This window comes from Burkholderia sp. 10_S31 (assembly GCF_056930375.1).
Map to the genome: position 1 here is coordinate 845198 of NZ_JBXOWK010000003.1, position 55852 is coordinate 901049.

A 55852-nucleotide genomic window follows, 5' to 3' on the forward strand; every position below is an offset into this window, starting at 1 on the left:
CGTTTCCTCGCGGCCGAAATCCTGCGCGAGAAGGTGTTCCGCTGGACCGGCGACGAACTGCCGTACACGAGCACCGTCCTGATCGACAAGTTCGAGGAGGAAGGGCGCCTGAAGCGCATCTTCGCGACGATCCTCGTCGAACGCGATTCGCACAAGGCGATGGTGATCGGCAAGAAGGGCGAGAAGCTCAAGCAGATCAGCACCGAGGCGCGGATGGATATGGAGAAGCTGTTCGACGGCCCCGTGTACCTCGAGACCTTCGTGAAGGTGAAGAGCGGCTGGGCCGACAACGAGGCGGGGCTGCGCGCCTATGGGTACGAATGACGCGCTGACGTCGACCGAAGACGCGGTGACCGCCGGCGCGAACGACGCGCCGCTGCCGGCACCGCCCGAACCGCCGCGTCGCAAGGCGCGGCGCGCGACGTCTCGCACGTCCGATTTCCGCGTCGCCGAGCAGCCGGCGTTCGTGCTGCACAGCTATCCGTACCGGGAAACGAGCCTGATCATCGACGTGCTCACGCGCGATCACGGCCGCCTCGCGCTCGTCGCGAAGGGCGCGAAGCGCCCGCACTCCGCGCTGCGCGGCGTGCTGCAGACGTTCCAGCCGCTGCTGCTGTCCTGGTCGGGCAAATCCGAAGTACGCACGCTGACGGGCGCCGAGTGGGTCGGCGGGATGCTGCCGCTCGGCGGCGACGGGCTGCTGTGCGGCTTCTACGCGAACGAGCTGCTCGTGAAATTCTGCGCGCGCGAGGATCCCCAGCCGCCGCTTTTCAATCATTACGTGCTGACCCTCACGCGTCTCGCGCACGGCGAACCCGCGGTGCAGGTGCTGCGCTCGTTCGAGCGCGTGCTGCTGCGCGAGACCGGCTATGCGATGGCGCTGAATCGCACGGTCGCGCGCCGCGCGGTCGAACCCGACCGCCGCTACGTGTTCGATCCCGAGCGCGGCGTGCGCAATGCGGACGACGACGTGCCGTCGCACTGGCCGGTGATTACCGGACAGACGTTGCTCGACATGGAGCAGGACGATTACCATCGAGCCCAGACGGTTGCGCAAAGCAAGACGCTGATGCGCTTCTTGCTGAACACCTATCTCGGCGGTACGCCGCTTGCCACGCGTCAGATCCTGATCGACCTGCAAAACCTATGAGCTTCTTCCTGACAACGCCCACCGCCATCGACCTCGGCGTGAACATCGACCACGTCGCGACGCTGCGCAACGCGCGCGGCACGACCTATCCCGATCCGATCCGCGCGGCGCTCGCCGCCGAAGAGGCCGGTGCGGACGCGATCACGCTGCACCTGCGCGAGGACCGTCGTCACATCGTCGACGCCGACGTGCGCAAGCTGCGCCCGCTGCTGAAGACGCGCATGAACCTCGAATGCGCGGTGACGGCCGAGATGCTCGACATCGCGTGCGAAGTGCGTCCGCACGACGCGTGCCTCGTGCCCGAGAAGCGCGAGGAGCTGACGACCGAAGGCGGCCTCGACGTCGCCGGCCGCTTCGAAGCCGTGCGTGCGGCCTGCAAGCAGCTCGCCGACGCCGGCGTGCGCGTATCGCTGTTCATCGATCCGGACGAAACGCAGATCCGCGCCGCGCACGAAGCAGGCGCGCCGGTGGTCGAGCTGCATACCGGCCGTTATGCCGACGCGCACGACGAAGTCGAGCAGCAGCGCGAATACGAGCGCATCGTCGCGGGTGTGCAGGCCGGTGCGCAACTGGGCCTGAAGGTCAACGCCGGTCACGGCCTGCATTACACGAACGTGCAGCAGATCGCCGCGATCGACGGCATCGTCGAACTGAACATCGGCCATGCGATCGTCGCGCACGCGATCTTCGCGGGCTGGGACAACGCAGTGCGCGAGATGAAGGCGATCATGGTCGCCGCGCGTGTCGCCGCGCTGCACGGTGGTGCGCGCTGACGATGCATTCCGTGCGCGCGCGCTTATCTCGCCACCCGGCGTCGTCCGCATTTCACGGCGGGCGCTGACGTGGCGATCTACGGCATCGGCACCGACATCGTCCAGGTGAGCCGTATCGCCGCTGTGCTCGAGCGCACGGGCGGCCGGTTTGCCGAGAAGGTGCTGGGCCCCGACGAGCTGCGCGTGTTCCACGCACGCCGCGCGCGCTCCGAGGCGCGCGGCATCGCGTTTCTCGCGACGCGTTTTTCCGCGAAGGAAGCGTTCTCGAAGGCGATCGGGCTCGGCATGCATTGGCCGATGACCTGGCGCGCGCTGCAGACCCTCAACCAGCCCAGCGGCGAACCGTACGTCGTCGCGTCGGGCGAGCTGGCCGACTGGCTTGCCGCACGCGGTATCACGGCACGCGTGACGGTCAGCGACGAACGTGACTACGCGGTGTCGTTCGTGGTCGCCGAGACCGACGCCGCGCCGCCGCCTGCACCTGTTTCCCGAACCACTTCCTGACGGACTTCCCGATTCGATGAAAACGACTCCCGGCCCGGTCATGCTCGACGTCGTCGGCACGGCCCTGTCGCGCGACGATGCGCGGCGCCTTGCGCATCCGAACACCGGCGGCGTGATCCTGTTCGCGCGGCATTTCCAGAACCGCGCGCAGTTGACCGCGCTGACCGATTCGATTCGCGCGGTGCGCGAGGACATCCTGATCGCCGTCGATCACGAAGGCGGGCGCGTGCAGCGATTCCGCACCGACGGTTTCACGGTGCTGCCCGCGATGCGCCGCCTCGGCGAACTGTGGGATCGCGACGTGCTGCTCGCGACGAAGGTCGCGACCGCGGTTGGCTACATCCTGGCTGCCGAGTTGCGCGCATGCGGGATCGACATGAGCTTCACGCCGGTGCTCGACCTCGACTATGGGCACTCGAAGGTGATCGGCGATCGCGCGTTCCATCGCGACCCGCGCGTCGTCACGCTGCTCGCGAAGAGCCTGAACCACGGGTTGTCGCTCGCCGGCATGGCGAACTGCGGCAAGCATTTCCCGGGGCACGGCTTCGCAGAGGCCGATTCGCACGTCGCACTGCCGACTGACGACCGGACGCTCGACGCGATTCTCAAGCAGGACGTCGCGCCGTACGACTGGCTGGGCCTGTCGCTGTCCGCGGTGATCCCCGCGCACGTGATCTACACGCAGGTCGACAAGCGGCCGGCCGGCTTCTCGCGCGTATGGCTGCAGGACATCCTGCGCGGGCAGTTGGGCTTCACGGGTGCGATCTTCAGCGACGACCTGTCGATGGAGGCGGCGCGCGAAGGCGGCACGCTCACGCAGGCGGCCGATGCAGCGCTCGCAGCCGGCTGCGACATGGTGCTCGTGTGCAACCAGCCGGACGCGGCCGAGGTCGTGCTGAACGGGCTGAAGGCGCAGATGTCGGCCGAGTCGGTGCGGCGCATCAAGCGGATGCGGGCGCGCGGCAAGGCGCTCAAGTGGGACAAGCTGATCGTGCAGCCCGAGTATCTGCAGGCGCAGGCGCTGTTGAGCAGCGCACTGGCGTAAGCGGAGAAGGGCGGCGCGATGCCGCTCTCCCGTCGTCGAAAACAAGAAAGCCGCGCTTTTGCGCGGCTTTTCTCATTGGGACGTAAAGCGCGGGGCGACACGCATTTACGCAACTAACCGTCAGCCCCAGCCAGCGCCTCGGACAACGGCGGTCCGGTCAGTTGACCTTCATCCGCTGCAACTTGTTGTACAGCGTCTTGGGGCTGATACCGAGCAGCGTCGCCGCGCGATGGCGCGTGCCGCCGACCGCGTCAAGCGTCGCGCGGATCAGCAGATCCTCGACATCGGACAGCGGGGTGCCGACCTTGATCTGCACGCTGCTGCCGTTCAGCGCGGCACCGGCCGCGAAGCTCGCTTCGCCCGCGCGCAGCGTCTCGATGAAATCGCCGGACGCGTCATAGGCGAAGCGCACGCGCTCCTGCAGTTCGCGCACGTTGCCGGGCCATTCGTAGGACAGGCATTCGCGTACGAAGCCCGGCGCCGCGCGCTTGTCGGTCGTGCTGCGGCCGGTGGCGCGCGCTTCGCGGTTCAGTTCGTCGATCAGTGCGTCCGCGATGGCAAGCGCATCGCCGTCGCGCTCGCGCAGCGGCGGCATCGTGATCGATGCCGCATCGAGACGCAGCCACAGGTCCTCGCGCAACGTGCCGTTCGCGACCGCCTCGCGGGCCGGGCGGCGCGTGGTCGCGATCAGCCGGAAGTCGCTCGCGATCGAGCTCGTGCCGCCGATCCGCATAAAGTTCTGCGAGTCGAGCGCATGCAGCAGCGCCTCCTGCAGCACGAGCGGCAGTGCAGTGATCTCGTCGAGGAACAGCGTGCCGCCGCCGGCCTGTTCGAACAGGCCCGATTCGCGCCGCTCGGCGCCGTCGAATGCGCCGCGCTCATGGCCGAACAGCACGCTGTCGAGCGACGCGCCGTGGCGGCCGGCCTGCGTGATCGTGCGGCAGTCGAACGACACGAACGGCCCCTTGCGGCGCCGGCTCAGGTCGTGCAGCGTGCGCGCGGCCAGCTTCTTGCCGGTACCGGCTTCGCCCGCGAACAGCACGGCCGTTTCGGTGCCTGCGTTGTGTTCGATCATGTCGTACACGTGCTGCATTGCCTCGCTGCGGCCGACCAGCGCGCCGAAGCGGCCGAGGTGGCGCAGCGACGCGCGCAGCGTGCGCACTTCGTCGATCAGTTCGTAGGGCCGCGGAATCCGGGCCAGCAGGCTGCGCAGGCGCGGAATGTTGATCGGCTTCAGCAGGTAGTCCCAGATGCCGTGACGTAGGCCTTCGATCGCGCTCTCGACCGTCGCGTTGCCCGTCAGCACGATCACCGGCAACGAGCCGTTCGGCTGCTGCTGCGGCAGATGCTGGAGCAGGTCGAACCCGCTGCCGTCCGGCAGGTTCAGGTCGACGAGGACGACATCGGGAATCGAGCGGCCGAGCGCCGTGCGTGCCTCGGCGAGCGACGTGGCCGTGTCGACCGAGAAGCCGTCTGCTGCGAGCAGCGCGGTCAGGCCGGACAGACTGTTGGGATCGTCTTCGACAATCAGGGCGTGTGGCATGGTGGACGCGAGTCGAGTCAAGAGAGGCGGGCTGTCGGCCATCGAGCCGGCCGCAGCCGCATGTCAGATTAAAAACTGATTTTATGCCCCGCTGAACGCCTGACGTGCATTATTTCTCTGTCGCTATAAAACAGTTACCGATGATACAAATTGAATACCTTTAGTGCTGGATTTTGTGTTGCCCATGGTGGCGACGTGCCGGAGCTGTTGACGGCAGGCAAACAAAAAGCGCCCCGAAGGGCGCTTTGTTCGATACGGAAATCGCAGGCGATTACGCGCGGCTGCGGTATTCGTTCGTACGCGTATCGATTTCGATCTTGTCGCCGGTGTTGCAGAAGAGCGGCACTTGCAGTTCGAAGCCCGTTGCGAGCTTGGCGTTCTTCAGCACCTTGCCCGACGACGTGTCGCCCTTGACGGCCGGTTCCGTGTAGGTGATCTCGCGAACCAGGACCGTCGGCAGTTCGACCGAAATCGCCTTCTCGTTGTAGAACACGACTTCGCAAGCCATGCCGTCTTCGAGGTAGTTCAGCGCTTCGCCCATCATTTCCGCTTCGACTTCGAACTGGTTGTAGTCGGCGTCCATGAACACGTACATCGGATCGGCGAAGTACGAGTACGTCACTTCCTTGCGGTCGAGCACGACGACGTCGAACTTGTCGTCAGCCTTGTAGACCGATTCCTGGCCCGCGTTCGTCAGCAGGTTCTTCATCTTCATCTTGACGACGGCGGAGTTACGGCCCGACTTGTTGTATTCGGCCTTGGCGATGACCCATGCGTCGCTGCCGATCTGCACGACGTTGCCTACGCGGAGTTCCTGTGCGGTCTTCATAAAAACTGTCCTGATCCAATCAAATAAATAGGTGCCTGAGCGTTGCACAACGGCTGACGGCGCAAGCGGGGGGCGTTCCGGTGGGCGCCAAGAACCCCAAACGCGAGCGCTTGCGTGGTCAGCCGTCGGATAACCGCTTATTTTAACTGAGATTTTGCGTATTCCGCCAGCTTTCCGGCGAGATCGCCGACGCTCGCCAGGGCGTCGGCCCAGCGGGCTGCGTTGGCGTCCAGTGCGGCGCGATGTTGCAGCAGATCGGCCCAGTCCGGCGTGCCGGCGCCGTTCCACGCATGCCAGAAGCGTTCGAGCGCCGCGCGCGGCGCGTCGGCGAGGCCGGCCGACAGGTGCGCGAGCGCGGCGTCGAGCTTCGGCAGGTGCGCGTCGTCGGCTTGCGGATAGATGTGCCATACGAACGGCCTGCGCGCCCATTGCGCGCGGACGAACGAGTCCTCGCCACGCACGAAATTGACGTCGGCCACCCACAGCAGCGGGTCGTAGTCGGCCTGCGGGACGAACGCGAGCCCGTACGCAGTCAGGTTGCCGCTCTGCGCGCGCGCGCCGGCGCCGAATGATTCGACCCCGAAAAAATGCGCGATGGCCGGAGATACGCGGCCGACGGGCACGAGCGCGACGACGGGCGACGGGCTGTCGCGCCACTGCGCGAGCAACGCGTCGACGGCCGGATTTTCATATGCGAACAGGCTGACGACCGTCGTGCCGGGCGCTGGCGGCGCGTCGCCGGTCGCGTGCCGCCACCATGCGGCACGCGTCGCCGCGTCGGCTTCGAAGGCCGTGCGGCGCGCGTCGAGATCGCGCTCCTTCAGCACGCCGCCCGTGCCGGCCGACAATCCCGGGAAGAAGAACGTCTTCAGCAACGAGTAGCGCGGATGCGGCGATGGTCGCAAATGGAAATCGGCGACCCAGTCCTCGGCGCTCAGGTATTCGAGATTGATCCACACGGGGCGGCGCGCGCGGCGCGCCATCGCCGCGAGATACGCGCCGGGCAACTCGCAAGCGAATGCCTCGATCACGACGTCGGCGATCTCCAGTGCGTCGCCGACTTCCGCATGCCAGTGCTCGACCACGATACCGTCGAGCATCTGCCGCCCGGCATCGGGATCGACCCCCGGCAGCAGCCGTGCGAACGTGCGCAGATCGTCGATGAACAGGCGCACCTGCCAGCCGTGCTCGTGCGCGAGCTGGCGGGCGAGGCGCCAGCACACGCCGATGTCGCCGAAGTTGTCGATCACGGTGCAGAAGAGGTCGCACGCGATCGGTTCGTCGGGCGCGAGCGGCGAAGTGGAGGCGGGGGCGGGTGCGGTGCGGGACATCGAAGCGGGCCGGTGAATGCTCTAAACTGGCGATTCTAATGGACCCGTTCCGCGCCACAAGGCACCCGGATCACGCATGACATCCCCAGAAGCCGCCGACACCCCGTTCGAACCGAAGAAGATCCTCGCGCAATTGCCGCACATGCCGGGCGTCTACCGCTACTACGACACGGCGGGCGCCGTGCTTTACGTCGGCAAGGCGCGCGACCTGAAGAAGCGCGTATCGAGCTATTTCACGAAGACGCAGCTGTCGCCGCGCATCGCGATGATGGTCACGCGCATCGCGCGCATCGAGACGACCGTCACGCGCTCGGAGGCAGAGGCGCTGCTGCTCGAGAACAACCTGATCAAGGCGCTCGCGCCGCGCTACAACATCCTGTTTCGCGACGACAAGTCGTATCCGTACCTGAAGCTCACCGCGCATCGCTTTCCGCGCATGGCTTACTACCGCGGCTCGGTCGACAAGCAGAACCAGTATTTCGGGCCGTTCCCGAGCGCGTGGGCCGTGCGCGAGAGCATCCAGATCCTGCAGCGCGTATTCCAGCTGCGCACCTGCGAGGATTCGGTCTTCAACAACCGCACGCGGCCGTGCCTGCTGCATCAGATCGGCCGGTGCACGGCGCCGTGCGTCGGCGCGATTTCCGAGGACGACTACGCGATCGACGTGTCGAATGCCGCGCGCTTCCTGCTCGGCCGGCAGTCGGAAGTGATGAAGGAGCTCGAGCAGAAGATGCATGCGTTCGCGGCCGAGCTGAAGTTCGAGCAGGCGGCCGCCGTGCGCAACCAGATGAGCTCGCTCGCGACGGTGCTGCACCAGCAGGCGATCGAGGTCGGCAGCGACAGCGACGTCGACATCCTCGCGGTGGTCGCGCAGGGCGGACGCGTGTGCGTGAACCTGGCGATGGTGCGCGGCGGCCGGCATCTTGGCGACAAGGCCTATTTCCCGACGCATGTCGAAAGTGCGCTGACGCTTGCCGAAGGCGGGCTCGGTGACGAGGCCGAGGCAGCGGACGGTACGGATGAAGCGGCTGCGGCGTTGCCCGATCAGCCCGCGGAAGATGCTACCGCCGCGCGTGGCGCGGGGGCGTCGGTGGAGGCCGAGGTGCTCGATGCGTTTATCGCGCAGCACTATCTCGGCAATCGCGTGCCGCCCGTGCTGGTCGTGAGCCATGCGCCCGCGAGCCGCGACCTGCTCGAGTTGCTGTCCGAGCAGGCCGGTCACAAGGTATCGCTGGTGCGGCAGCCGCAGGGGCAGCGGCGCGCATGGCTGTCGATGGCCGAACAGAATGCACGGCTCGCGCTCGCACGGCTGTTGTCCGAGCAGGGCTCGCAGCAGGCGCGCACGCGCGCGCTCGCGGAGACGCTCAGCTTCGAATGCGACGATCTCGCGACGCTGCGGATCGAGTGTTTCGACATCAGCCACACGATGGGCGAGGCGACGCAGGCGTCGTGCGTCGTCTACCACCATCACAAGATGCAGTCGGGCGACTACCGTCGCTACAACATCACCGGCATTACGCCGGGCGACGACTACGCGGCGATGCGGCAGGTGCTCACGCGCCGCTACGAGAAGATGGTCGAGCAGGCCGCGCAGGCGGCGGCCGCCGACGACGCGGCCGGCATCGACGGCGAATCGACGCGCCAGGCCGAGGCGTCGAGCCTGCTGCCGAACATCGTGCTGATCGACGGCGGCAAGGGACAGGTCGAGATCGCGCGGCAGGTGTTCACCGAGCTCGGGCTCGACACGTCGATGCTGGTTGGCGTTGCGAAGGGCGAGGGGCGCAAGGTCGGCCTCGAGACGCTCGTGTTCGCGGACGGCCGCACGCCGCTCGAACTCGGCAAGGAGAGCGCCGCGCTGATGCTCGTCGCACAGATTCGCGACGAGGCGCACCGCTTCGCGATCACCGGGATGCGCGCGAAGCGGGCGAAGGCCCGCCAGACGTCGCGACTCGAGGAGCTCGAAGGGGTCGGCGCGAAACGTCGTCAGCGGCTGCTCGCGCGGTTCGGCGGGTTGCGCGGGGTGGTTGCCGCGAGCGTCGAGGAACTGGCGAGCGTCGACGGCATCTCGCATGCGCTCGCCGAGCAGATCTACAAGCAGCTTCACTGATGCGGCCGTGCGGCCGGCTGCGCCTGAGCGTGTTCTTGCATTCTCGCGTTCTTGTGGCAGGCCGGTCGACACGGCACAATTGCGAATCCTTTACTGACCCGCATGCCATGCCGTTCAATTTCCCGATTTTCCTGACGTGGGTACGGATCGTGCTGATTCCGCTCGTCGTCGGCGTGTTCTATCTGCCGGACACGGTGATGGGCGGCGCGCACCGCAACCTCGCGGCGGCGGCGATCTTCATCCTCGCCGCGCTGACCGACTGGTTCGACGGGTTTCTCGCACGCAAGTGGAACCAGACGTCGTCGTTCGGCGCATTCCTCGATCCGGTCGCGGACAAGCTGATGGTGACGGCCGCGCTGTTGATCCTCGTGCAGATTTCGCGGGTCGATGCGGCGATCGCGCTGGTGATCGTCGGTCGCGAGATCGCGATTTCCGCACTGCGCGAATGGATGGCACAGATCGGCGCGTCGAAGAGCGTCGCGGTGAACCAGCTCGGCAAGTTCAAGACCGCATGCCAGATGGTCGCGATCCCGATGCTGCTGTACTACGGCCCGCTACCGCTCGGCATCGCGACGATCGACACGCGCGTGTGGGGCGAGTGGCTGATGTATCTCGCGGCGGTGCTGACGATCTGGTCGATGCTGTACTACATGAAGCTCGCATGGCCGCAGATCCGCGAGCGCGGCGGCGCATGACCGGCACCCCCAGTCGATCGCGCAGGTTTTTTGGAAAAAGGGCTGGAAAAGCCCTTGACATACGAATGTGCCTTCGACATAATCTCGCTTCTCCGCTGCACGGCGAAGTAAGTGTGTGACGGGGAAGCAGTAGCGCAGCAATACGCGGGAGTAGCTCAGTTGGTAGAGCGCAACCTTGCCAAGGTTGAGGTCGCGAGTTCGAGACTCGTCTCCCGCTCCAGATTTTTCTGGCAGCGTGTTGTACGGCAAAGCGCTGCAGATGCAGGACATATGCGGGAGTAGCTCAGTTGGTAGAGCGCAACCTTGCCAAGGTTGAGGTCGCGAGTTCGAGACTCGTCTCCCGCTCCAGATTTTCTGGCAGCGTGTTGTACGGCAAAGCGCTGCAGGTGCAGGACAATGCGGGAGTAGCTCAGTTGGTAGAGCGCAACCTTGCCAAGGTTGAGGTCGCGAGTTCGAGACTCGTCTCCCGCTCCAAGTAATGGGGAAGCCACGCTTCCCTTTTTATTTGATGGACTGATGGTCCTCGAATAAAAAATCTGTCGCTTGCCTTCATGGCATCCGGACAGTCCGCTTTTGGCGCGATAGCAAAGCGGTTATGCAGCGGCCTGCAAAGCCGTTTAGGCCGGTTCGACTCCGGCTCGCGCCTCCAGCAAGAAAAGAAAAGCCCCGCTTCGGCGGGGCTTTTTTTTCGCACGTTTCCAATGCTGGAAATGCGTCTCCTGAAGTGGTAGCAAGTCGCCTCTACCCAACCCAAAAGCCAATGCCGACCACCCATAGATCGGTAAATTGGCAATCGAGCTGTAATGAACGAGCGTCCAATTGTCATCCGCATGGCACATTCCATCGGCAGTGGGACGGACGCGTTTCAGCGGGCTGACGCGGATGAAAAAAGCCCGCTGTTCGCGGGCCTCGTGTACTCAGCAATTACCTTTCTTCGCCTGTCCGGGCGGGCAGAATCCGTTGCCTGGGCCCCCCCGCGGTGCGACGACGATCGGCGCACCCGGAACGTATGCGACGCACCCACTCAGCGCGCCGACCACGCTCGCCGCGGCGAGCAATGCGATAACCCCTTTCTTCACTTCGTTCTCCCGTTATTGAGGAAAGGGCCTCGCGGCCCTTTCGATGATGCTGACGACGCGTCAGAAACTGAAATTGACGTTCGACTGGCTGGTCGTTGCATTGACGTTCGTCGATTGCGTTGCGCCCGACGCTGCGTCAGCCTCGATCGTATATTGTGCCGCGGCGGCCGGCGAGGCAGCCAGGGCGACCGGCAGCGAGCCCGAGTAAGTGCCGACGATCGGCGCGGCAGTGGGCACGTTGAGCGCATACGCACCCGTATCCATGTTCGCGTTGATCGACGTGATCTCGTACGCATTGGCATCGACGGTCTGCAATGCGCGCACGAACGCATCGGCGCTTGCGGTTACCGTGCCGCTGACCGTGCTCATCGTCGAGGCCGGCAGCGTGATCGGGGTGTTCGATGCCGAGACCGCCGTGGTTGTGTTCACCACGACCGGGACCGAGCGCACGATACCCGACGCGAAATTGTTCTGCACGATTACGACGTCGTAGTTACCTTGCGTCGAGCTCTGGATCAGCGGCGACAGCACGAACTTCCCGGTGCTGTCGGCAACCGTGCCGCGGACCACCTTGCCACCTTGTTCCGCATACACCGTCGCGCCGGCTTCGGCTGATGCGACATAGCCGGAGATCGCGCCGCTCACGACGGTCGGGATCGCGGTGACGACCGGCTTCAGCGCAAACGTGCCGTTGCCGCGCTGGACGATCGACTTGCACGCGTTGAAGTCGAGCACGAGGTCGACGAGCGTGTTCGGTTGAACCGTGAAGGGCTGGATGATCTTGTAGCCGCTTTGCGTCGCGCTCGGTGTCGCGAGCGCCTGTTCCGTGCCGCCCGTCGGGACGACGGAGTTCGCGAGGTTGTTGCCCTGGTTCGGCGCGAGAACGAGTCGGACTTGCTGATACTGGCCAGCCGGCAGTGCGGTCTGGCCGATATCGGCGAGCACGCCGTTGGTGAGTGACAGCAGATCGATCTTTTGCGGTGTCGCCAGCGTAATCGTCGACCAGCCGGCATCGTTATCGGAAGCATTCGCATTCCCGTTGACGCGAACCTGCGAGACGGTCACGTAGACGTGGTCGAACCCGCATGAAGGCGCATCCGTCATTGCGACATGCAGCGTGCCGGTCTGCACGCTGCCGCCGTCATCGCCGCCGCCGCAACCCGCGAGAACGAACGGCACGAATGCGGCGCAAAGGACGCTCTTGATTATGTTATTCATATGTCACCCCCTGTGGGTGTTATTGTGGGTGACGGAAGAATAGTGGTACTCCGGTTGATTATTTGGGTATGTTTGAAACGAACGGTAACATTTCGTTCGATTGGTAAGTTCTTATCGGGATTGATGCTGATCAGGAGCGAACCAGGCATACGGTGAGCACAATTGTTTCGTGCGAGTCTTGTGACGCCGAACGCACCGATCCGGTCGTCGGCATCCAGTTCGAGTTTGAAAACCGTTTGCGCGATAGCGGCGTTGAAGCCGCGTCGATCCGCCGTGACGGTGAAGCCTGGGGATGCGCAGGCTCGTCTCCATGCAAGAAGGGAAAGCCCCGCTTCCGCGGGGTTTTCCCTTCTTCCGCGCTTCATCGGCGCGTCCCGTCCTATTCCGCCGGATATGTCAATGTCACCAGTTCGCACTTCGACGTGCTCTTGCCGTCGTAGTCGTAAATCGCGAGCAGATGCTGGCCCTTGCTGTTCACGATCGGCAGCGTGATTGCCCGGCGATTCGGGTTGTTGCCGCCGGCCGGTTCGTCGGAGCTCTGCTTGCGGATTTCGGACTCGAGGTCCGACGGCGTGTTGATGCCGTTCTCCGGACCGCGGCTGCGCACCCGGCTGTAGAAGTGAAAACCGTTGTCGGTCCAGCCGCGCGGCAGCATGTTGCGCCACTGGTTGTTGGTGACTTCCCTCCACAGCAGATCGGTGTTGCCGCTCAACGTAAACGGCGTCGGACACGCGCCGGCCGCGAACGCTTGTCCGCAGAAAAGCGGGATGGCGGCAAGCGACCACGCAACGCATCGGGCCGCGCGTCGCGCGAGGCCGGCGTCGTGTCGCGTTCGGGGATGGTGCGGCAGGGCATGGGGCGTTTTCATACGGCATCCTCCAAGTGATGGATCGGGATGCGACCGCACTGCGGCCGCTGGGGAATACCGTATCGCTGCCGTTCTCACGCAAGAATGCGGCGAACGTCACACGCGTCGTCACGGGGCGAAGGTGCGGGGCCGGGGCCCGGGATGTGTATGGAAAGCCTGAAGGTGTGGCGACAGCGCGGTGCGATGGCTTGATCGCGCGTTGTCGCGGCGAGGGCGGTGATGGTAGCGGCGCGGGCCGTATGCATTGCCCGCGTCGCCGTGAGCGCGCCGAACGTTCAGCGATCCCGGTCAGCCATCGACCGGCTGCGCGGGCGTGTCGAGCCTGAGCTGATAGAACGCCGCATCGAGCCAGCGGCCGAACTTGAATCCCGCTTCGGTGATCGTGCCCGAGTGCACGAAACCGAGGCGCGTATGCAGCGCGACGCTGCCGCCGTTGGTCGCGTCGATACAGCCGACCAGCACGTGCACGTCAGCTTCGCGCGCGCGCCGGATCAGTTCGCGCAGCAGCAGTTCGCCGAGCCCGCGGCCGCGATGGTCGCGGTGGACGTAGACGCTGTGCTCGACCGTGTACTTGAACGCCGGAAACGCGCGGAACGTGCCCCAGCTCGCGAAACCGACCAGCGTGCCCGATTCATCGACTGCGCCGACGATCGGAAAACCGGCGGCGCGCTTCGTCGCGAACCACGTGACCATCGCTTCCGGCGGGCGCGGCTGATAGTCGTAGAGCGCGGTCGAGTTCACGATCGCATCGTTCAGGATCTCGAGGATGGCCACGGCATGCTCGGCCTCGCTGCAATCGATCAGGCGCACGTCGTCGCGCTGTTTCGGGGAATTCATATGGGCTCCTGCGCCGGTCGGCTTTGAACGGATGACACACTCCGCGCGCCGGTGGCTGAGACATCGCAGATCGCGACGACATAGCGCGCGGCCTGCGACGACGGGTTGCTGAAAATCAGCGGCTGATCGACGCGCATCGCCAGACAGTCGCCTGCGTGAAGTTCGTGAAGCTGGTCGCCGAACGTGACGTCGACACGTCCATGAATGACCCACACCTGTTGATGCAGTGCGCTTTCGCGCCCGCCGGAGTCGTACGCGACGCGCGCGCCGGGCGGGAAATCGACCTCGACGAGCTGGATCGGCGACGGCCAGCCGGGCGGCGACAGATTGCGCCGCACGTAACCTGACGCCGGATCGCGCCATTCCGTCTGTTGCGCGCGCCGTACCAGCGGGTGCGCGGATGCGTCGTCGCGATCGCCGCCGAACAACCCGGCCAGCGACACGCCGAGACCGGCCGCGAGCTTGTCGAGCACGACGGCCGTCGGGCTCGCCGCCGCACGCTCGATCAGCGAGATCATCGAACGGCTGACGCCGGAACGCGCGGCGAGGGCATCGAGCGTGTAGCCTCGTAGCGTTCGCAAGTCGCGCACGCGCCGGGCGATGCGTTCGTTGATGCCGGTGTCGTCGGCGGGGGGCTGGGTTGATTCTTGCATGATGGATTTATTTTCCAGCAAACTGGAATTTGAAGTCAACGAGATTTCAGCGGGATGCTGGCTGTCTCGGATCGGCGATTCGCTCGCGGCCGAGCGCTTGCCCGGCAGCGGGGTCAAGCGTAATATACAAAACGACTACATTTCGTTTAATTAGAGACATATGGGAATCATCAAGATATCCGAGCACATGCACGAACGGTTGCGCTCGACCAGTACCGCGCTGAGCCGTTCGATCAATGCGCAGGCAGAACACTGGCTGCGCGTCGGGATGCTGTCGGAACTCAATCCGTCGCTGTCCTACGGCGATATCTGCCGGATGCTGATCGAGATCGAAGCGCGCGGCGGCGATACGGGTCCGACGGAGTCGGTGGCTCACGGCATCGAGCAGGTGGCGTAATGGCGAAGCGCGAAATCCCGATCCGCGGCGCCGCGGAAATCGCCAAGTCGCGCGAGGCTGCGAAGCTCGCGTCCCAGGTGCTGACGATGATCACCGAGCACGTGAAGCCGGGTGTCACCACTGACGAACTGGACGCGCGCTGCCGCGAATACATCGTCGACGTGCTCGGCGCGATCCCGGCGAACATCGGCTACCACGGTTATCCGAAAACCCTGTGCACGTCGGTCAACCACGTGGTCTGTCACGGCATTCCGTCGTCGCGGCCGATGCGTGACGGCGACATCGTGAATCTCGATATCGCGGTGATCAAGGACGGCTGGTTCGGCGACACGAGCCGCATGTACTTCGTCGGCGAGCCGGGCGAACTGGCGCGGCGCCTCGTCGCGACGACCTATGAGGCGATGCATGCGGGCATCCGCGCGGTTCGTCCGGGCGCGACGCTCGGCGATGTCGGCTATGCGATCCAGCAGGTCGCGCATCGCGAAGGGTTCAGCGTGGTCCGCGAGTACTGCGGGCACGGGATCGGTGACGTGTACCACGACGAGCCGCAGGTGCTGCACTATGGCCGTCCGGGCACCGGCGTGCCGCTGCGGCCGGGGATGATCTTCACGATCGAGCCGATGCTGAATGCGGGCAAGCGCGATACGCGTGTGCTGGCGGACGGCTGGACGGTCGTCACGAAGGATCACTCGCTGTCCGCGCAATGGGAGCACATGGTCGTGGTGACGGAGCAGGGCTTCGAGATCCTGTCGGACGACGTGACGCCGCCGGCGTTCGCGGCGCTTTCCGGTACGCACGCGGCCTGACGCGCGGCGGTCAACGAAAACGGGCCCCGTCGCGGGGCCCGTGTCATTTGCAGTCGCGCGGCGCGATCAGGAGGCGGCCGTCTCTACCGCCGCGACCGGCAGCGCAACGCTGCTCAACCGCGTGCCTTCTGCCACGCGTGTTCGACGAACACGCGGCACAGCGCTTCCATCCCGTTGCGGTCCTCGTCGTCGAAACGCGCCGCGACGGGGCTGTCGACGTCCCACACGCCGATCAGCGTGCCGTCGGCGGCCACCAGCGGCACGACGATTTCCGATTCCGACGCGGCATCGCAGGCGATATGGCCGGGGAATTCATGCACGTCGCGCACGACCTGCGTCTCGCGCGTCTGCGCGGCCGTGCCGCACACGCCCTTGCCGAGCGCGATCCGCACGCACGCGGGCTTGCCCTGGAACGGGCCGACCACGAGTTCCGATCCGTCAAAGAAATAGAAGCCGGCCCAGTTCAGGCGGTCGAGCGAGTGATAGACGAGCGCGGCGAAGTTCGCGGCGTTCGCGGTCAGGTCGCGTTCCGATTCGACGAGCGCGCGCGCCTGCTCGACGAGCGTCGCATAGTGTTCGGCCTTGGAGGCGTGAGGGTCGTTGGACAGCGTGAACATGGCTGAAATGCGATAAGGGTGGTGAACGGCGGGTTGTGAAAAGCGCGATGCGCGTCTCGCAGTCTACGGCACGCGCGGACTGTCTGCAGCGTCCGGTTCGCGGGGTGCGATGCCGAACGCGCCGTGCTGGTGCCGGCGACGCCGCTCAATCGGGTTCGAGCTCGGCGAACCGTTCGGCCAGGAAATCGAGCAACGCGCGCACCGCGGGCAGCAGCCCGCGCCGCGACGCGAACACCGCGTGGACGATCTCGCGGCGCGGCGCCCAGTCGGGCAGCACGGTCACCAGTTCGCCGCGCGCGATTTCGTCGCGCACCATCATCGTCGGCAACTGCACGATGCCGACCCCCGCGACGGCCGCCGCGCGCAGTGCGAGCATGCCGCCCGTCACGAGGCGCGGCTGGTGGTGGATTTCCGCGTGCGCGCCGTCGGGGCCGCGCAGCCGCCATACGTGCGCGGCCTGTGGCACACCGTGATCGAGGCTCGGCAGGCGGGTCAGGTCGGCAGGGACGGCCGGCATGCCGAGCTCGCGCAGCAACGCGGGGCTCGCGACGAGGCACTGGCCGCGCTCGGCCAGCACGCGCAGCGCGAGATCGCTGTCCTCGAGCGGCGGCGGGCGCACACGGATCGCGACGTCGATCCCTTCACCGACGACGTCGACGCGCCGGTTGGTCGCCTCCAGGTGAATCTCGACGCGCGGACACGCGACCATGAATGCGGCGATCATCGTGCCGACCAGCGAATCGAGCAGCACGACCGGGCAACTGACGCGCACAATGCCGCGCGGCTCCTCGTGCAGCAGCGCGATCGCCTCGTCGGCGGCGTCCGCTTCGACGAGCATCGCGCGACAGTGCGCGTAGTAGGTCTGGCCGACGTCGGTGACGGTAAAACGGCGCGTCGAGCGCTGGATCAACCGCATCCCGAGCCGCGCCTCGAGCAGCGCGATGCGGCGGCTCAGCTTCGATTTCGGCATGTTCAGCGCGCGCCCGGCCGGCGCGAAGCCGCCGTGCTCGACTACCTGCACGAAGTAATAGAGATCGTTCAGATCCCGTTCTTTATCGTTCATCAAATAGAACGCTGAGTGCGATTTTGGCAGTCTACCGGATCGATCGTCCTACCTCTATATTCATATCCATGATGCGAAACACGTGTTTCGCCGCAATTCGGAGAAGGCAAATGAAGAAGATCCAGGGTGTCTACAGTGCGCCGCGCGGCCATTGGGTCGGCGACGGTTTCCCGGTGCGTTCGATGTTCAGCTATCAGTCTCACGGGGCGCACCTGAGCCCGTTCCTGCTGCTTGACTACGCCGGTCCTGCGAACTTCGAGCCGGCTTCGGCACCGCGCGGGGTGGGCCAGCATCCGCACCGCGGGTTCGAAACGGTGACGATCGTCTATGACGGCGAAGTCGCGCACCGCGACTCGACCGGCGCGGGCGGCGTGATCGGCCCCGGCGACGTGCAGTGGATGACGGCCGCGAGCGGGATCCTGCACGAGGAATTCCACTCGGAAGCCTTCACGAAGCGTGGCGGTCCGCTTGAGATGGTCCAGCTGTGGGTGAACCTGCCTGCCGCGGACAAGATGGGCGAGCCCGGCTACCAGACGCTGCTGAACGCGGACATCCCGGTGGTCGAGCTGCCGGACGGTGCGGGTCGCGCGCGGATCATCGCGGGCGAATTCGACGGGCGGCGCGGCCCGGCCCGCACGCACACGCCGATCGACGTGTGGGACGTGCGGCTCGCAGCCGGCGGTCGTGCGCGGTTCCCGGTCGCCGAAGGCCGGACGCTCGCGGTGGTCGTGTTGAGCGGTACGCTGCTGGTGAACGGCGAGACGGTTGCCCGCGAAGCGCAGTTCGTGCAACTGAGCCGCGACGGGCGCGACGTCGAGATCGAAGCGAACGGCGACGCCAAGCTGCTGATCCTGAGCGGCGAGCCGATCGATGAGCCGGTCGTCGGTTACGGGCCGTTCGTGATGAACTCGCAAGAGGAAATTCGGTCCGCGATCGACGATTTCAACAACGGCCGCTTCGGCCGGATGCAGGCCTGACGGACAGGCCCCGCGCAATGCGGGGCTTTTTTCCATACGCGGCAGGGCGGTCGCGTGCCGCTTGTGCTTCGAGGCATAATCGATGGTTGCCGCGCGCCGGCCGGCGCGCCCGAATCAGGACCGACCATGAACGCTTCCGCACCTGCCGCATCCCCGCGCGCCGACGATCTCGAGTGGCGCTGGAAATCCTTCGACGCGCTGACGGCGCGTGAAATCTATTCGATCCTGGAAGCGCGCAGCGCCGTGTTCGTCGTCGAGCAGAACTGCGTATATCGCGACATCGACGATGCGGACCAGGCCGCATGGCACCTGGCCGCGTACGATGCGACGGGCCGCGTCGCAGGCTACCTGCGCGTGCTGCTGCCGGATGCGCGGAACACCGACGTGCGCATCGGCCGCGTGCTGACGAGCGCTGCGTTTCGCGGCGCGGGTCTCGGCAACGCGCTGATATCGCGCGCGCTCGAGCACATCCGTGCGCAGTGGCCGGATACGCAGGTGAGCCTGCATGCGCAGGCCCATCTGCAGCGCTTCTACGGGGCATTCGGCTTCACGCCGAGCTCGGACGTGCACGATGAGGATGGCATCCCGCACGTGTGGATGACCCGCGCACGCGGCTGATGCGCGGCGCGCCGTGCCGTCAGCGGGCGGCGGGCGTCACCGACGGGCGTTGAGCGCGCCGGGCGGTAGCCCGCTCGTCGATCAGACGGCCGCGTGCCGACAGCCGCAACCAGTGCCGCAGCGCGATCAGCGCGCCGATCACGCTCATCATCGAGCCCGGAATCCACAGCAGCAAGCCGCCGATCTGCTGGTCACGCAGCGGGCTGAGCCACGTGAACGCGCGTCCGCAGATCGAGTAGATCGGATACAGCTCGTGCGGCGTGAAGAAGATCAGCGCGCCGAGCGCGATCTGCGGCGGGATCGCCGCGACGACGATCAGGATCCGGCGGCCCGGCGACAGTCGCGCGGGCGGCGCGGGACGGGGATCGACGACGAGCCACCAGAACAGCAGCCCGTCGATCACCATGCTCCAGTTCATCACGCGATACAGGCGCCAGTCGAGCATCGCGACGAAGTGGATGGGCGACAGCAGCCAGAAATAGATCAGCCCGACGAACAGCACGACCGCGACGACCGGATGGAACACCACGTCGAGCGTCGCGCGCAAGGGCGCCCACGCGAGCGCGGGGCGCACGAAGCGCTGTCGCCAGCGAAACGGAATGCCCGCGCGGATCGCCGCGCCCGGGTAGGCCAGCGCGATGAAGAACGGACCGAGGTGATGCAGCACGAGGTGCTGCGCACGGTGCATGAAGAACTCGTGCTCGAAGAAGTAGTCGAGCCGTGTGTGCAGCGCGATATAGAGCGCCGTCAGCCCGAGCCAGAACGAGAACTGCCGCAGCGGCGACACCTTCGCCTTCTTCACGCCGCGCGCGAACAGCACGGCGGCCGTCAGCACCGCGATGACCACGGTCGGCGACGGTTCCCACGGATCGAGCCAGTACAGGACGTTCATCGCGCGCGCATCACTTCGCCTGGGCCGGCGACTTCACGGCGAACGGCGTGTCGACCGTTTCGCCGTCGGAGAACTTCAGGCGCAGGCGCACGGTGTCGCCGGGCTTGATCGTGTGCTTCGGTTCCTCGAGCATGAAGTGATAGCCGCCCGGCGCGATGTCGACCTTGCCGCGCGCGGGGATCGTCAGCTTGTCGACCATTTCCATCTTCTGCGTCGAGCCGTTCGACACGGTCTGGTGCAGCATCGCCATCCCGTAGTCGGGGCTGTCGACGTCGACGAGGTCGACCGGCTTGTCGCCGGTGTTGACGAGCGTCACGTAGCCGCCCGCGGGCAGCTGGTTCGGCAGCCAGCGCACCCATGCATTCTGCGCGGTGATCGCGCCGGCGGCGTAGGCGTGCGCGCCGGTGCACAGCGCGGCGAGGAGGGCGAACGTCTTGAGGGGCGTCTTCATGTCGGGGTTCAGGTGGTGGAGGCAGTGTCGATGATCCGGCGCACATCGGCGGCGATGGCGTCGGGCGAATCGCGGTCGGTCGCGAGCAAACGCGCTCGGCCGTTCGCGTCGAAGATGTAGACCGCCGAGCTGTGCGTGACCTCGTAGCCGCCGGACGGATCGCGTTTTTCCATCTGGTACGCGACGCGATAGCGTTTCGCGAGCGATTCGATCTGGCCGTCGGTGCCGGTGAGGCCACGGGCGTGCGCGGCATCGAACGCGGCGACGTACGACTGCATCGCCGGTGGCGTGTCGCGGGCGGGATCGACCGAGACGAACAGGATGCGCACGTCGTTCGCCTGCGGGCCGAGCTTCGCGAGCACTTCCATCAGTCGCGCCATCGTTTCGGGGCAGACGTCCGGGCAGTGCGTGTAGCCGAAGTAGACGAGCGCGACGCGGCCGCGAAATGCGCTCGCGTCGACCGGGTGGCCGTCGCCGCCGGTCAGCGTGAACGACAGGTCGGGCAGGTGGCCCGTGACGTTGGTCAGGTGCCAGTTCGGCTCGTCGTGCGTGCAGGCGGCAAGTGCGACGGCGGCGGTCAGCGCCGCGGCGGCGCGGACGAAGCGGGTGAAGCTGAAGAGGCGCCGGTGCGGCGCGGGACGGGCAGACGACATCCTGGGGCTCGATCGGACGGAACGGTCGCCGGCCGGCGCGGCGCCATGCGTCGCGCGGCCGGCGGTGCCGACTGTAGCGCAATTCCCGCGCCCGCGTCCTTTCGAAACCCGTACGGCACGGGCGAGCGGGGCAATATGTCGCAGTTGACGCGGACGGTGGCGTGACGTCGGCCCTGCGCCGGTTTCGCCCATCTCGGTACGCAGGCGCGGTAAGATGCGCACAATTCCCTTCTCGCAGCGGCGGCCCGCGTTTGCCGGCCGCTCCTCAGGCTATCGAATCGATGCAATCCGTTCCGGCTTCCCTGTCCCTGACCGATACCGCGTTCTTTTTCGACTTCGACGGCACGCTCGTCGAGCTGGCGCCGACGCCCGACAGCATTCACGTGCCGCCGTCGCTGCTGACGCTGCTCGATGAACTGCGGCGCCGCTCGCACGGCGCGGTCGCCGTCGTGTCGGGTCGCGGCATCGACAACCTCGACACGTTCCTGAACATGCCGGACTTGCCGATCGCGGGTCTGCACGGCGCCGAACGCCGCGACGCGAACGGCGACACACAGCGCATCGGCTTCAACGACGAACGGCTGCTGCGCATCGAACGCGAACTCGCGGCCGTCGTCGACCGTCATCAGGGCATGCTGCTCGAAATCAAGGGGGCGGCCGTCGCGCTGCACTACCGCAACGCGCCCGAGCGCGAGCCGGCTGCGCGCGAAGCGGCCGAGCGTCTCGTCGCCGAATATGCGGATGCGTATGTCCTGCAGCCCGGCAAGATGGTGTTCGAGATCAAGCCGAAGGGCGTCGACAAGGGGCGCGCGCTGGCCGCGTTCCTCGACGAGCCGCCGTTCGCGGGCCGCGTGCCGCTGTTCGCGGGCGACGACCTGACCGACGAGAAGGGCTTCGCGGTGGTCAACGCGCGTGGCGGCCTGTCGATCAAGATCGGCGCGGGCGAGACGTCGGCGCGCATGCGGCTCGACTCGGTCGACGTGCTGCACGCGCAGATCGCACGCTGGCTTGGCGCGGAGCAGCCGGGCGCATGAGCCGACTCATCATCGTTTCAAACCGTGTCGCGCCGATTTCGGAAGGCGAGCCGGCGGCGGGCGGCCTCGCGATCGGCGTTTACGACGCGCTGAAGGAGACGGGCGGGATGTGGTTCGGCTGGAGCGGCGAGGTGGTCGCGTCCGGTGCGCCGCAGCCGCAGATCCGCATCGAGGAGCGCGGCCCCGTGACGTTCGCGACCGTCGGGCTGTCGCGCCGCGATTACGACCAGTACTACCGCGGTTTCTCGAACGCGACGCTGTGGCCCGCGTTCCATTACCGTGCAGACCTGATCCAGTACGACCGCCACGAGTTCGAAGGCTACAGTCGCGTGAACGTCTGGCTCGCGCAGCAGCTCGTGCCGCTGCTGCAGGACGACGACGTGATCTGGGTGCACGACTATCACCTGATCCCGTTCGCGCGTGCGCTGCGAGCGGCCGGCGTGAAGAACCGCATCGGCTTCTTCCTGCACATCCCGTTTCCGGCCGCGCAGGTGCTCGTCAACGTGCCGCCGCATCGCGAGCTCGTCGAGTCGCTGTGCGCGTTCGATCTGCTCGGCTTCCAGACCGAGCCCGACTTGCGCGCGTTCTGCGACTACATCGCGTTCGAGGCCGGCGGCGAGGTGGCGCGCGAAGGGCACACGGTGCGTGTGAGCGCGTTCGGCAACACGCTGCGCGCAGCCGCCTATCCGATCGGCGTGTACCCGGACGAGATCGCGGCGCTCGCGCAGGCGGGCGAAAACGGCAAGGCCGTGCGCACGCTGGCGACGTCGCTGCGCGGGCGCCAGCTGATCATGAGCGTCGACCGGCTCGATTATTCGAAGGGGCTCGTCGAGCGGTTCCGCGCGTTCGAGAAGCTGCTGGAGCACCAGACGTCGATCCGCAACCGCGTGTCGTTCCTGCAGATCGCGCCGTCGACGCGTGCCGACCTGCGTGCATACCAGGACATCCGGCTGCAGCTCGAAGCGGAGTCGGGGCGCATCAACGGCCGTTACGCGGAACTCGACTGGGCGCCGATCCTCTACATTCATCGCCAGTACGACCGGCAGGTGCTGGCTGCGCTGTACCGGCTCGCGCGCGTCGGCTTCGTGACGCCGTTGCGCGACGGGATGAACCTCGTTGCGAAGGAATACGTGTCCGCGCAGAATCCGGACGATCCGGGCGTGCTCGTGCTGTCGCGCTTCGCGGGGGCCGCGCGCGAACTGACAGGCGCGCTGATCGTCAATCCGATCGACATCGAGGGGATGGCCGATGCGCTGTCGCAGGCGCTGACGATGCCGCTCGCCGAGCGGCGCGCGCGTTATGCGGACATGATCGCGCAGCTGCGCGAGAACAACGTGTCGGTGTGGCGCGACAACTTCCTGCGTGACCTGCAGCGGGTGTAGCCGGCACTGCGCTTCGCGAGTCGCGCGATGCGATGAAAAAAGCCGCCGTGCATGACTGCACGGCGGCTTTTTTACTGGTTGGGCGCCGCGGGCGTCAGGCCGCGCGTTCGCCGGTCGGCGTGGTGCCGTCGGGCGCGTGATGGCGGCCGTGCTGCTTCGCGAGCAGGTCGCGGTACAGGCCCGGACGATTGCGCAGCACGTCGGGGCTGCCGTCGTCGATCACTTTGCCGTTGCTCATCACGATGATCCGGTCGAAGTTGCGCAGCGTCGACAGCCGGTGCGCGATCGCGATTACCGTGCGGCCGACCATCAGGCGATCGAGTGCGCTCTGGATCGCTTCCTCGGATGCGCTGTCGAGTGCGGAGGTCGCTTCGTCGAGCAGCAGGATCGGCGCGTCCTTCAGGATCGCGCGCGCGATCGCGATGCGCTGGCGCTGGCCGCCCGACAGCTTCACGCCGCGGTCGCCGACGATCGTGTCATAGCCTTCCGGCATCGCCTCGATGAACTCCGAGCAGCGGGCGTCGCGCGCGGCGGCGAGCACGTCCTCACGGGTCGCCTCGGGGCGGCCGTACGCGATGTTGTCGTAGATGGTCCGGTGCAGCAGCGAGATGTCCTGCGGCACGAGCGCGATCGCATGGCGCAGGCTGTCCTGCGTGATCGCCTTCACGTCCTGGCCGTCGACCATCACGGCGCCGTCCTGCGTGTCGTAGAAGCGTTGCAGCAGCGCGAGCACGGTCGACTTGCCGGCGCCCGACTTGCCGATCAGGCCGACGCGCTGGCCCGGTTCGATATGGAGATCGAAATGGTCGAGGATCGCGCGGCGGTGCGGATATGCGAACGTCACGCGTTCGAAATCGACGCGCCCGCCCTTGGCCGACAGAGGCTGCGCGTCGGAGCGGTCCGGCATCCCGTGCGGCTCGAGCAGCGTCTTCACGGCTTCGGACAGCCGCGCCACGTGTTGCGTGACGTCGACGAGCGCGACCGCCAGATCGCGCGTGCCGTGCAGGATCGTGAAGCCGAGCGAGCTGACGAGCACGATGTCGCCGGAGGTCGCGCGGCCCTGGTCCCACAGCCACAGCGCCCAGCCGAGCAGGCCGGCGGACAGCATCGCGGTGATCACCGCGTGCAGCAGCCGCAGTTTCTCGAGATAGAGCAGGCTTTGCTGGCGCGCGTCCATCTCGGCCTTCACCGTCGCGCTGAAGCGCTTCTGTTCGCGCAGCGTCATCCCGAAGGCGCGCACGAGGCCCATGTTGCCGATCACGTCGACGAGCTCGCCGTCGACTGCGGCCGCCTTCGACGCGAACGTGTGATGGCGCGCGGAGCCGCGCCCGGCGAGCTTGAACAGCACGACCGAGAGCACGGCCGAACAGCCGAGCAGGCCGGCGGCCATCAGCGGGTTCACGACGATGATCATCAGGATCGCGCCCATCACCGCGATGCACGGCGGCAGCACGTTCCACGCCATCGTGTTCTCGGACGTATAGACGGCGTTCGACGTGGCGGTGATGCGGCTTGCGAGCGTGCCCGGCTGCTTTTCCGAGTAGTACGTCGGCGAATGGCCGATCAGGTACTGGAACAGGTCGCGCCGCAGGTCGCCGGTGACGGCGACGAACGTGTGCGCGGCGACCCATCCGCCCACGCGCCACAGCAGGTTGTCGGCCGCGATCAGCCCGACGAGCAGCGCGAACGCGCTCCACAGCGGGCCTGGATGATGGCGCCCGGTCGCAAGCACGTCGATCAGGTGCTTGATCGCGTATTGCGAGCCGAGCGCGCAGCCGACGGCGGCCAGCACGCTGCAGAGCACGATGAGGTGCGCGACGGGATGCAGGCGGATGTAGCGGAACAGGAACGCGATCGGCCGATGCGCGTAGCTCGACAGCTTCGCGTTGTGGGCGTTGCGCTGGGCAGGGGTGAGAGATTCCAAAATATGCGTGCGGTGATTCGGTGATTGAGCGGAGCGGCTGGATTGCAGCCGGCGGTCGCCCGGACTGAATAATCCGGCATTGTAAACAAGGCCGTGCATTGCGCTGCGCGAATCTTGCCTTGGCCAGGGGCGCGCGTTCAATTTTGAGATAAAATCCGGCATCCCGTCCTGCCGTACGCGCCGGAATCGCATGCCGGCAGTGGCGAGATGACACGGAACGCCAAAAAGGCCTTCCACTCTAGAACGGACGCCCAAGTCCGCGGGTTGCAAAGTGTTGCGCCTTTGTAACAAAGTAAAGTGTTTGAAATGTCGTGCGCCGTATTGGGATTAACCCTAGATAATCGGCTCCGGGTTCGATTCCAGGTTTTTTTACGAACCCCTGTCAACGGGTCTTCGTTTCAAACGTTCTAAGCCTGTCGCGTCGCCGACGCTCCTTGAGCAGCGCGGGTTCGACGCCCCCGGCAGGCTGATTCGTCCGATTTTCGGACGAAATGCATCCAGCCCGGATCGCCGGCAGGTTGCCGACCCATACCTGGTTTTTAGCTGATTTTTTAGGAGTTACGCATGCGAATCGCCCAAATCGCTCCGTTGCACGAAGCGGTTCCCCCGAAGCTTTACGGTGGTACCGAGCGAGTGGTGTCCTATCTCACCGAAGCACTTGTCGAGATGGGACATGACGTCACGCTCTTCGCGAGCGGCGATTCGCAAACCTCGGCGAAGCTCGAAGCGTGCTGGCCGCAGGCGCTGCGTCTCGATCCGACGATCCGCGACGTGATGGCCCCGCACATGCTGCTCCTCGAGCAGGTGCGCCGCCGCGCGGAAGAGTTCGACGTCCTGCACTGCCACATCGACTACTACCCGTTCTCGCTGTTCTCGCGCCAGCCGGTCCCGCATCTGACGACGATGCACGGCCGTCTCGACCTGCCGGAACTGCAGCCGATCTTCAACGCATTCAGCGACGTGCCGGTCGTGTCGATCTCCGACAACCAGCGCATCCCGCTGCCGCAGGCGAACTGGCTGTCGACCGTGTACCACGGCCTGCCGGAAAACCTGCTGACGCCGATCCCGAACGTGAAGCCGAGCTACCTCGCGTTCCTCGGCCGCATCTCGCCGGAAAAGCGCGTCGACACCGCGATCCGCATCGCCGAGCAGGCCGGCCTGCCGATCAAGATCGCCGCGAAGCTCGACAAGGCTGACCGCGCGTACTACGAAGAGAAGATCAAGCCGCTGTTCGCGCTGCCGCACGTCGAGTACATCGGCGAAATCAGCGAGTCGGAAAAGACCGAATTCCTGGGCAACGCGCACGCGCTGCTGTTCCCGATCGACTGGCCGGAGCCGTTCGGCCTGGTGATGATCGAGGCGATGGCCTGCGGCACGCCGGTAATCGCGTTCAAGCGCGGCTCGGTGCCGGAAGTGATCGACAACGGCGTGTCGGGCTTCGTCGTCGAAGACGAGCTGTCGGCCGTCGCGGCGCTCAAGCGCCTCGATACGCTGCCCCGCGAGAAGGTGCGTGCTGCCTTCGAAGCACGCTTCTCGTCGAAGGTGATGGCGCAGAACTACGTGAAGGGCTACGAGGAACTGCTGCGCCAGAAGCGCCGCACGGTGCTGCGCGAAGTCAACGCAGGCTGATGCCGGGCCTCCGGCCGCACTGTGGCTGAGGCCATCATCGACGCCCCGTCCGGGTCCCCGGCGGGGCGTTGTCACATCTGCGGCGCGGATCTGTTGTATTCTCGCCGCGCCCGACGCCGCGAACGGCCGCGGAAGCGGTCCGGCACGCCATCCTGCCGTCTGTCCAGACGGTAATGTCCCTATAATGGCCGTGCCGTGAAATCCGGCCCCGCACGAACATCGAGAGGAGAGCAGTCTTGGCGAGAACGAAAACCACGCGCGCAGCGCCGGCCCCCGGCGCCGGCGTGATCTTCGCGTTGCGCGCGATCGGTCTCGTGCTGCTCGCGCGCTGGCTGTTCTCGATGTCCCAGATGGGCTATCGCGCGTCGCTGTCGGCGATGGTGTCGTCGCCCTGGGCGTTCGTCTATCTCGTGCTGATCTTCCTGCTGCTCGCGCTGCCGGGTGCCGTCGCGCGCGCCGAGCGCCCGTTCCATCCGCTGCCGCAGTGGCTGCGCCAGGCGCTGCGGGTCTTCGCGCTGATCGGTTTCCTGTTTGCCGTGTGGTCGATCGGCGCGTTCGCGTGGGCGGCCGGCTGGCGCCGCGCGCTGCACGCGGTGACGGCGACCAACGGCTGGCTCGTCGCCGCGCCGGCGCTGTATGCGGCGATCGTGTGGATGTGCCGTCCGCGGCCGCTGTGGCGCACCAACGTGGCCGCGCGCCGCTTCGCGGTCGGCCGCTATGCGATCTCGCTCGATACGCTCACGCGTACCGCGATCGTCTGGATGGAGAGCCGCAAGGTCGGCCAGTACGACGCGCGCGAACTCTCGGTGCGCTGGCCCGGCCGCGGCGCGCCCGCCGCAGGCGAGCAGGGCGCGCAGCCGGCGGCCGTGCCGCCGCGTCGCGGCAGCCTGTTCCGGCGGCCGAAGATCGAGCTGCTGTGGGATTCGCCGGCGGCCGTCGGTCACAACCGGCAGATCGTGATGCGCACGCCGCTCGCGACCGAGGGCGACCGCGTCGCGGTGCTCGCGCTCGACGCGGCGCTCAAGCAGATCGTCTGACAAGGCCTGCGCGGCGCGCGGGCGACAAGGAGGCGCAATGATCGTCCGTTGGTTGCTGGCAGCCGTTCACCTGATGGCATTCGGCGTCGCGTTCGCCGCGATCGCGGCACGCAACCGCGCGTTGCGGCGGGTCATCGCGTCGGCGCAGGCCGCCGACCTGCCCGGCGTGTTCAAGGCCGATGCGGCCTGGGGATTGTCCGCGCTGGTGCTGATCGCGACGGGGCTCGCGCGCGCATTCGGCGGCTTCGAGAAAGGCGCTGCGTATTACCTTCACGAGCCGCTCTTTCACGTCAAGATGACGGCGCTCGTGTTGATCCTCCTGCTCGAGGTCGTGCCGATGCTCGGGCTGATCCGCTGGCGCATCGCCGCGCGGCGGCAGCAGATGCCCGATCTGGGCCGCGCACGAACCTATGTGCGGATCGGCCACTGGCAGGCCGTGCTCGTGATGGTGATCGTGTTTGCCGCGTCGGGGATGGCGCGGGGGATTGGGGCGACCGGCTAGGTGCGGCCGGCTAGGTGCGACCGGCCAGGCATCGCAAGGTAGGCATGGCCGGCCTGGCCTAGCCGGGCACGTTCGGCAGGCTGGCAGCGCGGGTTCCCGTTCCCGGGGCTGGTTCGATTGCAACCGAGATCGGCGGCGGCCTACCGGATTCCGATTCCGTGCCATGCCCGCCGCGTTTCCCGCCCGGCACCCGCCGATGCGCGGGCGAACCGAGGCACTCCTTTCCGACCGGACGAACCCGCCGCCCGGTTGCCGCGCGCTCAGCGCACGAGGCAGGGGCGCTTGTTGTTGAACGTCCACCCCGGGATCAGATACTGCATCGCAGCCGCATCGTCGCGTGCGCCGAGCCCGTGCTGCTTGTACAGCTCGTGCGCGTGCGCGACCGCATCCATGTCGATGTCGATGCCGAGGCCCGGCCGCTTCGGCACTTCCACGAGCCCGTTCTCGATCTTCAGCGGCTCGCGCGTCAGCCGTTCGCCGTCCTGCCAGATCCAGTGCGTGTCGATCGCGGTGACCTGGCCGGGCGCCGCGGCCGCGACATGCGTGAACATCGCGAGCGACACGTCGAAGTGGTTGTTCGAATGCGAACCCCACGTGAGGCCCCAGTCGCGGCACATCTGCGCGACGCGTACCGAGCCCTGCATCGTCCAGAAGTGCGGGTCGGCGAGCGGGATGTCGACGGCCTGCAGCTGCACTGCGTGGCCCATCTGGCGCCAGTCGGTCGCGATCATGTTGGTGGCCGTCGGCAGCCCGGTCGAGCGGCGGAATTCGGCCATGACCTCGCGGCCCGAGTAGCCGTTCTCCGCGCCGCACGGATCTTCCGCATACGCGAGCACGTGGTGCAGGTCGCGGCACAGCCGCACGGCTTCGTCGAGCGACCACGCGCCGTTCGGATCAAGCGTCACGCGCGCTTCGGGGAAACGCTCGGCCAGCGCCGTCACGGCTTCGACCTCGCGCGCGCCTTCGAACACGCCGCCCTTCAGTTTGAAGTCGTTGAACCCGTAGCGTGCGTGCGCGGCTTCGGCGAGGCGCACGACTGCCTCGGGTGTCAGCGCGGCCTCGTCGCGCACGCGGCTCCAGTCGTCGGTCGCGCCGCGGCTGTCGCGATAGGGCAGCGCGGTCTTGGTGCGATCGCCGACGTAGAACAGATAGCCGAGCATCTCGACGCGCTCGCGCTGCTGCCCTTCGCCGAGGAGCGCGGCCACGGGCACGCCGAGATGCTGGCCGAGCAGGTCGAGCAGCGCGGCTTCAAGCGCGGTGACTGCGTGGATTGTGGTGCGCAGATCGAACGTCTGCAGGCCGCGGCCGCTCGCGTCGCGATCGGCAAAGGTGCGCCGCACCTCGTTGAGCACCGCATGGTAGTTGCCGACCGGCTGGCCGACGACGAGCGCACGCGCGTCTTCCAGCGTGCGGCGGATGCTTTCGCCGCCCGGCACCTCGCCGACGCCGGTCCGGCCCGCGCTGTCCTTCAGAATCACGAGGTTGCGAGTGAAGAACGGGCCGTGCGCGCCGCTCAGGTTGAGCAGCATGCTGTCGTGGCCGGCGACCGGAATGGCTTGCAGGTCGACGATGCGCGGCGTGTCGTGGGAAGGCGAGGCAGTGACGGCGTTCATGGCGGCGATGGCGAAAGAGTGGGCAATGCCGTGCGGCAAAATCTTTGCCGCGCGCGGCGGGAGGTGCGATCATTCGACAACCGACGTGCGCGGCGCGCAAGCCCCGCATGTCGACAGCAACCCGAAAGGGCGGGGGCGACCAGCTCGATGCCGGTGTCGCGCAGAAGCGCGAATGCCGGTCGATTGCGAACCACGGGACCCGGCGGGCGCCGATGCGCCGGCCTCGGTCAACAGGAGATCCGTATCGCGATCATCAGTCGTCGGATGACTTGTGACGCAGTATAATGAATCATCGACGTTCGCTCAAACCCCGCGTAAACCCTCGGCTCACACTACGATCATTCAAAAAGGAACCGGCCTCATGTCCGTGCCCACGCTTCCCGCAGCGCCGCGCCGTCGCGCACGCAGCCTCGCACAAGATGTCGTCGACGCGCTGACCGCGCAGATCGAAAACGGCACGCTGCGTCCCGGCGACAAGCTGCCGACCGAAACCGAAGTCATGGCGGCGCAGGGCGTCAGCCGCACGGTCGTGCGCGAAGCGATCTCGCGGATGCAGGCGAGTGGCCTCATCGAGACGCGCCACGGCATCGGCAGCTTCGTGCTCGAACCGTCACGCCGACAGACGCTCGGCATCGATCCCGCGACCATCACGACGCTGCGCGACGTCCTCGCGGTGCTCGAGCTGCGCATCAGCCTCGAAAGCGAATGCGCGAGCCTCGCCGCGCAGCGCGCGAACGATACCGACCTCGCCGCGCTGCGGCGTGCGCTCGACGCGATCGCGTCGGGGGCGGGCGGCGGCCGCGACACGGCGCAGCTCGACTTCCAGTTCCACCTGCAGATCGCGCAGTCCACCGGCAACCGCTATTTCGTCGACATCATGACGCAGCTCGGCGCGTCGATCATCCCGCGCACGCGCGTGAATTCGGCGCGCTTCGCCGGCGACGACCTCGAGCGCTACGTCGGCCGCCTCAATCACGAGCACGAGGACATCTACGAGGCGATCGCGCGTCACGACCCGGAAGCCGCGCGTGCCGCGATGCGCACGCACCTGACCAACAGCCGCGAGCGGCTGCGCCGCGCGCACGAAGCGGCCGAGGCGGAACGCGACACGCAGGCCAACTGACGCGTGGCCGCCGACACGGCCCACGCGTCGCCGCGGGCCGTGACATCTCTCGCCAAACATCAGTCATCGTATGAGATCGGTGCGATTGCACCGGTTCTTTCGCCGCCGGCACCACATTCGCCTGTTCCCGCAACGGGCCACAGCAGGCCGGGCGGTGCTCTCGCCACCGCCCATGCTTGGGCAGCCTGTTATCCAGGCTGCCCAGGTCGTCCATCCCGCCCGATCAGCCTCCCTTCGTCACGATGGTCTTCCACGCGCCGCTCTTCACCTGGTACAGCGTCGACATCCCGCTCTTCAGCGAGCCGTCGTTCGCGAACGAGATGCGGCCGGTGACGCCTTCGAAGTCGATCTTCTTCAGCGCCGGGCGATAAACCTTCGGATCGGTCGAGTTGGCCGCCTGCATCGCCTTGATCGCGGCCCATGCGGCGTCGTAGCCGAACTGCGCATACGACAGCACGTCGACGCCGAAGCGCTTCTTGAAGCGCTGCTCGAAATCCTTGCCCTGCGGCAGCTCGTCGAGCGGGCGTCCGTATTCCCACGCCATCGCGCCTTCCGCGGCAGGGCCTGCGATCTTGATGAACTCGTTGTCCTTCACGCCGCCGCCGCCGACGAACTGCGCGTTCAGGCCGAGCTGGCGCATCTGCTTGATGAAGTTCGCGGCGAGCGAATCGAGCCCGCCGAAGAAGATCAGGTCGGGATTCTTGCCCTTCAGGCTCGTGATCTGCGCACGGAAGTCGACCGCCTGGTTGCTGGTGAACTCGCGGCCGATGATGTTGCCGCCGGCCGCCTTCACGGCCTTCTCGAACTCGTCCGCCTCGCCCTGGCCGAACGCGGTGCGGTCGTCGATGATCGCGATGCGCTTCGCCTTGGTCACGTCGACCGCATACTTGCCCGCGTTGCCCGCGTTCTGGCCGTCGGTCGCGATCACCATGAACATGTTCGCGAGCCCGCGCGACGTGAGCGTCGGGTTGGTCGCCGCCGGGTCGATCACCGGCGTGCCGGCCTTGTCGTAGACCACCGATGCCGGAATCGTCGTGCCCGAGTTGAAGTGGCCGACCACCACCGACACGTTCTGGTCGACGAGCGCCTGCGCGGCCTGCACGCCGATGCGCGGGTCGGCCTGGTCGTCCTGCACGACGAGGTTGAAGTGAGCGGGCTTGCCGGCGATCTGTATCTTCTGCGCGGCGGCATCGTCGAGCGCGAGTTGCACGCCGTTCTGGAGATCCTTGCCGTAGCCGGCGTTGACGCCGGTGAGCGGCGCGGCGAAGCCGACCTTCACGTCGGTCGTGTCGGCGGCCTGGGCGGCCTGCTGCGAGAGGAGGGCAAATGCGGATACGACCGATACCGACAGCAGGGAATGACGGAATTTCATGTTCTTTCCTCTTGTTCTACACCAGCGGGTGGGTACCGCACGCAGCCGGCGGGCCGGGCGCGTGCGACGGGCGGGCGGTTCGACCGCTTCTCGGAATCGGGCGGGGAGGTCGGCATGCTGATGATTCCCGGAAGAATCTCCCGTCAGGCTCTGCGAGGAGCCCCGATCGTCTCGATTTATAGGTCGCCGATATGCACGGGTCTTGGCAATTTGCAGCGCAATCTGTGCGGATTTGCGCATAGCTTCCGCGCGTGCACGGGCGGCCGGTATCCGGAGTTTCCCGTCACGAACGGACGGGCGGCAGGGGGGGGCGGACGGCGCGGCCCCGGCGGGGCCGCGCCGCGTTCGCCGTCGTCAGTCGGACTGCGCGTCCGACGCTGCTTCGGCGTCGTCATGCGACGCGTTCGTGCGGATCGCCGGGTCGCTCGTGCTCGGGCGGCCGGTCTCGACGTGACCCGCGAAACGGCGCAGGAAGCCGAGCAGGCGGCCGTCGCTGACGGTGAGGTCGTACCAGCCGTGGCTGCCGCGCAGATCCCAGTAGTCGTCGACGTGCGCGCCCGGTGCGAGGTCGAACGTGCGCGCGCGGCCGTGGCCGTACGCGTTCGTCACCTTGAGCCGCACGGCCTTGTGGCCGCGGTTCATCAGGCGCAGCGTGATGTTGCCGTTCGCGACGTCATAGCCGTAGATCACCTCGGGGTTCACGTTCGCGCTGCCGATGCCGGTCGCGAACGGGCCGCGGAAGTGGCAGTAGAAGCCGTTCGGGCCGTACACGTCGAGATCGTACAGGCCGAGCGACGCCGCGGCGCTCCACGTATCGGCGATCCGCTTGCCGGCTTCGACCGTATACGCCCACGGGCCGTCGAGGCGGTTGCGCGACTGCACCTGGAATGCCGCCCCCGCGCGGCCGGTGTTCGCGAAGGTCAGCCGGAACTGGCCGTTCGCGGCTTCGACGCGGCCGTGCACGAACAGCTCGTACGGCAGCGCGCGCGCCGGGCGCAGCCCGGCCTCCTGTTTCGGCAGCGCCTGCAGCACCGGCGGCACCGGGATGTAGTCGGGGTGGCGCAGGCGGTCGGGCGGCGCATAGCCGCTCGTGTCGGGCAGCGTCGGCCAGGCGGCGTTGGCGGTCGCGAAGTCGAACGCCGAGGTCAGGTCGCCGCACACCGTACGGCGCCACGGCGACACGTTGGCGGCCGTCACCGGATACTGCGCGCCGAAGCGCGCTTCGATGAATTGCAGCAGCGACGTGTGATCGAAGGTTTGCGAGCAGACCCAGCCGCCCTTGGTCCACGGCGACACGACCAGCATCGGCACGCGCGGGCCGAGCCCATACGGGCCGGCCATGTGCGACGCGTCGCCGGCGAACACCTCGTTGGTCGTCGCGACCGTCGACAGCCCGTTGTCGCGCGACTGCGGCGCGAACGGCGGCGGCACGTGGTCGAAGAAGCCGTCGTTCTCGTCGTAGGTGACGAAGAGGGCGGTCTTGCTCCACACGTCCGGATTCGACACGAGCACCTTCAGCACCTGCTCGATGTACCACGCGCCATAGTTGGCCGGCCAGTTCGGGTGTTCCGAGTACGCTTCCGGCGCGCAGATCCACGATACCTGCGGCAGCGTGCCGTTCTTCACGTCCTGCTCCAGCACGTCGAACAGCGTGCCGCCGGCGCTGATGTTGGTGCCGGTGCGCGCCTTGTCATACAGCGGCGTGCCGGGCAGCGCGGTGCGGTACTGGTTGAAGTAGAGCAGCGCGTTGTCGCCGTAGTTGCCGATGTACGGGTTCTGCGTCCAGCCCCACGAGCCGTTCGCGTCGAGCCCCGTGCCGACGTCCTGGTAGATCTTCCACGACACGCCGGCCTGCTCGAGCACTTCCGGATAGGTCGTCCAGCCGTAACCCTTTTCCTCGTTGCCGAGCACCGGGCCGCCGCCCGTGCCATCGTTGCCGACGTAGCCCGTCCACATGTAGTAGCGGTTCGGGTCGGTCGAGCTCGGGATCGCGCAGTGATACGCGTCGCAGATCGTGAACGCATCGGCGAGCTGGTAGTGGAACGGGATGTCGTCGCGCTTCAGGTACGCCATCGTCGTGGTGCCCTTGTTCGGCACCCACTGGTCGTAGCGGCCCTTGTTCCACGCCGCGTGCATGTCCTGCCAGCCGTGCGGCAGGTCTTGCAGGAACTGCAGGCCGAGCTTGTCCGCGCCCGGGTGGAACGGCAGCAGTTCGGCCGCGCCGACCGGCTGGTGGAACACCGACTTGCCGCTCGCGAGGCGCAGCGGGCGCGGGTCGCCGAAGCCGCGGACACCGCGCATCGTGCCGAAGTAATGGTCGAACGAGCGATTCTCCTGCATCAGGATCACAATGTGTTCGATGTCGCGGATCGTGCCGGTACGGCGGTTCGCGGGAATGGCGAGCGCATCGCGGATCACGGGCGGGAACAGGTTCAGCGCGGCGGCGCCGGCGGTGCCGGCGGCGACGCGCAGGAAGTCACGACGGTTCGATCGGGTCATGGTCGTTATCGTGCGTAAAGGGAGGAGCCGGTTGGCGGGACATGCGGAAAAGTCGGCGCGTCAGGACGCAGGATGCGGCTGCACCGATCGTGCCGACGCGAGCATAGCGAGGAATCGGTGTCATTCATGTGAAGTCCGGAAACGTTTGCACGCGCGGACCGGACAGGGCTTGGACGGCGTTGCGCCGACGATCGAACGGGGCGAGGAGCGAGGCGGCGGCGCGCATGGCACGCCGAAGAGGCGAGAGGATGCCGGGGAATACCGCGGGATACGGTGGTAATGCAGTGGCGATACGGGCAGTGGCGATACGGCGGTGATGCGAACGCGTCAGGCGTCGGTCACCCACGCGCCGAACCATTCGCTCGGGCGCGCGATTTCGTCCTGCGCGGCGACGAGTTCGAGCTCGTAGCGGCGCGCATCATAGGTCGCCTTCACGACCGCGTGCACGGCCGCGAGCGTGTGCTCGAACGCGGCGCGCACCGAGTCGCCGCGCAGCCGGCAGGCGACGAAAATGGCGCTGGTGAGGTCGCCGACGCCGACCGGGTGGCGTGGAAACGCATATAGCGGCCGCTGGCCGATCCACGCTTCGGTTTCGGTGACGGCGAGCATGTTGAAGCGGTCGGCCGGGCTGTTGCGGTCGTGCAGGTGCTTGACGAGGACGATCTTCGGGCCGCGGCGGATCAGCGCGCGGCAGGCGTCGACGGCTTCGGCGACGGTTTCGATGCGTCGCCCGGCGAGCTTCTGCAGCTCGGTGTGGTTCGGCGACATGCCGTCCGCGAGCGCCGGCATTTCCTGGACGATGAATTCCTCGACGCCGGGTTCGGGCCGGATGCCGCCCGTCTGGCCCATCGCCGGATCGCAGAAGTACCACGCGTTCGGGTTCGTCGCCTTCACCGAGCGGACGATCTCGACGGCCGCGCGCGCTTGCGGCGGCGAGCCGAGGAAACCGGACAGCACCGCGTCGCAGCGCTTCAGTGCGCCGATTGCGGCGATGCCGTCGACGAGCTGCTCCATCTTCGCGGCGTCGATCGCGCTGCCGGCCCAGTGGCCGTACTGCATGTGATTCGACAGCTGGACGGTGTTGAGCGGCCAGACGTTGACGCCGAGGCGCTGCATCGGGAACACGGCCGCGCTGTTGCCGGCGTGTCCGTAGATGACGTGCGACTGAATGCTGAGGACGTTTTTCATGGGTGTCCGCCTGCAGGCGTTTCAGGGTCACGTCACACGATACCCGAGTTCGTCGCACACGCGGAAGTCGCGCGGCCATCGAGTGTTGCGCGCCGTCGTCAACCCGACCGCGTAGAATCGCAGGGCGCGAAGCCGCCCGGTTGCCCGCACGCATTTCCCATTACCGTGATCGTCATGCCTTCGATTTGCAAGATGTTGTCCCTCGTGTGTGCCGCCGTGCTCGGTGCAGGCGTCGCCACCGCATGCGCGACGTCAGTCGCAGCCGCCGTCCCGGCACCGGCCGGCAACGACGGGCCGGCGTACGGCCCGCGCCTGGAAGGCTTCGCCTATCCGGAGCCGGTGCACCGGTACGCGTTCGTGTCGCAGCGCGAAACGCTCGAGATGATGTACATGGACGTGCAGCCGGCGCACCCGAACGGCCGCACCGTCGTGCTGCTGCACGGGAAGAACTTCTGCGCGGCGACCTGGGAGGACACGATCGGCGTGCTGAGCCGCGCCGGCTATCGCGTGATCGCGCCGGACCAGATCGGCTTCTGCAAGTCGTCCAAGCCCGAGCGCTACCAGTACAGCTTCCAGCAGCTCGCGCGCAACACGCATGCGCTGCTCGAGTCGATCGGCGTGAAATCGGCGACGATCGTCGGCCATTCGACGGGCGGGATGCTCGCGATGCGCTATGCGCTGATGTACCCGAAGGCGACCGACCAGCTCGTGCTGGTGAACCCGATCGGCCTCGAGGACTGGAAGGCGCTCGGCGTGCCGCCGCTGCCGGTCGACTACTGGTATGCGCGCGAGCAGAAGACGACGGCGGACGGCATCCGCCGCTACGAGCAGGCGACCTACTACGCAGGCAAGTGGGCGCTGTCCTACGAGCGCTGGGTGCAGATGCTCGCCGGCATGTATCGCGGGCCGGGCCGCGACGCGGTCGCGTGGAACTCGGCGCTGATCTACGACATGATCCTCACGCAGCCGGTGGTCTACGAACTCGGCGCGATCCGCGTGCCGACGCTGCTGCTGATCGGCGACAAGGACACGACCGCGATCGGCAAGGACGTCGCACCGCCCGACGTGCACGCGAAGCTCGGCCATTACCCGGAACTCGCGAAGCGCACGCAGGCGGCGATCCCCGGCGCGCAGCTCGTCGAATTCCCGGCGCTCGGGCACGCGCCGCAGATCCAGGATCCGGACGCGTTCCACAAGGCGCTGCTCGACGGGCTGGAAGCGGTGCACCCGCAGTGACGTAACGGCGGGCGCACCCGCCGGCGCGGGCGCCCGTCGGTTCAGCGGCTTTCGTTCGCGAGTTCGTCGCGGATCTGCGCAGCCAGCTCGAACGAGTGCACCCGCGCGGCGTGATCGTAGATCTGCGCGGTGATGATCACCTCGTCCGCGCCCGTCTGCGCGATCCGGTCGCGCAGCTTGTCGCGCACCGTGTCGCGCGAGCCGACGGCCGCGAACGACAGCGCGTGCGCGACGTTCGCGAGTTCGAACTCGCTCGCCTCGAGCACGTCGACGGGCGGCGGCAGCTTGCCCGGCGTGCCGCGGCGCAGGTTGATGAACTGCTGCTGCAGCGACGTGAAGAGGCGTCGCGCCTCGTCGTCGGTATCGGCTGCGAACACGTTGACTCCCACCATCGCATGTGGCTTCGGCCACGCGGCCGACGGCCGGTACTGTGCACGATAGAGCTCGAGCGCGCGCATCAGGTAGTCCGGCGCGAAGTGCGACGCGAACGCGAACGGCAGCCCGAGCATCGCGGCGAGCTGCGCGCTGAACAGGCTCGAGCCCAGCAGCCATACGGGCACGTCCAGCCCCGCACCGGGCACCGCGCGCACGCGCTGGCCGGGCACCGGTTCCGCAAAGTAGCGCTGCAGCTCGGCGACGTCATCCGGAAACGAGTCGGCGCTGCCGATCAGGTCGCGGCGCAGCGCGCGCGATGTGGTCTGGTCGGTGCCGGGCGCGCGGCCGAGCCCGAGGTCGATGCGCCCCGGATACAGCGACGCGAGCGTGCCGAACTGCTCGGCGATCACGAGCGGCGCATGGTTCGGCAGCATGATCCCGCCCGAGCCGACGCGGATCGTCTTCGTCGCGCCCGCGACATGACCGATCACGACGGCGGTCGCCGCGCTCGCGATGCCGGGCATGTTGTGATGTTCGGCGAGCCAGTAGCGCCGGTAGCCGAGGCGCTCCGCGTGCTGCGCGAGATCGACGGTGTTGCGGAAAGCCTGCGCGGCGTCGGCACCGGCGGGAATAGGGGCGAGATCGAGTACGGAAAACGGAATCATCGGGGGTGGCCTTCGAAAGGGGCGGGCGCGGTGATGCGCATGCGCAACAGATGCCGACGATTTTGCCAAAGGGTTCCGGAACGCGCTGGCGACGCGCGGATACCCATGCGCCTTTCAGGGGTGCAAGGCGGGATGTCGTGATCGTTGCAAAAATCGATCTAATCGTCGATTAATTACCAATCTTTACGGCGATTGGACGTGTCTTCGCATCGGCGTACAAATTTCCACGAAAGGTTTGATTTTCAAGACTGCAATACGCCTGCAAAGCGCTTACGCTAGCGTGAACGTCGTGGCACCAGAAGGGTCGGCCGGCCGCACAGCTTTGCCGAAATCGCACAAGTCCGTTTCGTGCGGTACCCGAGCGTGGGTGGGCTCGGGCTGCTAAAATCCGGCGCCTGTCCATGTTGTGCCGATGGTTGCCATTCGAATCTTCCCGCACCCCGTCCGGGCGTCGCGCGAGGATGTGCCACGCGAAGCCGGGGATGGCCCCTTTCGGGGAATGGGCCGTGCCTCCCCATTACACAGACGCTGCTGGAACAAGGAGTCGGGTCGTGCCCGCGTTCGTTGCTGTCGGAATACCCAATCACGTTCAACCAGGTTCGATCGATCGGCAGGGCGTCCGCGTCGCCGGGGGGCGTCGCGCATGACGCCGACCGTCACGCTGCTCGACTGGCTCCTGATCGCGTTCACGCTGGCCGCGGCCGGCTATGCGCTCGTCGCGGCGTTCGCGCCCGGGGCACGCACGCCGCGCACCGCCGCGCGCGACGGGTTTGAGCCCGTCAGCGTGCTCAAGCCGCTGTGCGGCGCGGAGCCGCATTTGTACGAGAACCTCGCGACGTTCTGCGAGCAGCGCCACCCGCGCCATGAAGTGCTGTTCGGGGTCGCGTCGGCGGCCGATCCGGCCGTCACTGTCGTCGAGCGGCTGCGCGCCGATTATCCGGAATGCGACATCACGCTGGTGATCGACGCGCGCGTGCACGGCAAGAACCTGAAGGTCAGCAACCTGATCAATCTCGCCGAACGCGCGAAGTACGGCCGCATCGTGATCGCGGACAGCGACATCGCGGTGAAGCCGGACTATCTCGAGCGCGTGACGGCGCCGCTCGCCGACGCGTCGGTCGGGGTCGTCACGTGCCTGTATCATGCGCGCAGCGTCGGCGGTTTCTGGACGCGGATCGGCGCGCAGTTCGTCGACGCCTGGTTCGCGCCGTCGGTGCGGATCGCGCACCTCGGCCGCTCGAGCCGCTTCGGTTTCGGCGCGACGCTCGCGCTGACGCGCGACACGCTCGACCGGATCGGTGGGTTTCTCGCGCTGAAGGATGAGCTTGCCGACGATTTCTGGCTTGCGGAACTGCCGCGCCGCCTCGGGCGACGCACCGTGCTGTCCGAGGTCGAGGTCGCGACCGACGTGATCGAGCCGTCGTTCGGGCCGCTCTGGCACCGCGAGACGCGCTGGCTGCGCACGATCCGCTCGCTGAACCCGACCGGCTTCGCGTTCCTGTTCATCACGTTTACCGCGCCGTGGCTCGCGGTCGGCGCGGCGCTCGCGCTGCGTCTCGACGGCACCTTCGCCGGCACGCTGGCGGGTGGCGCGGCCGTCGTGGGCGCGTTCGGGCGGCTGGTGCTGCACGCGCGCGGCGAGGACGGCTGGCGTGCGTTCTGGCGCGATCTGCCGCTCGTCGCCGTGCGCGACACGCTGCTCGCGCTCGAATGGCTCGCGGCCGCGTTCGGCACGCACGTCGTGTGGCGCGGCGCGAGGATGACGGTCGTCGGCGGCGAACGCGCGACGGCCGCGGTGGAAGGCGTGGACGGCCGCTAAGGTACGTTTCCCGAGGGAGCGGCCATGCGCCCGTTCCCGATCGAATTCGGCCGGAGGGCCGAGACGCGCCGCGCGGCCACGCCGCGCGACGCGACATGACAGAGAGGCGGGCGCCGGCAGGGCGGCCCGCGGTTTATTGACTGAATCGTTGAAACGAATCGAACTATGCAGGCTACCGGAGCATTCATGAAAACGCTGTTCTTGCAGGCCCCTTCGTATGACGGCTTCGACGGCGGAGCCGGCTCGCGCTACCAGGCGAAGCGCGAAATCCGTTCCTTCTGGTACCCGACGTGGCTCGCGCAGCCGGCCGCGCTCGTGCCGGGCAGCCGCGTCGTCGATGCACCGGCCGACGGCCTGTCGGTCGAGGAGACGCTGAAGATCGCCAACGACTACGACCTCGTGATCATCCACACGAGCACGCCGTCGTTCCCGACCGACGCGATGTTCGCGCAGGATCTCAAGAAGATGAAGCCGTCGATGCTGGTCGGCATGGTGGGCGCGAAGGTGATGGTCGATCCGCACAACTCGCTCACGGCGAGCGAGGCAATCGACTTCGTGTGCCGCGAGGAATTCGACTACACCTGCAAGGAAATCGCCGAAGGCAAGCCGTTCCCGCAGATCAAGGGCTTGAGCTGGCGCGCGAAGGACGGCTCGATCGAGCACAACGAAGCGCGGCCGATCCTCGAGAACATGGACGAACTGCCGTTTGTCGCGCCCGTCTACAAGCGCGACCTGAAGATCGACAACTACTTCATCGGCTACCTGAACTATCCGTACGTATCGATCTACACGGGCCGCGGCTGCAAGTCGCGCTGCACCTTCTGCCTGTGGCCGCAGACGGTCAGCGGCCATCGCTACCGCACGCGCTCGGTCGAGAACGTGCTCGCGGAAGCGAAGTGGATCCGCGACAACATGCCGGAAGTGAAGGAACTGATGTTCGACGACGACACCTTCACCGACGACCTGCCGCGCGCCGAAGCCATCGCCATCGGCTTGGGCAAGCTCGGCATGACGTGGTCGTGCAACGCGAAGGCGAACGTGCCGTACAAGACGCTGAAGGTCATGAAGGAAAACGGCCTGCGCCTGCTGCTGGTGGGCTTCGAATCCGGCGACGACCAGATCCTCGTGAACATCAAGAAGGGCGTGCGCACCGATTTCGCGCGCCGCTTCAGCGCGGACTGCAAGAAGCTCGGCATCAAGATCCACGGCACCTTCATCCTCGGCCTGCCGGGCGAGACGCAGGAGACCATCAAGAAGACGATCGAGTACGCGAAGGAAATCAATCCGCACACGATCCAGGTGTCGCTCGCCGCGCCGTATCCGGGCACGACGCTGTACAAGCAGGCCGTCGAGAACGGCTGGATGGAAGAGAACAAGACCATCAACCTGGTCAGCAAGGAAGGCGTGCAGCTCGCGGCGATCGGCTATGCGCACCTGTCGCGCGACGAGATCTATCACCATCTCGAGCAGTTCTATCGCCAGTTCTACTTCCGTCCGTCGAAGATCTGGGAAATCGTCCGCGAGATGCTGACGAGCTGGGACATGATGAAGCGCCGGCTGCGCGAAGGCGTCGAATTCTTCCGCTTCCTGCGCGCGCACGAGGCCTGATTCGTGACGACGCAGCGGGCGGCGCCGGCGCTGATCTTCACCGCGGACGACTTCGGGCTGCATCCGCGCGTCAACGCGGCGGTCGAGCGCGCGCATCGCGACGGCGTGCTGAACGCCGCGAGCCTGATGGTCGGTGCGCCCGCCGCCGAGGATGCGATCGAATGCGCGCGGCGGCTGCCGTCGCTCGCGGTCGGCCTGCATCTGGTCCTCGCGGACGGGCCGGCCACGCTGCCCGCGCATGAGATACCCGCGCTCGTCGGCCCCGACAGGCGGTTCGGCGATGCGATGGCGAAGGACGGCTGCCGCTTCTTCTTCCTGCCGCATGTGCGTGCGCAGCTGCGCCGCGAGATTCGCGCGCAGTTCGACGCGTTCGCGGCGAGCGGCCTGCCGCTCGACCACGTGAACGCGCACAAGCATTTCCACCTGCATCCGACCGTGCTGTCGATGATCATCGAGATCGGCCGCGACTACGGGCTGCGCGCGGTGCGGCTGCCGTACGAAACGAGCGCGCCCGCGCTGCTCAAGCCGTGGATCGCGCTCGTGCGCGCCCGGCTCGACCGCGCGGGGCTCGCACACAACGACTACGTGGTCGGCATCGAGCATACGGGTGCGATGGACGAGGGTGTGCTGCTCGACGCGCTCGCGGCGCTGCCGCCCGGCGTCGGCGAGATCTACTGTCATCCGGCCGAGGCCGGCGACGGCCCGATCACGCCGACGATGGCCGATTACCGGCCGGTCGACGAACTGGACGCGCTGCTGTCGCCGCGCGTCGCGGCCGCGCTGAAGGCGGCCGGCGTCGCGACCGGCGGGTTTGCGGACGTGTTCGGCCAGCCCGCGGTGCGCCGCGGCATGCGCGCGGCGCGCGAAGCGGGGACGCAGCCGTCATGACCAAGTGGATCAAATGGCTCGGCTGGCCGATCGGCATCGGGATCCTGCTCGCGCTGGGGCTGCACGAAGGCGTCGGCGACGTGTCGCAGATGCTCGAGCGCGCCGGCTTCGCGTTGCTGTGGCTCGTGCCGTTCCACGCGCTGCCGCTGCTGCTCGACGCGTATGCGTGGCACCAGCTGCTCGACCGGCGCGCGTCACTCTCGTTCCTGTGGTGGATCGCGACCGTGCGCGAAGCGGTGAACCGGCTCTTGCCCGTGGTCGGGATCGGCGGCGAGCTGGTCGGGATCCGGATGGCGCGCTGGCAGGTGCCCGACGCGAGCCGCGTGACCGCGTCGGTGATCGTCGAGGTGCTGGTGACGATCGTCGTCCAGTATGCGTTCGCGGCGCTCGGCCTCGTGCTGCTGCTCGCGACCACGCACGACATGGGCGGCGGCACGATCGGCCTCGCGCTGCTGCTGACACTGCCGTTGCCGGTGCTCGGCGTCGTGCTGATGCGGCGCGGCGGAATTTTCCACGCGATCGAGCGGTTCGCCGGGCGTCTGCTCGGCGATTCGCACCGGTTGCTGCAGGGCGTCGACGGCCGCCGGCTCGATGGCGACATCGATGCGCTGATGTCGCGCACGGCGCTGCTGTTCAGCGCGTTCTTCTGGCAGCTGTCCGGCTACGTGCTCGGCTCGCTCGAAATCTACTGGGCGCTCGCGCTGCTCGGTCATCCGGTATCGATCGGCGGTGCGATCGCGATCGAGGCGATGACGCAGGCCGTGCGGCATGCGGCGTTCATGGTGCCCGGCGGCCTCGGCGTGCAGGAGGCGACCGTCGTGCTGCTCGCGCAGATGTTCGGCGTCGATCGCGAGACGGCACTGTCGCTCGCGCTGGTCAAGCGCGGCCGCGAGGTGCTGTTCGGCTGCCTGGCGCTCGGCTCGTGGCAGCTTGCCGAACTCGTGCGCACGCGCCGCCGCATCCGCGCGGTGCCGGCCGTGTCGCGCGCCCCGCAGGCGCGTCGCGAGACCGACGCACAAACCGAAACGACGCATTGATCACGAGACGGGCCGCGCGGTCCGTCTCGCGCTTTTGGCGTGGCGCGGGTATCCTTGCCGCGTGTTTTCTCGACGCGCATTTCTTCCGATGATTTTCCGTTTCCGGCTGCTTCCCGTGACAATGCTGGCCGCCGCGCTGGCGCTGACCGGCTGCGACGACAAGCAAGGCAATCTCGACGTGCAACGCATCAGGGACTTTTTCAACGCGATCAAGCCGGCCCCGCTGCTGCTGAAGGGGCTGAAGGCCGGCGTATCGACCGAAGCCGACGTGCGCGCCACGATGGGCAAGCCCGAGACCGAGCGCGCCTTCACCGACGGCTCGAAGCGCCTCGAATATCCGCGCGGCCCGATGGGCAACCAGACCTGGTTCGTCGACCTCGACCCGAACGGGTACTACATGGGCGCGACGCAGGTGCTGACCGCCGAGAATTTCGCGAAGGTGCGCCCCGGGATGAACGAGGACGAGGTGCGGCGCCTGCTCGGCAAGCCGGGCGACATCGCGCAGTACCCGCTGAAGCCCGAGACGGTGTGGAGCTGGCGCTGGCTCGAGGACGGCGTCAACACCGATGCGTTCTTCAACGTCCATTTCGGCCCGGACGGGCTTGTCTATACGACTTCGCGCTCCGACATCCTGAAAGGGCGGTGACGTTCAGGCGCGGTGCTTCTTCAGCCATTCGCGCAGCGCGTCGTTCATGCGCGTCTGCCAGCCGGGGCCGTCAGCCCGAAACGCGGCGAGGATGTCTGCGTCGTAGCGGATGCTGACCTGTTCCTTCGGGCGCTCGAGCTTCGGACGCCCGAATTTTTTCGCGACGACCTCGACGAACGGCTCCATCGCATCGATTTCTTCGTCGCTGAGTTCATGGGCGTCCGGATCGGCGGCGATGCCGCGCGCGATCGCCGCTTCTTCCTCGGGCGTGTTGCGGATGAATTTAACCGCCTTTTTCATATCGAATCATCTCTCGGTTGTTGGCCTTGCGCAGGCTGACGACACGCAGCGTGCGGCCGCGCGGGACGACGATCGCCGTGTGAAGGCGCTCGCCGATCGGCACTAGACAGATCCAGCGCATCTCACCGTAATCCCGGCGGGTGTCCGGCCACGCGCACGCGGCTTCCCACTCGGGGAATTCGGCCATTCGCAACGAGATGCCGTGTTTTAGCCGGTTCGACAGATCCTTGGCCTCGTCGAAAACGAATGGAATTCCGACTAATTGTGGATGCAAAAACATGAGGTGACAAGGGTTTTTGTAGATGCAAAAATGGAGCGCCGTCGCCGGGGGCATCGAATGTGCGCGTATGGCGTTGCGGGCCTGAGCGAGCGATTGTGTGGCGCGTGTCCGGATGTGCCCATTCGGCCCGATGGCCAGTCCGTCGCTATATCGAAAAAGCGACCGGAAAATTGCAAAAAACCCGCTTCCCTGCGTGTCATCCGACTGTCAGGAAGCGGGTTTTTTCCTTTTGAAACAGTGGCGTAGCCCGTGCTTGCAAATGGTGGGACGAATTGCTGCGGCGCAGCAAACGTGTGTGCGGTGATTTGAGGCAATCAATTTCGCTTGCGACTATCCGCGTCAGCCCGGCGCAGGAGAGATATGCGTGCCGGTGTCCATATCAACACTGGAGACGCGCGTGTTCCTTTACGGCTTTGGTCCCGTCCTCTGGGCAGGCACCGTGCAGACCATCGAGCTGTCGGTGCTGTCGCTCGCCGCTGCGGTGGCGCTGGGGCTGATCGGCGCGGTGGCGAAGCTGTCGCATAACCGGGTGGTGCGAGCGATCGCGACCGGTTATACGACGCTGATTCGCTCGGTGCCCGATCTCGTCCTGATGCTGCTGTTGTTCTATAGCATCCAGATCTGGCTGAACCAGTTCACCGACCTCGTCGGCTGGGACCAGATCGACATCGATCCGTTCGTTGCCGGCGTGCTGACGCTCGGCTTCATCTACGGTGCGTACTTCACCGAGACGTTCCGCGGCGCGTTCCTGTCGGTGCCGCGCGGCCAGCTTGAGGCCGGCGCGGCGTACGGGATGAGCGGGATGCGCGTGTTCGTGCGGATCATGTTTCCGCAGATGATGCGCTTCGCGCTGCCGGGCATCGGCAACAACTGGCAGGTGCTCGTGAAGGCGACCGCGCTGGTGTCGATCATCGGCCTCGCGGACGTCGTGAAGGCCGCGCAGGACGCCGGCAAGAGCACCTTCAACATGTTCTTCTTCATCCTCATTGCGGCGCTGATCTACCTTGCGATCACGACCGTTTCCAACCTCGTGCTGATCCAGCTCGAGAAGCGTTATTCCATGGGCGTGCGGCACGCAGAACTATGATCGAGATCCTCCAGGAATTCGGCCAGGCGTTCCTTTACTGGGACGGCCAGCGCATCTCCGGCCTTGCGGTGACGCTGTGGCTGCTCGTCGCGTCGATTTCGCTCGGCTTCGTGTGCGCGGTGCCGCTTGCGGTTGCACGCGTGTCGAAGAAGAAGTGGCTGTCGATGCCGGTGCGGTTCTACACGTACGTCTTTCGCGGTACGCCGCTCTACGTGCAGTTGCTGCTGATGTACACGGGCATGTACAGCCTCGAGTTCGTGCGCTCGCACTCGCTGCTCGACGCGTTCTTCAGGAGCGGCTTCAACTGCGCGATCCTCGCGTTCGCGCTGAACACCTGCGCGTATACCACCGAGATCTTCGCGGGTGCGATTCGTGCGATTCCGCACGGCGAGGTCGAGGCGGCGCGTGCCTACGGGATGTCGCCGTTCACGATGTACCGCCGGGTGATCCTGCCGTCGGCGCTGCGCCGTGCGCTGCCGCTGTACAGCAACGAGGTGATCCTGATGCTGCACGCGACCACCGTGGCGTTCACGGCGACCGTGCCCGACATCCTGAAGGTCGCGCGCGACGCCAATTCCGCGACCTACATGGCGTTCCAGTCGTTCGGAATCGCCGCGCTGATCTATCTTGCGGTATCGTTCGCACTCGTCGCGGCATTTCGCCGGGCGGAGCGCCACTGGCTCGCGTATCTCGCGGCCGGCCGTCATTGATTTCACTTCGAGGAGAGCCAGTTGGCCGAGATCACTCAAACGAGCGCGTCCGCTTCCGTCAAGCTTGCCGCGGTCGACATTCACAAGCGTTACGGCGATAACGAGGTGTTGAAGGGCGTGTCGCTGAACGCGAAGGCCGGCGATGTCATCAGCATCATCGGCGCGAGCGGTTCGGGCAAGAGCACGTTCCTGCGCTGCATCAATTTTCTCGAGCGGCCGAATGCGGGGCAGATCGTCGTCGACGGCGAGGCCGTGCGCACGAAGACCAACCGTGCCGGTGCGCTCGAGGTTGCCGATCACAAGCAGTTGCAGCGTATCCGCACCAAGCTCGCGATGGTGTTCCAGCACTTCAATCTGTGGGCGCACATGAACGTGCTCGAGAACGTGATGGAAGCGCCGGTGCACGTGCTCGGCATTTCGAAGAAGGAAGCCGAGGAGCGTGCGCGCGAATATCTCGAGAAGGTCGGCCTCGCGCCGCGCGTCGAGAAGCAGTATCCGTCGCACCTGTCGGGCGGCCAGCAGCAGCGTGTCGCGATCGCGCGTGCGCTCGCGATGCATCCCGACGTGATGTTGTTCGACGAGCCGACGTCGGCGCTCGACCCGGAGCTCGTCGGCGAAGTGCTGAAGGTGATGCAGAAGCTGGCCGAGGAAGGCCGCACGATGATCGTCGTCACGCACGAGATGGGTTTTGCGCGCAACGTGTCGAACCACGTGATGTTCCTGCATCAGGGGCGGACCGAGGAAGAGGGTGATCCGAAGGAGGTGCTGGTGCGTCCGCAGAGCGAGCGTCTGAAGCAGTTCCTGTCGGGCAGCCTCAAGTAACGCGAAGGGCGGGTTTCATACGTGGTACCGGTGTCTCGTCCCGCAGGCGCCACCCGCACGACGCAGGTGGTGATCGTTGCATTGCCGCCCGTGTCGATGTCGGGCGTGGGTCCGATCGTCGATGCGTTGAATCTCGCGAACGAGATCGACGGGCGCTTGCTGTATCGCTGGCAGGTGTGTTCGTGGGACGGGCGGCCGGTGCCGCTCGCCGGTGGTGCGCAGTGGCATGCCGATGCGTCGTTCAACGATGCGATCGCGTGCGACTGGCTGATCGTCGTGTCGGAGCGGTTTCAGCAGTTTGCCGACTATCGGTTGTTTCTCGCGAGTCTCGCGCGGGTCGGGCAGCGCACGCCCGTCGTGACCGGGATTCATCACGGTGTGTGGTGGCTCGCGATGGCCGGGCAGCTTTCCGGATATCGGGTGAGCGTGAACTGGGAGACGTATCAGCAGTTCGCCGAACAGTTCGAGCGGTCGATCGTCACGCAGCAGATCTTCGAGATTGATCGCGATCGGGCGACCTGTGCCGGTGGGCAAGCCACCGTGGACTTCATGCTGGCCATGATTGGCCGGGAACATGGGGCGGATCTCTCGGAGCGGATTGCTGATGCGCTCGGGGCCGGGACGCTGCGGAGTGGTGAGGAGCGCCAACGGATTCCTTTTGTTACCGCGCCCGGTGAGCGACATCCTCGGTTGAATGATGCTTTGCTTTTGATGGAAGCCAATATCGAGGATCCTTTGACGACCGATGAGATCGCCGGGCTCGTGGGCGTTTCACGCCGGCAACTGGAGCGGCTCTTTCGGCAGTATCTCGGGGCGATGCCCTCAAAGTATTACCTCAATCTTCGGTTGCTCAAGGCACGGACGCAGTTGCAGCGGACCAGCAAGTCGGTGGTTCAAGTTAGTCTTGCTTGCGGGTTTTCTTCTGCTGCGCATTTTTCCAATGCTTACCGCGAGCGGTTTGGCGTTACGCCTCGGGAAGATCGACGGGCCTGGCTCGAGAAGCAGACAGGCGGTGGGAGCGAGCCTCGGGGTGGGGCGCTTGTCGAGCGCGGGAAAGATTGAGGGTGTGTTTGGCGGTGCGATTTCGTTTGGCGGTACGCCTGCTTTTTCGTGAAGCACCTGCAATCGTATCGGTCTATTAGCGTCGCCCCTGCGCGGGGCGGCGGTTACTTTTCTTTGTCTTGCCAAAGAAAAGTAACCAAAAGAAAGGCGCCCGGATAACGCATGACTTCCCGGTGCCGTGGTCCACCGAGTGGCCCTCGCCTAAGTGTCCGCGCCAGTGAAGAACGGGGAGTGGTTCGAGCAAGGGTTCTGACACCATTCACCACCCAGCGGAGCGGTATACCGCCCGCCAGCTCCGTCCTCGCTTCGCTCGGCCGACAGGTCCACACATCCCGTTTCAACGCTGTCGGTCGATTGGTTTCCACAATCGGGGCCGGTAATGCATCAATCCAGTAAATCGAAGACATCCTTGTCGTGGCGCGGGCGCCTTACTGATCGGAGAACTGATCAGTGGGTGGGTGCTGGGATGGCGTGGGCGCATGAATTGCGACGAAGCACCTTGCAGCCGAGCGTAGCGAGGATGGAGCTGGCGGGCGGTATACCGGTCTGTTATGGGGCGTGGCGCGTCAGAACGCTTGTTCGAACCACTCCCCGTTCCTCACTGGCGCGGACACTTAGGCGAGGGCCACTCGGTGGACCATGGCACCGGGAAGTCATGCGTTATCCGGGCGCCTTTCTTTTGGTTACTTTTCTTTGGCAAGACAAAGAAAAGTAACCGCCGCCCCGCGCAGGGGCGACGCTAATAGACCGACACGATCACAGGTGCTTCACGCCAAACACAGGGCGAACCACCCGAAAAGCCCCAAAATACGGCCACCAACCGAAGCCCCCGCCGGGAGGGGGGCAAAATAGACCGAAGAAAAGCGCTTCCGATAGAACCCGTCGCAATTCCGCAAGACGCTTGCGTCACCCTTACCTAAACTTGATCCTGTTGAACCCTCTTACGAAACCGAAAGGAACGACCATGACGACCTCGACCGTGACCCGCCAGACATTCGACGAAGTGATGGTGCCGGTATTCTCCCCCGCGCCGTTCGTGCCGGACCGTGCAGAGGGCTCGCGCGTGTGGGACACGGCCGGCCGCGAATACGTGGACTTCGCCTGCGGCATCGCGGTGACGTCGCTGGGCCACGGCCATCCGGAACTGCTGAAGGTCCTGGACGAACAAGGCCGCAAGCTCTGGCACATCGGCAACGGCTACACGAACGAGCCGGTGCTGCGCCTCGCGAAGCGCCTCGAATCGCTAACCTTCGCCGACCGCGCATTCTTCGCGAACTCGGGCGCGGAAGCGAACGAAGCCGCACTGAAACTCGCCCGCCGCGTTGCATTCGACCGCCACGGCGCCGATAAATACGAAATCGTGTCGTTCGTCCAGTCGTTCCATGGCCGCACGTTCTTCACGGTCAGCGTCGGCGGCCAGCCGAAATACTCGGAAGGCTTCGGCCCGGTGCCGGCCGGCATCAAGCACCTGCCGTTCAACGACATCGAAGCCGCAAAGGCCGCAATCGGCCCGCAAACCTGCGCGGTGATCGTCGAGCCGGTGCAGGGCGAAGGCGGCGTGATCCCGGCCGATCCGGCCTTCCTGAAGGCACTGCGCGAAACATGCGACGCGAACGATGCACTGCTGATCTTCGACGAAGTGCAAACGGGCGTCGGCCGCACGGGCCAGTTCTACGCGTACATGGACACGGGCGTTACGCCGGACATCCTCACGACCGCAAAAGCACTCGGCAACGGCTTCCCGATCGGCGCGATGCTGACGACGAACGAACTGGCCGCGCACTTCAAGGTCGGCGTGCACGGCACGACGTACGGCGGCAACCCGCTCGCTTCGGCTATCGCGGACAAGGTCGTCGAACTGATCGGCGACCCGGCCCTGCTCGAAGGCGTGCGCGAACGCAGCGTGCGGCTGAAGGGCGCGCTGGAACGCATCAACGCACGCTTCGGTATTTTCAAGGACATCCGCGGCAAGGGCCTTCTGGTCGGCGCGGAACTGACCGCCGCATTCGACGGCCGTGCGAAGGACTTCGTCACTGCCGCCGCCGAGAACGGCCTGATCATGCTGATCGCCGGCCCGAACGTGCTGCGCTTTGTCCCGTCGCTCGTGATCCCGTTCGACTTGCTCGACGAAGGCGTGAAGCGCTTCGAGAAGGCGGTCGAACAGGTGCTCGCGGCCCAGGAAGCCACCGCGCGCTGATCGGCGCGCCCATCGCAGACAGGAACGACGATGCTATTTGTTCGCCCCGGCAAACTCACGGATCTCGATGCGCTCGCGCACATGGCGCGCACCGCGCAGCCGGTCCTGCACTCGCTGCCGCACGACCGCGCGGCGCTCGAAGCGCGCGTGGCGCTCTCCGAGGATTCGTTTCGCGCGGACGTCGACTTCGCCGGCGAGGAGTTCTATCTCTTCGTGCTCGAGGACTCGTCAACGGGCAAGCTGCTCGGCACGGCGAGCATCGTGGCCGCGGCCGGCTACTCGGAACCGTTCTACGCGTTCCGCAACGACGCACTGATCCACGCGTCGCGCGAGCTGCACGTGAATCGCAAGATCCACGCGCTCACGATGTCGCACGAGCTGACCGGCAAGAGCCGGCTGGCGGGCTTCTACGTCGATCCGTCGCTGCGCGGCGACGCGGCCGCGCACCTGATCTCGCGTGCGCGGATGATGTACATCGCCGCGAACCGCCGCCGCTTCACGCCGGAAGTGTTCACGCTGCTGCTCGGCGTGAGCGACAACACGGGTGCATCGCCGTTCTGGGAAGCGGTGGGCCGCAAGTTCTTCGGCCGCAACTTCACCGACGTCGACATCGCGTCGGGCGGTCGCAGCCGCACGTTCATCGCGGAAGTGATGCCGGCCTATCCGCTCTACGTGCCGCTGCTGCCGGAAGCCGCGCAGCGCGTGCTCGGCGAGCCGAACGAAACGGCGCTGCTCGCGTACGACATCCATCTCGAGGAAGGCTTCGAACCGGACCGCTTCGTCGACATCTTCGACGCGGGCCCGGTGCTGACCGCGCAGGTCGACCGCACGGCGTGCGTGAAGCACGGCGCGGAGCGCACCGTGCGCGAAGCGGCGCGGCAGCAGGGCGACGTGGCGTACATGGTGTCGACGGGCAGCGGCGAATCGTTCCGCTGCGTGCTGGCCGACCTGCCGGGCGACACGGCCCATGCGCCGCTGGCCGGCGACGTGCGCGCGGCGCTCGATGTAAAGGATGGCGATGTCGTGCGCTGCGTGCCGCTGCACCGCCGCGACGATGAAGAGATGAAGGGAGACGCAGCATGATCGTCGTTCGGGTCGTACAAACGGGCGACGTCGACGCGCTCGTGTCGCTCGCGAAGGAAACCGGGCCGGGCCTGACCACGTTCAAGCCCGACCGCGACGCGCTCGCCGCGCGCATCGAACGCACGCGCCGCACGCTCGAGGGCGAGGCCGCGGCCGGCGAGGCCGGCTACTTCTTCGTGATGGAAGAGTCGAAGACGGGCGACATCGCGGGCGTGTGCGGGATCGAGACGCAGGTCGGCCTCGAACAGCCGTTCTACAACTATCGCGTGAGCACGGTCGTGCACGCGAGCCAGGAACTCGGCGTGTGGACGCGGATGTCCGCGCTCAATATCTCGCACGACCTGACGGGCTATGCGGAAGTGTGCTCGCTGTTCCTGAGCCCGCGCTATCGCACGGGCGGCGTGGGCGGCCTGCTGTCGCGCTCGCGCTTCATGTTCATCGCGCAATTCCGCGAGCGCTTTCCGGAACGTATCTGCGCGGAACTGCGCGGCCACTTCGACGAGGACGGCACGTCGCCGTTCTGGCGCGCAGTCGGTTCGCACTTCTACCAGATCGATTTCAACGCGGCCGACTACCTGAGCTCGCATGGCCGCAAGTCGTTCCTCGCGGAACTGATGCCGCGCTATCCGGTGTACGTCGACCTGCTGCCGCAGGACGCGCAGGATGCGGTCGGCCTCACGCACCGCGACACGCTGCCGGCGCGCAAGATGCTCGAAGCGGAAGGGCTGCGCTACCAGAACCACGTCGACATCTTCGACGCGGGCCCGGTGCTCGAATGCCACGTCAACGACCTGCGCACGGTGCGCGAGAGCGTCGTCGTGCCGGTCGCGATCGGCGTGCCGGATGCGCGCGACGACGCACCGAAGTCGCTCGTGTCGAACACGTCGCTGAACGATTTCCGCGTCGGCGTCGCGCCGGGCGTGGTCGCGAACGGTGCGTTCGTGCTGTCGGCCGACGATGCCGTCGCGCTCGACGTGAAGGCAGGCGATCCGGTCCGCGTGCTGCCGCTCAAAGTCAAACAGGGATAAACGAATCATGACGGAACTCTTCATCGACGGCGCCTGGGTCGCAGGCTCGGGCCCGGTCTTCGCTTCGCGCAACCCGGGCACCGACGCGATTGCATGGCAGGGCGACAGCGCGTCGGCGGCCGACGTCGACCGCGCGGTCGCGAGCGCGCGCCGCGCGTTCGCCGGCTGGTCGACGCTCGACTTCGAAGCGCGCTGCGCGATCGTCAAGCGTTTCGCGGCGCTGCTCACCGAGCGCAAGGAAGCGATCGCCACGGCAATCGGCCGCGAGACCGGCAAGCCGCTGTGGGAAGCGCGCACCGAAGTCGCGGCGATGGCCGCGAAGGTCGGCATCTCGATCCAGGCGTACCAGGAACGCACCGGCGAGAAGCGTCAGGACATGGCCGACGGCGTCGCGGTGCTGCGCCATCGCCCGCACGGCGTCGTCGCGGTGTTCGGCCCGTACAACTTCCCCGGCCACTTGCCGAACGGTCATATCGTGCCGGCGCTGATCGCGGGCAACGCGGTCGTGTTCAAGCCGTCGGAGCTCGCACCGGGCGTCGCGCGCGCGACGGTCGAGGTATGGCAGGAAGCCGGGCTGCCGGCCGGCGTGCTGAACCTCGTGCAGGGCGAGAAGGACACGGGCATCGCGCTCGCGAACCATCGGCAGATCGACGGCCTCTTCTTCACGGGCAGCTCGGATACCGGCACGCTGCTGCACAAGCAGTTCGGCGGCCGTCCGGAAATCGTGCTCGCGCTCGAGATGGGCGGCAACAACCCGCTCGTGATCGGCGAGGTCGAGGACGTGGACGCGGCCGTGCACCACACGATCCAGTCGGCGTTCCTGTCGGCCGGTCAGCGCTGCACGTGCGCACGCCGCATCTTCGTGCCGCAGGGCGCGTTCGGCGATCGCTTCCTCGCACGCTTTGCCGACGTGACGTCGAAGATCACGGCCGACGTGTTCGACGCCGATCCGCAACCGTTCATGGGCGCGGTGATCTCGGCGCGCGCGGCCGCGAAGCTCGTCGACGCGCAGTCGCGCCTGATCGAGCAAGGCGCGAAGCCGATCATCGAGATGGCGCAGCGCGATTCGCGCCTGGGCTTCGTGAACGCGTCGATCATCGACGTGACCGGCGTGGCGAACCTGCCCGACGAGGAACACTTCGGCCCGCTCGCGCAGATCGTCCGCTACGCGACGTTCGACGAAGCGATCGAGCGCGCGAACGACACGGCGTTCGGCCTGTCCGCCGGCCTGCTGGCCGACGACGCGCACGCATGGGATCACTTCCGCCGCACGATCCGTGCGGGGATCGTCAACTGGAACCGCCCGACCAACGGCGCATCGTCCGCCGCGCCGTTCGGCGGCACCGGCCGCTCGGGCAACCATCGTCCGAGCGCGTACTACGCGGCCGACTATTGCGCGTATCCGATGGCGTCGGTGGAAAGCACGCAACTGACCTTGCCCGCGAGCCTGTCGCCGGGCCTGCACTTCTGATCGAGGGAACGACGATGAACGCACAAGAAGCCAATTTCGACGGACTCGTCGGCCCGACCCACAACTACGCCGGGCTGTCGTTCGGCAATGTGGCGTCGCTCAACAACGAGAAATCGGCCGCGAATCCGAAGGCGGCGGCGAAGCAGGGGCTGCGCAAGATGAAGCAGCTCGCGGATCTCGGCTTCGCGCAAGGCGTGCTGCCGCCGCAGGAGCGGCCGTCGTTGCGGCTGCTGCGCGAGCTCGGCTTCTCCGGCAAGGATGCGGACGTGATCGCGAAGGCCGCGAAGCAGGCGCCCGAGCTGCTCGCCGCGGCGAGCTCGGCGTCGGCGATGTGGACCGCGAACGCGGCGACCGTCAGCCCGTCGGCCGACACGGGCGACGGCCGCGTGCACTTCACGCCGGCGAACCTGTGCAGCAAGCTGCATCGCGCGATCGAGCACGACGCGACGCGCCGTACGCTGTCGACGCTGTTCGCCGATCCCACCCATTTCGCGGTGCACGAAGCGCTGACCGGCACGCCGGCACTCGGCGACGAAGGCGCGGCGAACCACACGCGCTTCTGCGCCGAATACGGCAAGCCGGGCGTCGAGTTCTTCGTGTACGGCCGTGCGGAATACCGCCGCGGCCCGGAGCCGAAGCGCTTCCCGGCGCGCCAGACCTTCGAGGCGAGCCGCGCGGTCGCGCATCGCCACGGGCTTGCGGCAGAAGCGACGGTCTATGCGCAGCAGGATCCGGACGTGATCGACGCAGGCGTGTTCCACAACGACGTGATCTCGGTCGGCAACCGCGACACGCTGTTCACGCACGAGCGCGCGTTCGTCAACAAGCAGGCGATCTACGACACGCTGACGGCCGCGCTCGACGCACGCGGCGCGCGGCTGAACGTGATCGAGGTGCCCGAGGCGGCCGTGAGCGTGAACGATGCGGTCACGTCGTACCTGTTCAACAGCCAGCTGCTGTCGCGCGCGGACGGCTCGCAGGTGCTCGTCGTGCCGCAGGAATGCCGCGAGAACGCGAACGTTGCCGCCTATCTCGACCGGCTCGAGGCCGGCAACGGCCCGATCCGCGACGTGCTCGTGTTCGACCTGCGCGAAAGCATGAAGAACGGCGGCGGACCCGCATGCCTGCG

At 66.6% G+C, this 55852-nt stretch carries 52 protein-coding genes and 4 tRNA genes (2 of these 56 cut by a window edge); 36 read left to right on the forward strand and 20 right to left on the reverse strand.

The window, feature by feature from the left end; genetic code table 11:
- The 5 genes from era to nagZ all read left to right on the forward strand — a co-directional run.
- On the forward strand, window positions 1–324 hold the 3' end of the coding sequence (gene era / locus AC1Z3W_RS24025; RefSeq protein ID WP_041490532.1) for a GTPase Era. The gene continues 576 nt to the left of window position 1, outside the view; the window shows 324 of its 900 coding nt (coding positions 577–900); the start codon falls outside the window, past its left edge; the stop codon is at window positions 322–324.
- Entirely contained in the window at window positions 311–1150 is an 840-nt protein-coding gene (gene recO, locus AC1Z3W_RS24030) for a DNA repair protein RecO (protein ID WP_014897645.1), read from the forward strand. The genes era and recO overlap by 14 nt, the downstream gene beginning before the upstream one ends.
- A complete protein-coding gene (gene pdxJ / locus AC1Z3W_RS24035) occupies window positions 1147–1923 on the forward strand; it encodes a pyridoxine 5'-phosphate synthase (protein WP_059816037.1) in 777 nt (258 codons plus the stop codon). Before recO ends, pdxJ begins: the two co-directional genes overlap by 4 nt.
- Window positions 1924–1992: 69 nt before the next feature.
- The gene (gene acpS, locus AC1Z3W_RS24040; RefSeq protein WP_057928042.1) at window positions 1993–2427 is read left to right on the forward strand and encodes a holo-ACP synthase; all 435 of its coding nucleotides are present in this window, start codon (window positions 1993–1995) and stop codon (window positions 2425–2427) included.
- Between the two features lie 16 nt (window positions 2428–2443).
- Window positions 2444–3472: a beta-N-acetylhexosaminidase gene (gene nagZ, locus AC1Z3W_RS24045; protein ID WP_057928041.1), complete on the forward strand. Its 1029-nt coding sequence runs from the start codon at window positions 2444–2446 to the stop codon at window positions 3470–3472.
- A gap of 157 nt (window positions 3473–3629) precedes the next feature.
- Here nagZ and AC1Z3W_RS24050 read toward each other — a convergent pair whose 3' ends face one another.
- From AC1Z3W_RS24050 to earP, 3 genes are all read right to left on the reverse strand, one after another.
- The gene (locus tag AC1Z3W_RS24050) at window positions 3630–5015 is read right to left on the reverse strand and encodes a sigma-54-dependent transcriptional regulator (RefSeq protein WP_124834857.1); all 1386 of its coding nucleotides are present in this window, start codon (window positions 5013–5015) and stop codon (window positions 3630–3632) included.
- A gap of 271 nt (window positions 5016–5286) precedes the next feature.
- Window positions 5287–5844 carry an elongation factor P gene (efp, locus tag AC1Z3W_RS24055; protein ID WP_057928039.1) on the reverse strand — a complete coding sequence of 186 codons (558 nt, stop codon included), beginning with the start codon at window positions 5842–5844 and terminating at the stop codon, window positions 5287–5289.
- A 137-nt stretch (window positions 5845–5981) separates the two neighbouring features.
- Window positions 5982–7175, reverse strand: a complete 1194-nt coding sequence (gene earP, locus AC1Z3W_RS24060) for an elongation factor P maturation arginine rhamnosyltransferase EarP (RefSeq protein WP_124834856.1) — start codon at window positions 7173–7175, stop codon at window positions 5982–5984.
- Between the two features lie 76 nt (window positions 7176–7251).
- Here earP and uvrC point away from each other — a divergent pair, with 76 nt between their 5' ends.
- From uvrC to AC1Z3W_RS24090, 6 genes are all read left to right on the forward strand, one after another.
- Window positions 7252–9282: an excinuclease ABC subunit UvrC gene (gene uvrC, locus AC1Z3W_RS24065; protein ID WP_057928037.1), complete on the forward strand. Its 2031-nt coding sequence runs from the start codon at window positions 7252–7254 to the stop codon at window positions 9280–9282.
- Window positions 9283–9389: 107 nt separating this feature from the next.
- Window positions 9390–9977: a CDP-diacylglycerol--glycerol-3-phosphate 3-phosphatidyltransferase gene (gene pgsA / locus AC1Z3W_RS24070; protein WP_006757520.1), complete on the forward strand. Its 588-nt coding sequence runs from the start codon at window positions 9390–9392 to the stop codon at window positions 9975–9977.
- A 144-nt stretch (window positions 9978–10121) separates the two neighbouring features.
- Window positions 10122–10197, forward strand: a tRNA-Gly gene (locus AC1Z3W_RS24075).
- A gap of 52 nt (window positions 10198–10249) precedes the next feature.
- Window positions 10250–10325 (forward strand) — tRNA-Gly (locus AC1Z3W_RS24080).
- Between the two features lie 50 nt (window positions 10326–10375).
- Window positions 10376–10451: transfer RNA gene (locus tag AC1Z3W_RS24085), tRNA-Gly, on the forward strand.
- Between the two features lie 101 nt (window positions 10452–10552).
- Window positions 10553–10626 (forward strand) — tRNA-Cys (locus AC1Z3W_RS24090).
- A 490-nt stretch (window positions 10627–11116) separates the two neighbouring features.
- Here AC1Z3W_RS24090 and AC1Z3W_RS24095 read toward each other — a convergent pair.
- The 4 genes from AC1Z3W_RS24095 to AC1Z3W_RS24110 form a co-directional block, all read right to left on the reverse strand.
- Window positions 11117–12274 carry a DUF4382 domain-containing protein gene (locus AC1Z3W_RS24095; protein WP_057930220.1) on the reverse strand — a complete coding sequence of 386 codons (1158 nt, stop codon included), beginning with the start codon at window positions 12272–12274 and terminating at the stop codon, window positions 11117–11119.
- 379 nt (window positions 12275–12653) lie between these two features.
- Window positions 12654–13142, reverse strand: coding sequence for a hypothetical protein (locus tag AC1Z3W_RS24100; RefSeq protein ID WP_057930221.1), 489 nt, complete (start codon window positions 13140–13142; stop codon window positions 12654–12656).
- Window positions 13143–13430: 288 nt separating this feature from the next.
- Window positions 13431–13979, reverse strand: a complete 549-nt coding sequence (locus AC1Z3W_RS24105; RefSeq protein WP_124834855.1) for a GNAT family N-acetyltransferase — start codon at window positions 13977–13979, stop codon at window positions 13431–13433.
- Complete coding sequence (locus tag AC1Z3W_RS24110) at window positions 13976–14632, reverse strand: helix-turn-helix domain-containing protein (RefSeq protein ID WP_057930223.1); 657 nt, start codon at window positions 14630–14632, stop codon at window positions 13976–13978. Before AC1Z3W_RS24110 ends, AC1Z3W_RS24105 begins: the two co-directional genes overlap by 4 nt.
- 160 nt (window positions 14633–14792) lie before the next feature.
- Here AC1Z3W_RS24110 and AC1Z3W_RS24115 point away from each other — a divergent pair, with 160 nt between their 5' ends.
- Window positions 14793–15029 carry a ParD-like family protein gene (locus AC1Z3W_RS24115; RefSeq protein WP_057930224.1) on the forward strand — a complete coding sequence of 79 codons (237 nt, stop codon included), beginning with the start codon at window positions 14793–14795 and terminating at the stop codon, window positions 15027–15029.
- Window positions 15029–15835 (forward strand): type I methionyl aminopeptidase, encoded by an 807-nt coding sequence (gene map / locus AC1Z3W_RS24120; protein WP_057930225.1) that lies wholly within the window; start codon window positions 15029–15031, stop codon window positions 15833–15835. The genes AC1Z3W_RS24115 and map overlap by 1 nt, the downstream gene beginning before the upstream one ends.
- A gap of 113 nt (window positions 15836–15948) precedes the next feature.
- Here map and AC1Z3W_RS24125 read toward each other — a convergent pair whose 3' ends face one another.
- The gene (locus AC1Z3W_RS24125) at window positions 15949–16452 is read right to left on the reverse strand and encodes a GAF domain-containing protein (RefSeq protein ID WP_057930226.1); all 504 of its coding nucleotides are present in this window, start codon (window positions 16450–16452) and stop codon (window positions 15949–15951) included.
- A 145-nt stretch (window positions 16453–16597) separates the two neighbouring features.
- On the reverse strand, window positions 16598–17515 hold the full coding sequence (locus tag AC1Z3W_RS24130) for a LysR family transcriptional regulator (protein ID WP_057930227.1): 918 nt from the start codon (window positions 17513–17515) through the stop codon (window positions 16598–16600).
- A gap of 110 nt (window positions 17516–17625) precedes the next feature.
- Here AC1Z3W_RS24130 and AC1Z3W_RS24135 point away from each other — a divergent pair, with 110 nt between their 5' ends.
- Window positions 17626–18492, forward strand: a complete 867-nt coding sequence (locus tag AC1Z3W_RS24135) for a pirin family protein (protein WP_483508573.1) — start codon at window positions 17626–17628, stop codon at window positions 18490–18492.
- A gap of 126 nt (window positions 18493–18618) precedes the next feature.
- Window positions 18619–19110, forward strand: a complete 492-nt coding sequence (locus AC1Z3W_RS24140; protein ID WP_124834852.1) for a GNAT family N-acetyltransferase — start codon at window positions 18619–18621, stop codon at window positions 19108–19110.
- 19 nt (window positions 19111–19129) lie between these two features.
- Here AC1Z3W_RS24140 and AC1Z3W_RS24145 read toward each other — a convergent pair whose 3' ends face one another.
- The 3 genes from AC1Z3W_RS24145 to AC1Z3W_RS24155 are packed head-to-tail and all read right to left on the reverse strand — an operon-like array spanning window position 19130 to window position 21106.
- Window positions 19130–20002: a cytochrome c oxidase assembly protein gene (locus tag AC1Z3W_RS24145; RefSeq protein WP_483508574.1), complete on the reverse strand. Its 873-nt coding sequence runs from the start codon at window positions 20000–20002 to the stop codon at window positions 19130–19132.
- A gap of 10 nt (window positions 20003–20012) precedes the next feature.
- On the reverse strand, window positions 20013–20453 hold the full coding sequence (locus tag AC1Z3W_RS24150) for a copper chaperone PCu(A)C (protein WP_057930231.1): 441 nt from the start codon (window positions 20451–20453) through the stop codon (window positions 20013–20015).
- 8 nt (window positions 20454–20461) lie between these two features.
- Window positions 20462–21106 (reverse strand): SCO family protein, encoded by a 645-nt coding sequence (locus tag AC1Z3W_RS24155; protein WP_057930232.1) that lies wholly within the window; start codon window positions 21104–21106, stop codon window positions 20462–20464.
- Window positions 21107–21387: 281 nt separating this feature from the next.
- Here AC1Z3W_RS24155 and otsB point away from each other — a divergent pair, with 281 nt between their 5' ends.
- Together otsB and otsA are read left to right on the forward strand one after the other, a co-directional pair.
- Entirely contained in the window at window positions 21388–22140 is a 753-nt protein-coding gene (gene otsB, locus AC1Z3W_RS24160) for a trehalose-phosphatase (protein WP_057930233.1), read from the forward strand.
- Window positions 22137–23522, forward strand: a complete 1386-nt coding sequence (gene otsA, locus AC1Z3W_RS24165) for an alpha,alpha-trehalose-phosphate synthase (UDP-forming) (protein WP_057930234.1) — start codon at window positions 22137–22139, stop codon at window positions 23520–23522. Before otsB ends, otsA begins: the two co-directional genes overlap by 4 nt.
- A gap of 94 nt (window positions 23523–23616) precedes the next feature.
- Here the strand turns inward: otsA and AC1Z3W_RS24170 are convergent, their stop codons facing one another.
- A complete protein-coding gene (locus tag AC1Z3W_RS24170; RefSeq protein ID WP_124834850.1) occupies window positions 23617–25446 on the reverse strand; it encodes an ABC transporter ATP-binding protein in 1830 nt (609 codons plus the stop codon).
- Window positions 25447–26010: 564 nt separating this feature from the next.
- Here AC1Z3W_RS24170 and AC1Z3W_RS24175 point away from each other — a divergent pair.
- The 3 genes from AC1Z3W_RS24175 to AC1Z3W_RS24185 all read left to right on the forward strand — a co-directional run bounded on the left by AC1Z3W_RS24175 (window position 26011) and on the right by AC1Z3W_RS24185 (window position 28614).
- Complete coding sequence (locus AC1Z3W_RS24175; RefSeq protein ID WP_026044940.1) at window positions 26011–27075, forward strand: glycosyltransferase family 4 protein; 1065 nt, start codon at window positions 26011–26013, stop codon at window positions 27073–27075.
- 236 nt (window positions 27076–27311) lie between these two features.
- Window positions 27312–28112, forward strand: a complete 801-nt coding sequence (locus AC1Z3W_RS24180; protein ID WP_057930237.1) for a hypothetical protein — start codon at window positions 27312–27314, stop codon at window positions 28110–28112.
- A 37-nt stretch (window positions 28113–28149) separates the two neighbouring features.
- Window positions 28150–28614, forward strand: a complete 465-nt coding sequence (locus tag AC1Z3W_RS24185; protein ID WP_057927788.1) for a DUF2214 family protein — start codon at window positions 28150–28152, stop codon at window positions 28612–28614.
- A gap of 260 nt (window positions 28615–28874) precedes the next feature.
- Here AC1Z3W_RS24185 and gudD read toward each other — a convergent pair whose 3' ends face one another.
- Window positions 28875–30227: a glucarate dehydratase gene (gudD, locus tag AC1Z3W_RS24190; RefSeq protein ID WP_057927789.1), complete on the reverse strand. Its 1353-nt coding sequence runs from the start codon at window positions 30225–30227 to the stop codon at window positions 28875–28877.
- A gap of 361 nt (window positions 30228–30588) precedes the next feature.
- On the opposite strand from gudD, the gene AC1Z3W_RS24195 reads away from it, so the two are divergent.
- Window positions 30589–31350, forward strand: a complete 762-nt coding sequence (locus AC1Z3W_RS24195) for a FadR/GntR family transcriptional regulator (protein WP_057927790.1) — start codon at window positions 30589–30591, stop codon at window positions 31348–31350.
- A gap of 223 nt (window positions 31351–31573) precedes the next feature.
- Here AC1Z3W_RS24195 and AC1Z3W_RS24200 read toward each other — a convergent pair whose 3' ends face one another.
- From AC1Z3W_RS24200 to pdxY, 3 genes are all read right to left on the reverse strand, one after another.
- A complete protein-coding gene (locus AC1Z3W_RS24200; protein ID WP_057927791.1) occupies window positions 31574–32722 on the reverse strand; it encodes a branched-chain amino acid ABC transporter substrate-binding protein in 1149 nt (382 codons plus the stop codon).
- A 354-nt stretch (window positions 32723–33076) separates the two neighbouring features.
- The gene (locus tag AC1Z3W_RS24205; RefSeq protein WP_483508575.1) at window positions 33077–35221 is read right to left on the reverse strand and encodes a phosphocholine-specific phospholipase C; all 2145 of its coding nucleotides are present in this window, start codon (window positions 35219–35221) and stop codon (window positions 33077–33079) included.
- A gap of 327 nt (window positions 35222–35548) precedes the next feature.
- On the reverse strand, window positions 35549–36409 hold the full coding sequence (pdxY, locus tag AC1Z3W_RS24210; protein WP_057927793.1) for a pyridoxal kinase PdxY: 861 nt from the start codon (window positions 36407–36409) through the stop codon (window positions 35549–35551).
- Window positions 36410–36583: 174 nt separating this feature from the next.
- Here pdxY and AC1Z3W_RS24215 point away from each other — a divergent pair, with 174 nt between their 5' ends.
- Entirely contained in the window at window positions 36584–37645 is a 1062-nt protein-coding gene (locus tag AC1Z3W_RS24215) for an alpha/beta fold hydrolase (RefSeq protein ID WP_483508576.1), read from the forward strand.
- A 41-nt stretch (window positions 37646–37686) separates the two neighbouring features.
- Here AC1Z3W_RS24215 and AC1Z3W_RS24220 read toward each other — a convergent pair whose 3' ends face one another.
- Window positions 37687–38685, reverse strand: coding sequence for an LLM class flavin-dependent oxidoreductase (locus AC1Z3W_RS24220; RefSeq protein WP_483508578.1), 999 nt, complete (start codon window positions 38683–38685; stop codon window positions 37687–37689).
- Window positions 38686–39328: 643 nt separating this feature from the next.
- Between AC1Z3W_RS24220 and hpnI the strand changes: the two genes are divergently transcribed.
- The 5 genes from hpnI to AC1Z3W_RS24245 all read left to right on the forward strand — a co-directional run bounded on the left by hpnI (window position 39329) and on the right by AC1Z3W_RS24245 (window position 44683).
- Window positions 39329–40504: a bacteriohopanetetrol glucosamine biosynthesis glycosyltransferase HpnI gene (gene hpnI / locus AC1Z3W_RS24225; protein ID WP_175826004.1), complete on the forward strand. Its 1176-nt coding sequence runs from the start codon at window positions 39329–39331 to the stop codon at window positions 40502–40504.
- Between the two features lie 165 nt (window positions 40505–40669).
- Window positions 40670–42112: a hopanoid biosynthesis associated radical SAM protein HpnJ gene (gene hpnJ, locus AC1Z3W_RS24230; protein ID WP_311767805.1), complete on the forward strand. Its 1443-nt coding sequence runs from the start codon at window positions 40670–40672 to the stop codon at window positions 42110–42112.
- Window positions 42113–42115: 3 nt separating this feature from the next.
- Entirely contained in the window at window positions 42116–43000 is an 885-nt protein-coding gene (hpnK, locus tag AC1Z3W_RS24235) for a hopanoid biosynthesis-associated protein HpnK (protein ID WP_483508580.1), read from the forward strand.
- Window positions 42997–44037, forward strand: a complete 1041-nt coding sequence (locus AC1Z3W_RS24240) for a lysylphosphatidylglycerol synthase domain-containing protein (protein WP_057927799.1) — start codon at window positions 42997–42999, stop codon at window positions 44035–44037. The genes hpnK and AC1Z3W_RS24240 overlap by 4 nt, the downstream gene beginning before the upstream one ends.
- Window positions 44038–44125: 88 nt before the next feature.
- The gene (locus AC1Z3W_RS24245) at window positions 44126–44683 is read left to right on the forward strand and encodes a hypothetical protein (RefSeq protein WP_124835662.1); all 558 of its coding nucleotides are present in this window, start codon (window positions 44126–44128) and stop codon (window positions 44681–44683) included.
- Between the two features lie 3 nt (window positions 44684–44686).
- Here AC1Z3W_RS24245 and AC1Z3W_RS24250 read toward each other — a convergent pair whose 3' ends face one another.
- Both AC1Z3W_RS24250 and AC1Z3W_RS24255 read right to left on the reverse strand, forming a co-directional pair.
- The gene (locus tag AC1Z3W_RS24250) at window positions 44687–44983 is read right to left on the reverse strand and encodes a BrnA antitoxin family protein (RefSeq protein WP_057927801.1); all 297 of its coding nucleotides are present in this window, start codon (window positions 44981–44983) and stop codon (window positions 44687–44689) included.
- The gene (locus AC1Z3W_RS24255; RefSeq protein ID WP_483509587.1) at window positions 44967–45263 is read right to left on the reverse strand and encodes a BrnT family toxin; all 297 of its coding nucleotides are present in this window, start codon (window positions 45261–45263) and stop codon (window positions 44967–44969) included. The genes AC1Z3W_RS24250 and AC1Z3W_RS24255 overlap by 17 nt, the downstream gene beginning before the upstream one ends.
- A 397-nt stretch (window positions 45264–45660) precedes the next feature.
- On the opposite strand from AC1Z3W_RS24255, the gene AC1Z3W_RS24260 reads away from it, so the two are divergent.
- From AC1Z3W_RS24260 to astB, 9 genes are all read left to right on the forward strand, one after another.
- Window positions 45661–46350, forward strand: a complete 690-nt coding sequence (locus AC1Z3W_RS24260) for an ABC transporter permease (RefSeq protein WP_057927803.1) — start codon at window positions 45661–45663, stop codon at window positions 46348–46350.
- A complete protein-coding gene (locus AC1Z3W_RS24265) occupies window positions 46347–47060 on the forward strand; it encodes an ABC transporter permease (protein WP_057927804.1) in 714 nt (237 codons plus the stop codon). The genes AC1Z3W_RS24260 and AC1Z3W_RS24265 overlap by 4 nt, the downstream gene beginning before the upstream one ends.
- Before the next feature lie 21 nt (window positions 47061–47081).
- Window positions 47082–47882 (forward strand): ABC transporter ATP-binding protein, encoded by an 801-nt coding sequence (locus tag AC1Z3W_RS24270; protein ID WP_124835661.1) that lies wholly within the window; start codon window positions 47082–47084, stop codon window positions 47880–47882.
- A 21-nt stretch (window positions 47883–47903) separates the two neighbouring features.
- Window positions 47904–48944, forward strand: a complete 1041-nt coding sequence (locus AC1Z3W_RS24275) for a GlxA family transcriptional regulator (protein ID WP_175826007.1) — start codon at window positions 47904–47906, stop codon at window positions 48942–48944.
- Between the two features lie 964 nt (window positions 48945–49908).
- Window positions 49909–51141, forward strand: coding sequence for an aspartate aminotransferase family protein (locus AC1Z3W_RS24280; protein ID WP_057927807.1), 1233 nt, complete (start codon window positions 49909–49911; stop codon window positions 51139–51141).
- A gap of 30 nt (window positions 51142–51171) precedes the next feature.
- A complete protein-coding gene (gene aruF / locus AC1Z3W_RS24285) occupies window positions 51172–52224 on the forward strand; it encodes an arginine/ornithine succinyltransferase subunit alpha (protein ID WP_057927808.1) in 1053 nt (350 codons plus the stop codon).
- Window positions 52221–53252: an arginine N-succinyltransferase gene (gene astA / locus AC1Z3W_RS24290; RefSeq protein ID WP_057927809.1), complete on the forward strand. Its 1032-nt coding sequence runs from the start codon at window positions 52221–52223 to the stop codon at window positions 53250–53252. Before aruF ends, astA begins: the two co-directional genes overlap by 4 nt.
- A gap of 7 nt (window positions 53253–53259) precedes the next feature.
- Window positions 53260–54723 (forward strand): succinylglutamate-semialdehyde dehydrogenase, encoded by a 1464-nt coding sequence (astD, locus tag AC1Z3W_RS24295; protein ID WP_057927810.1) that lies wholly within the window; start codon window positions 53260–53262, stop codon window positions 54721–54723.
- Between the two features lie 14 nt (window positions 54724–54737).
- Window positions 54738–55852 carry the 5' portion of an N-succinylarginine dihydrolase gene (gene astB, locus AC1Z3W_RS24300; protein ID WP_175826008.1) on the forward strand. 226 nt of this gene lie beyond the right edge of the window, so the window shows 1115 of its 1341 coding nt (coding positions 1–1115); its start codon is at window positions 54738–54740; the stop codon falls past the right edge of the window.

What these genes read in the sequence shown, in the direction of transcription:
- recO (WP_014897645.1), top strand. Translation starts at nt 311, where the DNA reads ATGGGTACGAATGACGCGCTGACGTCGACCGAAGACGCGGTGACCGCC.
- pdxJ (WP_059816037.1), top strand. Translation starts at nt 1,147, where the DNA reads ATGAGCTTCTTCCTGACAACGCCCACCGCCATCGACCTCGGCGTGAAC.
- nagZ (WP_057928041.1), top strand. Translation starts at nt 2,444, where the DNA reads ATGAAAACGACTCCCGGCCCGGTCATGCTCGACGTCGTCGGCACGGCC.
- AC1Z3W_RS24050 (WP_124834857.1), bottom strand. Translation starts at nt 5,015, where the DNA reads ATGCCACACGCCCTGATTGTCGAAGACGATCCCAACAGTCTGTCCGGC.
- efp (WP_057928039.1), bottom strand. Translation starts at nt 5,844, where the DNA reads ATGAAGACCGCACAGGAACTCCGCGTAGGCAACGTCGTGCAGATCGGC.
- earP (WP_124834856.1), bottom strand. Translation starts at nt 7,175, where the DNA reads ATGTCCCGCACCGCACCCGCCCCCGCCTCCACTTCGCCGCTCGCGCCC.
- uvrC (WP_057928037.1), top strand. Translation starts at nt 7,252, where the DNA reads ATGACATCCCCAGAAGCCGCCGACACCCCGTTCGAACCGAAGAAGATC.
- pgsA (WP_006757520.1), top strand. Translation starts at nt 9,390, where the DNA reads ATGCCGTTCAATTTCCCGATTTTCCTGACGTGGGTACGGATCGTGCTG.
- AC1Z3W_RS24095 (WP_057930220.1), bottom strand. Translation starts at nt 12,274, where the DNA reads ATGAATAACATAATCAAGAGCGTCCTTTGCGCCGCATTCGTGCCGTTC.
- AC1Z3W_RS24100 (WP_057930221.1), bottom strand. Translation starts at nt 13,142, where the DNA reads ATGAAAACGCCCCATGCCCTGCCGCACCATCCCCGAACGCGACACGAC.
- AC1Z3W_RS24105 (WP_124834855.1), bottom strand. Translation starts at nt 13,979, where the DNA reads ATGAATTCCCCGAAACAGCGCGACGACGTGCGCCTGATCGATTGCAGC.
- AC1Z3W_RS24110 (WP_057930223.1), bottom strand. Translation starts at nt 14,632, where the DNA reads ATGCAAGAATCAACCCAGCCCCCCGCCGACGACACCGGCATCAACGAA.
- AC1Z3W_RS24115 (WP_057930224.1), top strand. Translation starts at nt 14,793, where the DNA reads ATGGGAATCATCAAGATATCCGAGCACATGCACGAACGGTTGCGCTCG.
- map (WP_057930225.1), top strand. Translation starts at nt 15,029, where the DNA reads ATGGCGAAGCGCGAAATCCCGATCCGCGGCGCCGCGGAAATCGCCAAG.
- AC1Z3W_RS24125 (WP_057930226.1), bottom strand. Translation starts at nt 16,452, where the DNA reads ATGTTCACGCTGTCCAACGACCCTCACGCCTCCAAGGCCGAACACTAT.
- AC1Z3W_RS24130 (WP_057930227.1), bottom strand. Translation starts at nt 17,515, where the DNA reads ATGAACGATAAAGAACGGGATCTGAACGATCTCTATTACTTCGTGCAG.
- AC1Z3W_RS24135 (WP_483508573.1), top strand. Translation starts at nt 17,626, where the DNA reads ATGAAGAAGATCCAGGGTGTCTACAGTGCGCCGCGCGGCCATTGGGTC.
- AC1Z3W_RS24140 (WP_124834852.1), top strand. Translation starts at nt 18,619, where the DNA reads ATGAACGCTTCCGCACCTGCCGCATCCCCGCGCGCCGACGATCTCGAG.
- AC1Z3W_RS24145 (WP_483508574.1), bottom strand. Translation starts at nt 20,002, where the DNA reads ATGAACGTCCTGTACTGGCTCGATCCGTGGGAACCGTCGCCGACCGTG.
- AC1Z3W_RS24150 (WP_057930231.1), bottom strand. Translation starts at nt 20,453, where the DNA reads ATGAAGACGCCCCTCAAGACGTTCGCCCTCCTCGCCGCGCTGTGCACC.
- AC1Z3W_RS24155 (WP_057930232.1), bottom strand. Translation starts at nt 21,106, where the DNA reads ATGTCGTCTGCCCGTCCCGCGCCGCACCGGCGCCTCTTCAGCTTCACC.
- otsB (WP_057930233.1), top strand. Translation starts at nt 21,388, where the DNA reads ATGCAATCCGTTCCGGCTTCCCTGTCCCTGACCGATACCGCGTTCTTT.
- otsA (WP_057930234.1), top strand. Translation starts at nt 22,137, where the DNA reads ATGAGCCGACTCATCATCGTTTCAAACCGTGTCGCGCCGATTTCGGAA.
- AC1Z3W_RS24175 (WP_026044940.1), top strand. Translation starts at nt 26,011, where the DNA reads ATGCGAATCGCCCAAATCGCTCCGTTGCACGAAGCGGTTCCCCCGAAG.
- AC1Z3W_RS24185 (WP_057927788.1), top strand. Translation starts at nt 28,150, where the DNA reads ATGATCGTCCGTTGGTTGCTGGCAGCCGTTCACCTGATGGCATTCGGC.
- gudD (WP_057927789.1), bottom strand. Translation starts at nt 30,227, where the DNA reads ATGAACGCCGTCACTGCCTCGCCTTCCCACGACACGCCGCGCATCGTC.
- AC1Z3W_RS24195 (WP_057927790.1), top strand. Translation starts at nt 30,589, where the DNA reads ATGTCCGTGCCCACGCTTCCCGCAGCGCCGCGCCGTCGCGCACGCAGC.
- AC1Z3W_RS24200 (WP_057927791.1), bottom strand. Translation starts at nt 32,722, where the DNA reads ATGAAATTCCGTCATTCCCTGCTGTCGGTATCGGTCGTATCCGCATTT.
- AC1Z3W_RS24205 (WP_483508575.1), bottom strand. Translation starts at nt 35,221, where the DNA reads ATGACCCGATCGAACCGTCGTGACTTCCTGCGCGTCGCCGCCGGCACC.
- pdxY (WP_057927793.1), bottom strand. Translation starts at nt 36,409, where the DNA reads ATGAAAAACGTCCTCAGCATTCAGTCGCACGTCATCTACGGACACGCC.
- AC1Z3W_RS24215 (WP_483508576.1), top strand. Translation starts at nt 36,584, where the DNA reads ATGCCTTCGATTTGCAAGATGTTGTCCCTCGTGTGTGCCGCCGTGCTC.
- AC1Z3W_RS24220 (WP_483508578.1), bottom strand. Translation starts at nt 38,685, where the DNA reads ATGATTCCGTTTTCCGTACTCGATCTCGCCCCTATTCCCGCCGGTGCC.
- hpnI (WP_175826004.1), top strand. Translation starts at nt 39,329, where the DNA reads ATGACGCCGACCGTCACGCTGCTCGACTGGCTCCTGATCGCGTTCACG.
- hpnJ (WP_311767805.1), top strand. Translation starts at nt 40,670, where the DNA reads ATGCAGGCTACCGGAGCATTCATGAAAACGCTGTTCTTGCAGGCCCCT.
- AC1Z3W_RS24240 (WP_057927799.1), top strand. Translation starts at nt 42,997, where the DNA reads ATGACCAAGTGGATCAAATGGCTCGGCTGGCCGATCGGCATCGGGATC.
- AC1Z3W_RS24245 (WP_124835662.1), top strand. Translation starts at nt 44,126, where the DNA reads ATGATTTTCCGTTTCCGGCTGCTTCCCGTGACAATGCTGGCCGCCGCG.
- AC1Z3W_RS24250 (WP_057927801.1), bottom strand. Translation starts at nt 44,983, where the DNA reads ATGAAAAAGGCGGTTAAATTCATCCGCAACACGCCCGAGGAAGAAGCG.
- AC1Z3W_RS24255 (WP_483509587.1), bottom strand. Translation starts at nt 45,263, where the DNA reads ATGTTTTTGCATCCACAATTAGTCGGAATTCCATTCGTTTTCGACGAG.
- AC1Z3W_RS24265 (WP_057927804.1), top strand. Translation starts at nt 46,347, where the DNA reads ATGATCGAGATCCTCCAGGAATTCGGCCAGGCGTTCCTTTACTGGGAC.
- AC1Z3W_RS24280 (WP_057927807.1), top strand. Translation starts at nt 49,909, where the DNA reads ATGACGACCTCGACCGTGACCCGCCAGACATTCGACGAAGTGATGGTG.
- aruF (WP_057927808.1), top strand. Translation starts at nt 51,172, where the DNA reads ATGCTATTTGTTCGCCCCGGCAAACTCACGGATCTCGATGCGCTCGCG.
- astA (WP_057927809.1), top strand. Translation starts at nt 52,221, where the DNA reads ATGATCGTCGTTCGGGTCGTACAAACGGGCGACGTCGACGCGCTCGTG.
- astD (WP_057927810.1), top strand. Translation starts at nt 53,260, where the DNA reads ATGACGGAACTCTTCATCGACGGCGCCTGGGTCGCAGGCTCGGGCCCG.